The sequence below is a fragment of the Xanthomonas sp. LMG 12462 genome (genome assembly GCF_009192885.1).
In the GTDB taxonomy this organism is placed as follows: domain Bacteria; phylum Pseudomonadota; class Gammaproteobacteria; order Xanthomonadales; family Xanthomonadaceae; genus Xanthomonas_A; species Xanthomonas_A sontii.
Window position 1 is genome coordinate 1 of the sequence record NZ_NMPP01000008.1, and the last position, 44,835, is coordinate 44,835.

The window sequence follows — 44,835 nt, forward strand, 5'->3', positions numbered from 1 at the left end:
GTGGTGGCGACGCATGCAGGCAGCCGAACGGCGCCTTTCCTGGCTGCGGAATTGGCGGGGTAGTCGCGCGCGTCGCGGCGCGTGCTCTTCGTCAGTTCCGACACGGCGAGGGCATGTCGGAATGCACGATGATGCAGTCGCAGCGAGCGAAGCCTGCCGGGTGCCTGACCCTGCAAAGCGTCGGGACTGAAGTCCCTCCCACAGTGCACCCGGGTAAGGCTCCGCACGGCTCTGCGGGAACGGCTCCGTGTAGTCTCAAAACCGCCTGCAGCCGCTCCCACAATGAAGTCTCACGCCGCGTCGCGCATCGTGACGCGACAGCCCGCAGTGCCGCCGACGTGAAACGCCGCCCACGTTGGCCACGCGCGGGCCACGGTGGCGACCGCGTGGCCGCCACCGCCAGCGGTTGCCGAGGCTGCGATCAGCCCAGCAGTTCGAAGCTGGCCGTCAGCCCCGGTGCCTGCGCCGAGGGCGCGACCCACAGATCGAACTGGCCCGGTTCCACCGTCGGCTTGAGCGCCTGGCCCACGAACAGCAGATCCTCGCGGCGCAGCACGAAGTCCACGCTGGCGCTGCCGCCGGCCGGCACCGCGACCTTGCGGAAATCCTTCAGTTCGCGCACCGGGCGGGTGATGCTGGCGCTGCGGTCGCGGACGTACAGTTGCACCACTTCCTCGGCGTCGCGGTGGCCGCGGTTGTGGATGCGTGCGGCGATCTTCAGCGTGCCGCCGGCGGCCAGCCGCGACGTGCTCAAGGTCAGTTCGCCGTATTCGATGCGGCCATAGGTCAGGCCGTGGCCGAACGGGAACAGCGCGGTGTTGGAGATCGTGCGGTAGTGGGTGGTGAACGGCGTCAGCGCGTTCGGGCGCGGATCCGGGCGACCGGTGGGCTTGTGCGCGTAGTAGTACGGCGACTGCCCGGATTCGTGCGGGAAGCTCACCGGCAGGCGCCCGGAGGGGCCGTGCACGCCGAACAGGATATCGGCCAGCGCCGGGCCGGAGGCCGAGCCGAGGAACCAGCTGACCAGGATCGCCGGCGCGTCCAGCACCGCGCCGTCGAGCACCAGCGCACGGCCATTGCTGAGCACCACCACCACCGGCGTGCCGGTGGCCGCCACGGCGGCCAGCAGCGACTGCTGCGCGCCGGGGATGCTGATGTCGGTGCGCGACTGCGCTTCGCCGGAGTAGCGCAGCGGTTCGCCGATCGCCAGGATCGCCACGTCGGCCGCGGTCGCCGCGGCCACCGCCGCCTGTACGCCGCCCGGCAGCGCGTGTTCGAACGCGCAGCCTTCCACCACCTGCAACGCTGCCGGATCGGCCAATTGCGCGCGCAGGGCCGTGGCCAGGTCGTTGCCGCTGTCGTCGCCGCCGAACAGGGTCCACGGTCCGGCGCTCTCCACCCAGTTGCTGGCCATCGGCCCGATCAGCGCGATGCGCTGGCCCTGGCGCTTGAGCGGCAGCAGTTCGCCCTCGTTCTTGAGCAGCACCACCGATTTGCGTGCGGCCTCGTGCGCCAGCGCCAGCGTCTCCGGGCGCCGCTGCCGCGCCTGCGCGCGCTCGGGCACGATGCGCAGGAACGGGTCGTCGAACAGGCCCAGCGCGGCCTTGAAGCGCAGCACGCGGCGCACCGCGTCGTCCAGCCGCGCCATCGGCACCGCACCGTCGGCGACCAGGCCGGGCAGGTGCTGCAGGTACAGCCCGCTCTGCATGCTGATGTCCACGCCGGCCAGGAACGCCAGCCGCGCCGCGTCGCGCGCATCGCGGGCGTAGCCGTGCGCGACCAGTTCCAGGTCGCCGGTGTAGTCGGAGACGACCAGGCCGCTGTAGTTCCACTCGCCGCGCAGCACCTGGCTCAACAGCCAGGTGTTGGCGGTGGCGGGCACGCCGGACAGCTCGTTGAAGGAGGCCATGGTGGTCACCGCGCCGGCGCCGAAGGCGGCCTGGAACGGCGGGAAATACACCTCGCGCAGGGTGCGCTCGGAGATGTCGACGGTGTTGTAGTCCAGGCCGGCCTCGGCCGCGCCGTAGGCGGCGAAGTGCTTGGCGCAGGCGGCCAGCGCATCGGCATGGTCGATGCCATCGCCCTGGAAGCCGCGCACGCGGGCCTCGGCGAAACGCCGGCCCAGCAGCACGTCCTCGCCGCTGCCTTCCACGCCGCGGCCCCAGCGCGCATCGCGGGCGATGTCGACCATCGGCGCGAAGGTCCAGTCGATCCCGACCGCGCTGGCTTCCAGTGCGGCGGCACGCGCGGTGCGTTGCGCCAGCTCCGGCTCGAAGCTGGCGGCTTCGCCCAGCGGCACCGGGAACACGGTGGTGAAGCCGTGGATTACATCGGCGGCGAACAGCATCGGGATCTTCAGCCGGCTCTCCAGCGCGGCTTGCTGCAACTGCTGGTGCCAGCGCACGTTGGAGCCGTTGAAGATGCCGGTCAGGCGTCCGGCGCGCGCCGCGGCCAACTGGCCCTCGGCGGTGGGGCGCACGTTGACCGGATTGGCGGCGGCCGCCGCATCGGTCTGCTGCGCCGAACCGAACAGGGTCAGCTGCCCGGCCTTCTCTTCCGGCGTCATCCGCGCGATCAGCGCATCGATGAAGGCCGGCGTCTTCGCCGGCGCGCGCGGCAGGGCCAGGCCCATCGGCATGTGCGACAGCAACGCGAACGAACCGGCGCCGAGCAACAGCCCGCGCCGCGTGGTACGAAACGTCATCGGCAAATCCCCTGTTTGGACCCCGATGGTCACGCTACCTCATCGGGAGCGAGAAGTTGTGATGCGGTGCACGATAATCGCGGGTCGGCAGGCGCGCTCCCTGGAACATCACGTGCAGCCGCGTAATCGCGATGGCACGACCGGCAGGGGCGATGCCGTCGCCAACGTGGGCGTAGACGTCGCGCTTGGCGCAGCCGCGCCTTGCTTGCTCAGCCCGCTACCAATCCAGCGTTTCCAGAAAGCGCGCGGCCTCGACGTCGCTGCCCAGATAGGCGGCCAGCGACGCGGCGACCGCGTTGCGGGCAGTGGCGCACAGCGCGGCGCTGTCGTCGAATGCGGCATCGCCGAGTTCGGCCATGGTGTTGGCCATGGTCGCCAGACCACCGAATGCGATCTCCAGGCTGGCGGCCAGCGGTCGGGGGCGCCATGCGCCGGCCCCGTGGAACGCGAACAGCACGCCGCCGTTGGCCGTGTCGAGGATGACAGGGTCCGCGCCCTGGTCCGCGATCACCAGCCAGTGGTCGCGCCAGGCGGCAATGGGCTTGCCGTCGATCGCGTTCCAGCGGTAGCCGGCCTGCAGCGCCCACAGCTTGCACAACGGCGGAATGTCGAGCGGGTTGCCGCCGAGTTGCAGCGACAGGCCGGTCGGGCCGGCCGTGGCGTCGTGGATGTCGCCCCATGGCCCCACCTGCGCATAGAAGTCGGCGAGCACCTGTGGCAGCGGCAGCGTGCCCTGCCAGTCGGATGCAGGTTGCGGACGCAGTTCGCCCCAGGAGGCGAGCAGCGTGCGGAGGGTGGCGTAGGACATCGGGCGTGTGGCGATAGTCGACCTGAGGCGCATTATGCCCGGCGCGTGTCGTGCGCCGTGTGCATGATGCCGTGCCGGCAGCGCTTGCAACGGGCACCTGGCGCGTGCGGCGCTGCGGCCGACGACAGGGCTGGTTGTCCAGCCCGGTGTTCTGCGCCGCGCTGGCTTGCGGCACGTGGACCAGCTCGTGCGGCACCTGCCGCGACGCTGTCGTGGTCCCATTGCAGGCGCACATCGGACCGCTCGATCGCGTCTTTCCACGCGGCCTGACTGGCGAATCGCGCCGGATCGAAGGTCGACGGGGCCGTGGCACGCAGTAGGTGGTGGAAGTAGGCGCGTGGCAGCAGGATCGCCAGGATCCGCTCCTGTCATTGCTTCCGCGCCCAACCGGCGCGGGACATCCTCCACAGGAAATTCGGCTTGATCCAGCTCATCCGGTCGTAGCTGAACTCGTCGCCGAAGCGCTGATGGTCCAGGGCGAACCGCGCAATCGCAGGGCGATCCAGCTGGTAGACATCGATCGCATCGGTGTCGAAGCACGACAGGACGTCACGGCCCTGGCGTGGCCAGGTGAGCTGCAAGGCAGCGCAAGGAACGGGATGCAGCGTCGCGCAGCCTGCGTCGTCGCAGCAACGTCGTCGATCCGCTGTCGCGTCTCCCGTGCCGGCCGGATGCCGCGCGATGCGTTCGCCTGGATCGGGACGCCAGCCGTAACGCCCCCTGTCAGGGCTGAAGCCTCGACAACAGGCGCGGTTGCGCGGAGGTGCTTGCCCCCGTGAGGGCGGCGCTGACTTCCTTCGGGATCCAGTTGCCCGCCGGCGTCGTCGAAAGGCATGCCCTGCGGGACACGCAACGAGCAGGGCCGATCCATGCAGCGCCCTGGGTGCTTTCGCGCGTGCGGCCGCACTGAATCACTCAGCCTGCGCTCGCCTCCAGACTCGCGCGCTGAGACCCGCACTGGCTACCCTGGCGCACCCCGTTCCTCGGAGCCCCCATGAGCCGACGTTCCGGCAGCGCCGATCTGCCCCTGCATGGCGGTCGCGTGCCGCACTGGCTGGGCGCGCGCATGACCCGGCTCGGCGCGGTGATGTGCCAGGCCATCGTGCACAGCTATGGCCGCGACGAATTGCTGCGGCGCCTGGCGCATCCGTTCTGGTTCCAGTCGCTGGGGGCGGTGATGGGCATGGACTGGCATTCCTCCGGCATCACCACCAGCGTGCTGGGCGCGCTCAAGCGCGGCCTGGCGCCGCTGTCCGGCGAACTGGGCATCCACGTGTGCGGCGGCCGTGGGCGGCATTCGCGGGCCACGCCGGACGAACTGCAGGCGGTGGGCGAGCGCACCGGCCTGGACGGCGCGGAACTGGCGCGGGTCAGCCGCCTGGTGGCCAAGGTCGACAGCGCCGCGGTGCAGGACGGCTTCGACCTGTATCTGCACGGCTTCATCGTCAGCGACGACGGGCGCTGGGTGGTGGTGCAGCAGGGCATGCATGGCGCGCGCAAGCAGGCACGCCGCTATCACTGGCTGTCGGAAGGCCTGAGCAGCTTCGTCGATGCACCGCATGCGGCGATCGACGGCCCGCGCCAGGGCCGCATCGTCAATCTCGCCGATCATCGCGCCGCCGCCGCGCGTGCGGCGCAGGTGGCGCTGCTGCAGACGCTGGCACCGGAGCGCATCGCCCGCGAATACGCCGCGCTGGAGGCCGCGCAGACGCCGGCATCGGCCGCCACGGCGCCGACCCACGCCGCGCAGGGGCGGGGCGCCACCGCGCCGGCCGCCGATGCGCTGTTCGCGGAGACCGGCGACTTGTTCGCGCCGGCGGCCACCGCGGTGCCCGAGCGCAGGCCGGCCGACCTGCCGCATCTGTCGCTGCCCGACCACCACGACGTGCGCGGCAGCGACATCGTGGTGCGGCGCCTGCACGGTGCGCTGGCCGCCGCTGCCGAATGCGGCCCGCGCGATTTCGCCGACCTGCTGCAGGTGCCGGGCGTCGGCGCGCGCACGGTGCGCGCGCTGGCGCTGGTGGCCGAGGTGCTGCACGGCGCGCCGTGCCGTTTCAGCGATCCGGCACGGTTCTCGCTGGCCCATGGCGGCAAGGACCGGCATCCGTTCCCGGTGCCGACGCGGGTCTACGACCACACCATCGGCGTGCTCAAGACGGCGGTGGCGCAGGCCAAGCTGGGCCGCGAAGAGAAACTGGACGCGATCCGCCGCCTGGACGCGCAGGCGCGCCTGCTCGAACCGACCGCGCGCGGGCCGTCGGTGGACGACTACATCGCCGAGGAACGCGCGCAGTCGCATGCCTATGGCGGGCGCAGTGTGTTCGGCTGGGAGCCGGCGCCGGAGGCTGCAGATGCGCGACGCGCCGCACGCGCGCGGTAAGGCCGTCAGCTTGATGGCCTGTGGTCGTCACGATCGAATTTTTTCTAGGCGTCAGTGGCGATTAGGCCGCGACGCGTGAGTTCATCGGCCCATCCGATGCATTGCAGTCGGGACTGAAGTCCCTCCCGCAAGGAGGAGCCCACCGGCAGTGCGGCCGTCAGCACTTGCACGGGAGACCATGGCTGCGCCCGTGCGTAAGTCCGCCGTCATGCAATGGCGATGGTCGGAGGAGGGCAAGGGACTGATCGCCTGCCATGGGCCTCCCGTTCGAGCGATCGTCCGTATCATGGCCGCCTCCGGCGCACGGCGTCGGTGGCTCCGAACGACGCGTACGCCGAAGGACGTTTTCCCCAGCATGTGGTCTGCCATCAGCAACTTCGGCGACGCGGCGATGACGCTGCCGCTCGCGCTCGTCTGCGCACTGTGGCTGGCGCTGGGTAGCGCGGGATGGCGTGCTGCGGCGACGTGGCTTGGCCTGCTGGCAAGCGCCGCCGCCCTGGTCGGGGCAACCAAGATTCTCTACGCCGGCTGTGGGGTGGAACTGCGCGCGCTGCAGTTCCGGGTGATCAGTGGACACACCATGCTCGCCGCCTGCGTATGGCCGATGGCCTGCATGCTGTGCCTGCGCGCCCGTCCGCGGCCGCGGCTGGCGATCGCCTGCGGTTTCGCCATCGCCAGCGTGATCGCCATTGCCCGCGTCTACGCGCGAGCGCACAGCCTGTCCGAGGTCGCGGCCGGTGTGGTGGTCGGGGCGGCGACGACGGCGTGCTATCTGCAGTGGCGCGGTGCGCCGCAGTTGCCCGCGCGCCTGCGCATGTACGCCATCGTGTCGGTGGTCCTGGTCGGCGCGTTGATGTACGGACGACACGCGCCGATCCAGCATGCCATCCAGACCTATTCGCCGGCGTTGTGCGGTCGCGACAGCTGATGGCGCCGTCTTCCGCGTGCAGGCATATGCACGCGCGCTTCGCCTGTCGTATGCCTGCTCTTGACCTGCGCGTTGCTACACCCGGAGCCGATGGCCGTCGTGGCCGCTTTCAGGAGATGGATCGATGCCGGAGCAATCCACCACCACCCGTGCGCGCCGCGCCAAGCGCGAAGGCAAGGCCGGCACGACCCAGGCCGGCGAGTTCGTGCGCGAGGAGATCGACCGCGTGCGCGAGGGCAAGACCCAGGTGAAGTCGACCAAGCAGGCGATCGCCATCGGCCTGTCCAAGGCGCGCCGTGCCGGGGTCAAGACCGGCGCGTCGAAGACCGCGTCGAAAGCCACCAGGAAGAAGGTTGCCCAGGAAGAGGCCAAGGGCGGCAAGCAGGCCAAGCCGTCGCCAACGCGCTCGCGCGGCGCCAAGAAGGCGCTGAAGACCGCCAGCAAGGGCAAGAGCGCGACGCAGACGGTGGGCAGCGAGGCGCTGTCGACACAGACCAAGCGCGCAGCGAAGAAGCGCAGCGCCAGCAGCCGCTCGGCCGCGGCGAAGAAGGCCGCGCAGACCAAGGGGGCGACGGTGCGCAAGAGCGCGGCCAAGAAGGCCGCGAAGACCCGGGCCAAACAGGCCGGCACGCGGACGGCTGCCGCGAAGAAGCGCACGGCGAAGACCGCTTCGGCCAGGAAGACGCCGGCCAAGCAGGCCGCGAGCAAGAAAGCGGCGAGCAAGACTTCTTCGGCAAAGAAGACTGCGACCAAGAAGACGGCCTCGAAGAAGACGGCATCGAAGAAGACTGCCTCCAGGAAGACAGCGTCGAAAAAGTCGACGGCGAAAACCGCGGTCGCCAGGAATACGCCAGCGAAGAAGAGCGCATCCAGCAAACGCACGACCAGTAAGCGCGCAGGCAAGACGTCGTCCGCGCGCAGACGCGGTTCGCGCTCGAGCGGCTAGTCGCTCCATGACGCGCGGCGGCGGATGCCACCGCCGCGCGTCGACGCATCCGCGATCGGCGCGACTCGCCGGGGTCTTACAGTTCGGTGTACTTGGTGATGCGGCCCTTGGCGCGCTCCACCGGATACTTGGCGGCGTTGGCCAGCATCTTGCGTTGCGCGGCGTCGATCGGATCGATCTCCAGCTTGTCGCACAACTGGACCAGATACAGCAGCACGTCGGCGATCTCGCTGCCGACCTGCTGCTTTTTTTCTGCAGACAGTTGCCGGCTCTGCGCATCGTCCAGCCACTGGAAGTGCTCCAGCAATTCCGCCGCTTCCACCGACAGCGCCGCGGCGAGATTGCGCGGACTGTGGAACTGACCCCAGTCGCGGGCGTCGGCGAAGGCGCGCTGGGCGGCCTGCAGGTCGTGGAGGCTGTCGGGCATGGCATCGGCTCGCAGTGGGGACGGCGCATGGTAAAGCAGCAATCACGCGCGCAGGCACTGCGGTCGCGACATCGGACTCACGGCGTGGTCACCGACGATGCACGGCATCGGCGGCGACACTGCGGGCACGTTCGCAGACGAAAGGACCTACCCATGCAAGCTCTGACCTATCACGGCACCCGGGACGTGCGCGTGGAAACCGTTCCCGACCCGGTGCTGGTCGAGACCGACGACATCATCCTGCGCGTCACCGCCACCGCGATCTGCGGCTCGGACCTGCACCTGTACCGCGGCAAGATCCCCGATCTGCACACCGGCGACGTGCTCGGGCACGAGTTCATGGGCGTGGTGGAAGACGTCGGCCCGGACGTGCAGCGGGTGAAGAAGGGCGACCGCGTGGTGATCCCGTTCGTGATCGCCTGCGGCGAGTGCTTCCATTGCCGCCTGACCGAATACGCCGCCTGCGAGACCACCAACACCGGCAAGGGCGCGGCGCTGAACCAGAAGGGCATCCGCCCGCCGGCGGCGCTGTTCGGCTACAGCCATCTGTACGGCGGCGTGGCCGGTGGCCAGGCGGAGTACGTGCGCGTGCCCAAGGCCAATGTCGGCCCGTTGGTGGTGCCGGACGTGTTGCACGACGAGCAGGTGCTGTTCCTGTCCGACATCCTGCCCACCGGCTACCAGGCGGCGGTCAACGCGGGCGTGCGTCAGGGCAGTACCGTGGCGATCTTCGGCGCCGGCCCGGTCGGGCTGATGACCGCGGCCTGCTGCCGCATGCTCGGCGCCGAGCGGATCTTCATGGTCGATCGCTATCCGTACCGGCTCGACTTCGCGCAGCGCACCTACGGGGTGATTCCGCTGAACTTCGAGGAGATCGACGATCCGGCCGACATCATCGTCGGCCAGACCGACGGGCGTGGCGTGGACGCCAGCATCGACGCGGTAGGCTTCGAAGCCAAGGGCAGCACGGTGGAGACGGTGATGGCCACGCTGAAGCTGGAAGGCAGCAGCGGCACGGCGCTGCGCCAGTGCATCGCCGCCACCCGCCGCGGTGGCACGGTCAGCGTGCCGGGCGTGTATGCCGGCTTCATCCACGGCTTCCTGTTCGGCGATGCCTTCGACAAGGGGCTGAGCTTCAAGATGGGCCAGACCCATGTGCAGCGTTTCATGCCCGAACTGCTGGAGCACATCGGCGAGGGCCGGCTGCGGCCCAACGAGATCATCACCCACCGCCTGAGCCTGGCCGAGGCGGCGCAGGGGTATTCGATCTTCGACAAGAAGGAGCAGGACTGCCGCAAGGTGATCCTGACGCCGTGACCGTGGTGTGGCCGGGTGGCCCCATGGCGGGTCGCCCGGCTCGCGCCTGAAGGTGTCGGAACGGGCGTAAAGCATGGTGCGTTGCACAACCTGCGAGGCGATCCTGCGCCCCTGGGCATGGGCGTTCGGCCTGCCTGGCGCGAATGGGGGACATAGCGCCAACCGTCCGTCGCGAACAGGTGAAGATTTCACGCCTCCTTCACCTTGCTCCGATGTAGATGCGCCGCCCCGAGGCTCGGGATAAGTTTTTCCCGCCGTCGCCGTCAGGCGGCCACGCGGGAGTGGCCCGCCCGCTTCTTGTCAAGTGCGTGACAAGCTTTTTGACCACAAATCAATCACTTGGATGTTCCGGTGCGGTGAGGGTGGCATCGGCGGCTTGTCCACAGGGGGTGTGGATGACTTCTGCATAAGGTTGTGGATAAGGCCGATGCCGGCCCGTGACACAACAGTGTCAAGAGGGGTGGCGAAAAATTGACCAGGCGATTTTTTACGGCCGCCAGTGGGCCGCACCTTGGGGCCTGTGCCGTGACCTCGCAGGGGGCATGTCCGGGTCGCGGTCGGGGCGTTGGCGACGGGCGCCGATCGCCTCGCGGTCGTATCGGTGCCTGTGCGGCACGGCAGTCCGGAGAACGCGCGGGCGCGACCATCAGGCGAGGGTGTGGCTGCCCCGGGGCGATGGCAGTGCCAGCGTGCCGAAGATCCTGGATCGCGACCAGCGTGTGGCCCCGGGTTCCGCGTGAAGCCGGCGCCCTGCCAGCTTTCCTGGCATCGCCATGGCGCCAGCCCTGCGGCGCCATGGCGGAAACCGCTGCCCTGCTCAGGCCAGCAGGCGCAGCTTCGGCTCGCGGCTCCACTGCCGGGTCTTGGCCGCGGTCACGAAGCCCTTGTTGTCGCTGGCCTCGACCACCCCGGCATCCTTCTGCACATTGCCGGCCTTCAGCAGCGGCTGCGCGCCGGCGTCGGCGGCGATCGCCTTGAGGTGGGCGAAGGCGTTGCTGACGAAATCGATGGCCGCCGACTCCTTGCTCAGCCGCTTGCCGGCCTCGGCCGACAGCACCACCGCCACCGCGTCGAACACGAACGAGGGTGTGCCGGCCAGCTGGCCGTCGGCGGCCAGGCGCTTGCCGTCGCTGAGGACGGCGCCCCCTAGCTTGGGCGCGACGATCTTGACCGCCGCGCCGGCGTCGGTGGCGGCCTTGCGCAGGTCGCGCACCAGTTTCGCGTCCGAGCCCTCGTCGATCAGGATGCCGATCGCGCGGCCCTGCAGGGTCGGCTTCATGCGGCCGATGAGCTGCAGCGCTGGCGAGAGCGGCAGGTCCTGCGGCGCGACCGCGGCCGGCGGCGCCGGCGGCAGCGCGTCCAGGCCGAGGCCGTCGGCGACGCGCTGCGCCAGCTTGGGATCGACGTGGCGCAGGTGTCCGACCACCGCCTCGCGCACGTGCGCGGTGTCGACCTTGGACAGCTCGAACACCAGCGCCGAGGCCACGTGCGCCTGTTCCGGCTGCGTCTGGCTGCGGTAGAACATCCGCGCCTGGCTGTAGTGGTCGGCGAAGCTCTCGGCACGCACGCGGCCCTTGGCGCCGTCGTCGGGCTGGGTGCGGTGGCTGACGAAGCCGCGCGCGGTCTCGCGTGGGCTGTCGGCCTGCAGCGAGCTGGGTTCGTAGGCGACGCGGCCCTGGGGCACGCCCATCTGCATGTGGCCGTCGCGCTGCATGTTGGCGAACGGGCACTTCGGCGCGTTGATCGGCAACTGGTGGAAGTTCGGCCCGCCCAGGCGGCTGAGCTGGGTGTCCAGGTACGAGAACAGGCGGCCCTGCAGCAGCGGGTCGTTGGAGAAGTCGATGCCGGGCACGATGTTGGCCGGGCAGTACGCCACCTGTTCGGTTTCGGCGAAGAAGTTGTCCGGCCAGCGGTCCAGCACCATGCGCCCGACGATCTGCAGCGGCACCAGTTCCTCCGGGATCAGCTTGGTGGCGTCCAGGTGGTCGAACGGGAAGGCGTCGGCCTGTTCCTGGGTGAACAACTGCACGCCCAGTTCCCATTCCGGGAAGTCGCCGCGTTCGATCGCCTCGAACAGGTCGCGGCGGTGGAAGTCCGGGTCGGCGCCGGCCAGCTTCACCGCCTCGTCCCAGATCGTGGACTGCAGGCCGAGCTTCGGCCGCCAGTGGAACTTGACGAAGGTGCTGCGGCCTTCCGCGTCGAGCAGGCGGAAGCTGTGGATGCCGAAGCCTTCCATCATGCGCAGCGAGCGCGGGATTGTGCGGTCGCTCATCGCCCACATGATCATGTGCAGCGACTCGGGCATCAGCGAGACGAAGTCCCAGAACGTGTCGTGCGCGCTGGCCGCCTGCGGAAAGCCGCGGTCCGGCTCCATCTTCACCGCGTGGATCAGGTCGGGGAACTTCAGCGCGTCCTGGATGAAGAACACCGGGATGTTGTTGCCCACCAGGTCCCAGTTGCCTTCCTTGGTGTAGAACTTGACCGCGAAGCCGCGCACGTCGCGCGGCGTGTCCACCGAGCCGGCGCCGCCGGCGACGGTGGAGAAGCGGGTGAACACCGGCGTCTTCACTCCGACCTCGGTGAGCAGCGAAGCGGTGGTGTACTTGGCCAGCGACTTGGTCAGTTCGAAGTAGCCATGTGCGGCGCTGCCGCGCGCGTGCACGATGCGTTCGGGAATGCGCTCATGATCGAAGTGGGTGATCTTCTCGCGCAGGATGAAGTCTTCCAGCAACGTCGGCCCGCGCGGCGTGGCACGCAGCGAGTTCTGGTTGTCGGCGACCGGAATGCCCTGGTTGGTGGTCAGCGGCGGATGCGTGCCGCCGGCCTGCTGGTGCAGTTCGTCGCCATGGCCGCGCTGGTCGGCGGGCGCGGCGGTGGAGGCGAGGGCAGTGGACGATGCGGAATCGCTGGGCGTGCGCTTGCGGCTGGCCATGGGAGATCGCTCCGGTGCGTGGCGGAAGAAGGCGTCGCGGTGGGGTGCCCGGTGCGTGAGGATGCGGGCGCGGCGGACGTCCCGATCCTGGGCGGCGCGGCGTGAACGAGCCGTGCAACGCGCCGCATCGCGCGCACTTGTCTACCTCGGTACGCGCATTGCGCACGCATAAAAAAACCCAGCCTCGCGCACGAGGCTGGGTCTCGGGTGCAGCGTCGAACGAGAACGCGGCTCAGACCACCGCGTCTTCCTTGTACGCATCCACCGGGATGCAAGCGCACATCACGTTCTTGTCGCCGTACACGTTGTCCACGCGCGCCACCGGCGGCCAGTACTTCTGCTGCTTCAGCGTCGGCAGCGGGAACGCGGCCAGCTCGCGCGGGTAGGCGTGGGTCCACTCGCTGGCGGTGACCTGCGCGGCGGTGTGCGGGGCGTGCTTGAGCGGATTGTCCTCGCGGTCCAGGCGGCCGTCCTCGATCGCGGCGATCTCTTCGCGAATCTGGATCATCGCGTCGATGAAACGGTCCAGCTCGTGCTGCGATTCGCTCTCGGTCGGCTCCACCATCAGCGTGCCGGCGACCGGGAAGCTCAGCGTCGGCGCGTGGAAGCCGAAGTCGATCAGGCGCTTGGCGATGTCCTCGGCGCCGATGCCGCTGGTCTTCTCCAGCGGGCGCACGTCGAGGATGCACTCGTGCGCGACCAGGCCATTGCGGCCGGTGTACAGCGTCTTGTAGTAGGGCGCCAGGCGCTTGGCGATGTAGTTGGCGTTGAGCAGTGCCACCTGGGTGGCCTTGCGCAGCCCGCTGTTGCCCATCATGGTGATGTACATCCAGCTGATCGGCAGGATCGAGGCCGAGCCGAAGCTGGCGGCGCTGACCATGCCGACCTCGCCGTCGCCGCCCAGGGTCTTGGGCAGGTACGGCGCCAGATGCGCCTTCACCGCGCAAGGGCCGACGCCGGGGCCGCCGCCGCCGTGCGGGATGCAGAAGGTCTTGTGCAGGTTCAGGTGCGACACGTCCGAGCCCCACTTGCCGGGCTTGGCCAGGCCGACCAGCGCGTTCATGTTGGCGCCGTCGGTGTAGACCTGGCCGCCGTGCGCGTGCACCGCTTCGCAGATGGCCACCACGTCTTCCTCGAACACGCCGTGGGTGGACGGGTAGGTGATCATCAGCGCGGCCAGGCGGTCCGAATACTTCTCGGCCTTGGCGCGGATGTCGGCGACGTCGACGTTGCCGTTGCCGTCGCACTTGGTCACCACCACGGTCATGCCGCACATCTGCGCCGAGGCCGGGTTGGTGCCGTGCGCGGATTCGGGGATCAGGCAGATGTCGCGATGGCCTTCGCCGCGCGCGCGGTGGTAGGCGCGGATCGCCAGCAGGCCGGCGTACTCGCCCTGCGCGCCGGAGTTGGGCTGCAGGCTGACCGCGTCGTAGCCGGTGCACTCGACCAGCATCGCTTCCAGCTCGTCGATCAGCTGCTTGTAGCCGACGCTCTGCTCGGCCGGGGCCAGCGGATGGATCGCGCCGAACTGCGGCCAGGTCACCGGGATCATCTCGGCGGTGGCGTTGAGCTTCATGGTGCAGCTGCCCAGCGGGATCATGGTGCGATCCATCGCCAGGTCCTTGTCGGCCAGCGCGCGCATGTAGCGCAGCAGTTCGTGCTCGCTGTGGTGGGTGTTGAACACCGGGTGCTGCAGGAACGCGCTGTGCCGCAGCAGCTGCGGCGGCAGCGCATCGGCGGTGGCGGCGTCGAGCGCGTCCACGTCGGCCTGCGCGCCGAACAGCTGCGCCAGCGCGACCACGTCGGCGCGGGTGGCGGTCTCGTCCAGGCTGATGCCCAGCGACGCGCTGTCGATCGCGCGCAGGTTGATGCCGGCCGCACGCGCCTTGGCGTGGATGGCCTCGGCATCGACGCCGGTGACGTGCAGGGTGTCGAAGAAGCGCTCGCCGACGGCGACGCCTGCACCGCGCAGCGCGGCGGCGAGGATCGCGGCCAGGCGGTGGGTGCGGCGGGCGATGCGCACCAGGCCCTCGGGGCCGTGGTACACCGCGTACATCGAGGCCATCACCGCCAGCAGCACCTGCGCGGTGCAGATGTTGGAGGTGGCCTTCTCGCGGCGGATGTGCTGCTCGCGGGTCTGCAGGGTGAGGCGGTAGGAGGGGTTGCCGGCGGCGTCGATCGACACCCCGATCAGGCGGCCCGGCATCGAACGCTTGTAGGCGTCGCGGCAGGCCATGAACGCGGCGTGCGGGCCGCCGAAGCCGAACGGCACGCCGAAGCGCTGCGAATTGCCGACCACGATGTCCGCGCCCCATTCGCCGGGGGCGGCGATCAGGGTCAGCGCGAGCAGGTCGGTGGCGACGGCGACCAGGCCGCCTTGCGCGTGCACCGCGTCGGCCAGTGCCTTGTGGTCGCCGATGTGACCGAAACTATCAGGGTATTGCAGCAGCACGCCGAAGCACTCGGCCTGCAGCGCTTCCTCCGGCGTGCCCACGCGCAGCACGATGCCCAGCGGCTCGGCGCGGGTGCGCAGCAGTTCCAGGGTCTGCGGGTGCACCGCGTCGTGCACGAAGAAGGTGTCGGACCTGGACTTGGCCGAGCGCTTGGCCAGGGTCATCGCCTCGGCCGCGGCGGTGGCTTCGTCCAGCAGCGAGGCGTTGGCGATTTCCATGCCGGTGAGGTCGGCGCACATGGTCTGGAAGTTGATCAGCGCTTCCATGCGGCCCTGCGAGATCTCCGCCTGGTACGGGGTGTAGGCGGTGTACCAGGCCGGGTTCTCGAGGATGTTGCGCAGGATGACCTTCGGCGTGTGGGTGCCGTAGTAGCCCTGGCCGATGAAGCTGCGGAACACGGTGTTCTTGTCGGCGATGGCGCGGATCTTGGCCAGCGCCTCCTCCTCGGTGATGGCGTCGGGCAACGCCAGCGCGGCGGGCGACTTGATGTTGCCAGGCACGATGGCGTCGGTCATCGCCTCCAGCGAGTCGTGGCCGACGGTGCGCAGCATGTGCGCGATCTCGGCGTCGTTCGGGCCGATGTGGCGCTCGATGAAGGCGCAGTGGTGTTCGAGGTCGCGCAGCGAAGAGGTGTGAGACATGGCAGTCGTCCGGCTGAGGAAGGCACGAGGAGGCGGGGACGCGCGCTAGGCCGTCGTCGGGCCGCAGCGGCGGGCACGATCGACGGGAAGCACGCGTCTTCCCAATGCCCCTCTGTCCTTTTGCCTGAGAGTTTGGAAGCGGCGGCTGGCGCTGCGCTTCGTGCCCCTTCGGCGCCGGGTTTGACCGGTCTCTCCAGAGTCTTGGTGCGGGTGGTATCGGGCCTGAGCGATTACGGGCGTTTGCGCCTTCGGCAGCGGGTCGCCCCGCTTCTCCCACCTTGCTGCGCAGCGATTATAACGTGGCCGGCGGCGCCCACGGCGGGCCGCGCGCGCCCACGCCAGCCTGAATGGGCAAGCCGCGGCGGATGCGCGCCTGCGGCCGCAGCGCGTATCATGGCCGCACTCCCTTTTCTCGCGCCCGTCCATGCCGGACGGCGTCGCCGCGCGTGCGCCCGTCCTGCGGCCGCCGCGGCCGGCTTTCAGGATGATGTCCCCATGACGCTCCCGTCCGTGTCCACACGCCGCATGGCCCTGTTGCTGGCCGGGCTGGCGATGTTCGGTCCGTTCTCCATCGACACGATCTTCCCGGCGTTCCCGCAGCTTGCGCAGCGCCTGCATGCCGATCCGGTGGCGATCCAGCAGACGGTGAGCGTGTACCTGCTGGCCTACGCGCTGATGGGCCTGGCCCACGGGCCGCTGTCCGACGCGTTGGGACGGCGCCGGGTGATCGTGGCCGGGCTGGTCGTGTTCATCCTGGCCTCGGCCGGCTGCGCGCTGTCGCGCGACCTGCCGACCCTGCTGGTGTTCCGCGCGCTGCAGGGTGTGTCGGCCGGGGTCGGCATGATCGTCGGGCGGGCGGTGATCCGCGACCTGTTCCACGGCGACGATGCGCAGCGGCTGATGAGCCAGGTGTCGATGCTGTTCGGCATCGCCCCGGCGATCGCGCCGATCATCGGCGGCTGGATCCTGGGCAGCGGCCGCGGCTGGCCGACGATCTTCTGGTTCCTGGTCGGCTTCTCCTCGTTGCTGCTGGTCGCCACCCTGCGCTGGATGCCGGAGACCCATCCGCCGCAGGCGCGCACGCCGCTGGCGCCGCGCACGCTGCTGCGCGACTACATCGGCATCGCGCTCAATCCGCGCTTCCAGCGCCTGGCCGCGGCCGGCGCGTTCAATTTCGGCGGGGTGTTCCTCTACATCGCCTCGGCGCCGGTGTTCATGATCGACCTGCTGGGCAAGACCGAGCGCGACTTCGCCTGGCTGTTCCTGCCCACCATCGGCGGCATGACCCTGGGCGCGTTCCTGTCCGGGCGCATGGCCGGGCGGCTCGGGCCGATGCGCCAGGTGCGCTTCGGCTTCGTCTGCTGCGGCCTGTCGATGGCCGGCAACATCGCCTACACCGCGCTGGCGCCGGCCATCGCGCTGCCGTGGGCGGTGCTGCCGATCTTCTTCGCCGGCCTGGGCACCGCGCTGATCTTCCCGATCCTGGCGCTGGCGGTGCTGGACATGTATCCGCGCCAGCGCGGGCTGGCCTCCTCGCTGCAGGCCTTCACCCAGTTGATGGTCACCGTGCTGGTGGCCGGGGTGCTGTCGCCGCTGCTCAGCGGCCATGCCCTGCACCTGGCGCTGGGCTCGGGCGCGTTCTTCCTGCTCGGCTGGGGTTTCTGGCGCTGGGAGCGGCGCAGCGGCAAGCGCCTGCCGCGGCCGGATGCGCAGGTGCCGCGGCTGGAACCGGCCGACCCGCTGTGAGCAGCGCCGCGGTTGGGCTATCGTCGTCGGGTCATCGTTGAGGAAACCGCATGTCCATCCAGTCCAAGCAGCGCCGCGACCTGCGCAAGAAGCTGGCCGAGCGCCTGCGCCACCGCGCCGAGGGCGCCGCGCCGGCCGCGCCCATCGAACCGCATGCGGAACTGCGCGACCAGCAGCGCACCTTGCTGGCCGGCATCGTGCGCCGCGACGGCGAGTGGGTGCTGGGCATGGACGGGCGCATCGCCGGGCAGAGCGAGAGCGCCGCGCAGGTGCTGTCGCTGATCATGCAGGCGGCGGAGCTGCACGAGCGCGCCGGCACGCCGGTGCGGCTGATGTACTCGGACGCGCTGAAGGATGCGGCGCAGGCCGATGCGCAGGCGCAGGGCCTGAGCTTCGAGGAGTTCAAGACGCGCCACGCCCAGGTCATGCGTCGCGACGATGGCGCGGCGGCTCCGGCCTGAGGCCATGGGCCAGAGCGCGGGCCAGGCTGCGCAGGAGGCCGTGTCGCTGGCGCGGGTACGGCGCCGCGACGGCATCGCGCTGATCCAGGCGCACCGCGCCAGCGTCGCCCTGCATCACCCGTGGACCTATCCGTTCACCGACGTGCCCGGCTTCGAGGCCTGGTACGCGCAGACCCTGGACGGCAGCAACATCGCCCTGCTGGCGCGCGAACGCAGCAGCGGCGCGCTCGCCGGCCTGTTCACCTTCAGCCAGGTGGTCGGCGGCTGCTTCCAGAGTGCGTATCTCGGCTACCACGCCATGGCCGGCTGCGAGGGCCGCGGGCTGATGACGCATGCGCTGCGCCTCTGCGTGGCCTACGCCTTCGCCGAACTGGGCCTGCACCGGGTGGAAGCCAACATCCAGCCGGACAACACCCGCTCGCTGGCGCTGGCGCAGCGCGCCGGCTTCCGCCGCGAAGGCTATTCGCCACGCTACCTGCGCATCGGTGGGGTCTGGCGCGACCACGAGCGCTGGGCGCGGCTCGCCGACGACTGAGCTGGCGCACTGCGGTCGGCCTGGGCGGGCCGGCGCGGACCTGGCTGCGCAAAACGGACGGTGACAGCGTCGCTGGCTGGCTCGGGACATGCCGCGACGAAATGTCGGAGTTTTCCTACCCCGATCGGCGAAACCATTGGCGTGCCTGGCTTCGCTGAATGTGCTTCCCTACGGGGCCGCATGGAACGGTGGAAATGGAATGCACATCATGCAAGAGTCCGCCGCACCCTGCCTCATCTGCTCATAAAGGACTATGGCCGCAGCAGGTTCCCCAATCCGACCATTCAGTGGCTCCGCTGCTGCCGCCGACGGCTGTCCGTCGGCCTCTGCCGCCCACGCACAGCAGATGGAAACCGTCGCTGCGCCCTGTATCGCACGAGACCTGCCGAGATCGCCCATGACCCACTCCTCGACCCGTCGTCCCCGCTTGTCGCGCCTGTTCGCAGGTGTCGCGCTCGCCGCCTTCCTGGCTGCCGGACCCGCCAATGCCACCTGGATCGTCAACGACCCGATGTCGATGGCCAAGGCGTTGCAGGAATACGCCGAGCAGGCCAAACGCTGGGGCGAGACGATCAAGCAGTACCAGATGCAGTTGGAGCACTACCAGCAGCAGCTCATCAAGCTCCAGCGGCTGCAGTTCGGCGACTCCACCATGGCCGACAACTTTCCCGAGCGTCCCCAGGACTACGGGCTAGAGGATAGCTGCCCGGGCGCGAGCCAGAGCGGCATCGCCGGATTGATGAACCAGTTCAAGGCGCTGGCGCCGGACATGAACGGCAGCGCGGTCGACGAGCAGATGAAGGTCTGCGCGCGCATCGTGATGGCCAAGAACGCCCAGTACAACGAGACGGTGCGCATGCTCAAGCGCCTGATCCAGCGCAACGAGCAGTTCAAGCAGGTGCAGTCGCAGCGCGACGGCATCGGGACCAGCCAGGGCGCGCTGGCCGCCAACGACAACGAGGTGCGGCGCTTCGTGGCGCAGAACGCCATGGACCTGGATTACTGGCAGGCGCAGATGAAGGCCTACGACACCTACATCGTGGCGCTCAAGGACGACCAGTCGCGATTGGCGCGGCGGGCGCTGGATGGCAACAAGAACAACATCCTGGGGCAGGTGATCCAGGCGGGCGTGCTCGCTGGGGCGCTGTCCAAATGATGGCACCGGCAACTCCAACACAGCACGCGACATCGGGTAGGCACGCAGCATGAACGGATTCTTCGACACCGCCACGCATTGGATGCAGCCGTTGGCCGACGCCAATCTGGGCGACTTCCTGTTCTTCCGGTTGGTGAACAACTACTTCACCAACGAGATCGCCGAGTTCGGCCTTGAACTGATGCGCCGCGCGATGCATTGGGTGAGCGTGATCGCGTTGACGGCGACCACGTTCTGGATCCTGATCCAGGGCTACCGCATCGTCACCGGGCAGTCGCGCGAATCGGCGATGGCGACGATGGTCAAGGCGGCCAAGGTGGCGGTGATCCTGATGATCGCGTCGACCCTGGGTGCGAACGGCGCGGCGTTGCACAAGGCGATGACGGACAACCTGGACATGGAGATCCACGGGTTGTTCACCGGAGACGACACCAGCAGCGCGGCCGACTCGATCGACGATAACCTGAAGTACACCCAACTGGCCCTGTCCGCGCTCGACGCGGTGCGTGTGGACGCCAACGATCCCGAATCGATCGAGAAGAAGGGGCGCTCGATGCTGCTGGCCAGTTTCGGCACGGCCAGCCCGCCCATGGCGGCGGGCGCGATGTTGCTGCTGTTCAAGTTCACCATGGCATTCCTGGTGGGCATCGGCCCGATCTTCATCTTCTTCCTGATGTTCGACCAGACCAAGGACCTGTTCCGGAAGTGGCTGTTCTACGTGATCGGCACCCTGTTCTCGATGTCCATGCTGTCGGTGGTGTCGGCGATGGTCTTGAAGTTCACGGCCAAGGTGGCGGCGGCGTACTGGGCGATGAAGTTCATTCCGTTGGCCAACGCCGAAGGCCTGTCGTCCCAGGCGTTGCAGCAGGGCGGGATCGGGTTGCTGATGACGGTGCTGATCGTCACGGTGCCCACGATCGCGGCGGCGGTCTGGCAAGGCAACATGGGCACGTTCATGACCTACACGGCCTTCGGCCCTGCGACTGCGTCTTCGCCGGGGCCACAGGGGCAGCCGCCGGGGTCATATGTGCCACGGGAGCTGCCAAATGACAGATCGTTACCAGCCGGAGCGCTGAATACAGGGGCGGCAAGGGTGACTAGCAGCCAAAATGGGGCTCCTGACTTGAGCCAGCCGACAGGTTCACGTGGGCTCGCTGGATCAAGAGATAGCGGTATAAGCTGAAGAAGAGAGGTCTACAATGAAAGTGGATTTTATTAGGTGGGCCGGAGTTTTGCTGATGGCATTTTCTCTTGATGTCAGTGCAGAGGGGGGCTGTCCCGTGGGACAGTATCCTGTCGGGGGGCAAGGCGCAGTTGGATGTGCTCCGATTCCTCAAGCTCAGCCCACAGAGCAACAGGCTCCGAGACCCCTTGGTAGGTGGATCAGGACCTGGGGAGCGATAGCGATGGGTTCGGTGGGGCTTGAGCGAAACTACGGCGTGTCTACAGGCAAGCTATCGAAATCAGAAGCCGAAGAAGATGCTATGGCCCGCTGTGCCAAGCATGGCGAGAAAGACTGTCAGATCGGGCTGGCGTACTTCAATCAGTGCGCGGCAATCGGAGAGCCGCAGATTGCCGGAAAACCAAATCTAATGGGAACGGTGAATTTTAATGGGGCCGAGTCGATAGAGAAGGCTGTGGCACTTGCGCAAGCGGCGTGCGAGAAAAGTAATCCCGATAATCGATGCAAGGTTATCTATAAAGCTTGTACAAAGCAAATTTTCGAGAAATTTTGATTGCGCTATTGCCATGCATAGAAATGGTGGCCGTCTGGGTCGGACTTGGAATCATGGCCTGGGAGGCTTCTTGATTTAAATTCGATGTAAAAATGCCTGGGGTGCGAATTTTATTATTTTTGCATTGCTGTGCGTTTCTGCCTTTGTGACTGCTGAAGGAAATTGTCCTTCCGGGCAATACTACTACCGGTGGCCAGGTCGCGCAGAAGGGTGGTCAGCCAGGGTCTTCCGATAGGCTGATGTGAAAGAGAGACCAATGCAGTTCAAATTCCTACTGCTGTGCGTTTTGATGGCTGCCGCCCATTTCACCCATGCGGAAGGCGGATGTCCCCCCGACCAGTATCCAATCGGAGGCCAGGGCGTTGCCGGTTGCGCTCCGATACCACAGAGCCAAGCGGCCCCGCAGGAGGCTCCCCGGCCGACCGGCTATTGGGTCAAGACCTGGGGGGCCATTGCCATGGGGCCTGGTGATGGCTGGAACAGCTTTGGGGTGACGACAGGCAAGGCATCGAAATCCGAAGCGGAGGCTGACGCGCTGAAGCGCTGCGTTTCCAATGGAGTCAAGGACTGCCGAATTGGCCTTTCTTACCGGAACCAGTGCGCCGCCGTCGCGGAGCCACAAATTGGCGGGAAGTCGTATCTCGACGGCCTGACTAACTTCGTCGCGGCTGGCAGCGAGGAAGCAGCCGGCGATGTCGCTGTGCAGCGTTGCGAGCAAGACAATCGCGCGGTCACCGGCATGCAATGCAAGGTCATCTACACCGCATGTTCAAAGGCGGTTTTCAAGAGCTATTGATGCCTGGCCTCAAGCGGGTCTGGAAGATTGGCAGCCCATCAAGGAGAAAGGGTCGTGAAGAAGCGTGGATTGTTTACCTTGGCGTTGCTGTCAGTGATGGCCTTGCCCTCGTCGGCGCAGACCGACGGCTACTACGAGTTCATTCCGTACTACAACAACGATCCCTTCCTCTTCTGCACGATCGGCGTGCCCAGCGACTGCTGGGCGCCGATCAATCCCGCCACGGGCGCGTTCACCGTCACCAATCCTTACTGCTACAACGCGTACTCGTCCGCGATGTATGCGCGTGTCTGCCCCCATGCATTCACGAGCGGGAAGATGGGGTCAGCGGCGGCGACACCGCGCTCTTCCGTGGTACGGGATAGCGCTGCCGTTCCCTGACTTGGTCGATGCAGGAGCCGTGACATGTCCCACATGCTGTGGTCGAAGGAGTGGCAGATTTGCGTGCGGCGCACGTGTGCGCTGCTGACCACGGCGCTGCTTGCACTGCTGCTCACTGCCGGGATGGCCGCGCTGGCCTATCGTCATACGGGCGGTGCGGCGCTGCTGATGGCCCAGGTACTGGCGGTGTTGGGCGCTCTGCTGCAACTGGGCATGGTGGGCATGCTGGCGCTGCTGGTCGTGCGCGCGTCGCGCGCCTGGTGGCGCCTGCGCTCCGGTGGCAAGCGCACGGTGCAGTCCAGGCAGTTGTGCCATGCCATCCTGCAGGTAGCCGCGATGACCTTGCTCATGTGGTTGTCGGCGCTGGCGGCCGTTGCGCTGCCTGGTTCCCTGCCGCTCTTCATCCGTGTGCCGGAGCTGGGCCTGTCGCTGCCGATCTTGATCGCCTTGCTGCTCATGCAACGCCTGCACGTGCGCCATGGCTGCCGCCGGCTCACCGACGCCCTTGCCGCCGCCGAGCATGCCGCGCGGCGCACCCTCGTGGCCTGAGGCCCTTTCCGTGAACGCCAAGATCCTTTGCGCTTTTTCCCTTCTGCTTTTGTTGACAGGATGCAACCCGATGAACACTGCCTCGGAGAATGCCGCCAATCCTCATGTCGACGCCCATGGTGACCCGGTGTACCGCAAGAATCCGCATCCGACGCAGGCGTATCGGATCACGATGACGATCGAGGGGGCGCCGGGACCGTTCGGATACGTGTCAGGTACGGCTTTCTACGACATGATCAATCATGAGCAATGCACGCCTATCGAACCAATCGAGGGGGTGTGGAGCAAGTCTGGCGAAAGTGGCATACCGATCGACTTCAAGAAAGTCGATGAAAGTACGTACGTCGGAACGGTCTACGCGGATGGCATGGTCGATGAAAACTATTACGGCAAAGGAGTATGCAGGTTCGCGCTGAGTGGTGTGGGCGTGACGCTGAGAGCGACTGGCAACCGGGTCGAAACCCGCTTTCAACCTGCGCTTTTCAAGGGCGAGGTCGAGAAGGCTGCTTCTATCGCGACGTACTTCTGGAAAGGCGGCTATCCACGCGACCAGATGGAAAATTACCCGGATTCGGGTCATCGCGATCCAGAGAAGTTCAAGCAGGAACTGCGGCGCGCATTGTTCAAGATCACGTTGTCTTCCACTAAGGAAGCGCCATGAATCTGGCAAGTCAACAGTACGCTTCTCTCGCGGATGACGTGTATAGAACACCGCGCGAGACAGGAGAGGACAGCAAGCCGGTCGTTATCGGTGGGGTGGCTTACAAGCGACCTGAGTACGTTGATCGCCCGTCCGGCTACCAAGGCATGCTCTACCAACGGCTGGATACGGGTGACTTGGTCGTTGCGCACCGCGGGACGGAATTCGATCGGCAACCGCTGCTTGACGGGCTCGGAGCTGATGGCGGGATGGTGGCAACTCGCCACAACGCGCAGGTGGCTGATGCGATCCAGTTCACCAAGCACGCGCTGGAGCTGGCTGAAAGCCAGGCGCAGCGAGATGGGCATAAGCCGGCCGTCACGGTCACCGGCCACTCCCTGGGCGGGGCTTTGGCCGAGGTCACGGCCCACCACTTCGGCCTGAAGGGCGAAACCTTCAACGCCTACGGCGCGGTCAGCCTGGATCGACGCATCCCCGAAGGCGGCGCCGACGTCGTCAACCACGTCATGGCCGGCGACCCGGTCAGCGCGGCCAGCCGGCACTACGGCCAGGTCCGCATCTACGCCACGCCCGAGGAAGTCGCCACGCTGCAGCGCGCCGGCTACGACAACAGCAGGGGCGGCTGGGATGCGCGCAATCCCTTCAACGCGGTCGGCGGGTTGATCGTCGAGTCGCACCGCATGCACAACTTCCTGCCGGTGGATGGCAACGGGCGGCCCGACCGGTCCGTGCTGGAAGATCCGGCGGCGCAGCAGCGCGCCGCGCAGTACGCGCCGATGATCGGCAGGTACCGCGAGGATGTCGAATCCATGCGCATCGGCACCACGCTTCTGGCGCGCGGCGTGCGCGGGCTGGCCGGTGACGCCGTCGACGAACTGCGCGGGCCGTTGCCGCCGGGCGAAGGCCGGCAGGGCATCGGTGCGCCGGAATGGTCGGAGCACATGCGGCGGCTGCATCTGCCGAAGCAGGACGCCCACGCGCCACAGGGTTGGCACGTGCCGCTGAAGGTGCCTGAGCAGGAGGCGGCGGTGCGGGACGGAGACCCGCTGTTTCGTGCCATCAAGGAGCGATTCCCGGCCGCCACGCCGGATGCGACGCTGAGGCATGCCGCGGCGCAGGCACAGCGCGACGGCATGACGCGACCCGAGCAGATCAAACACGTCATGGTCGATGGCGGCAACGCCTGGATCGAAGGGTATACGCCGGGGTTCCGGGTGAAGGTCGATCTCTCTGCGGTGCCATCGCGACCCGAAGAGGCGATCGCCTCACCCGCCAAGGACGGGGCGGCGCTCGCTTTGCCGCAGGCCGACAGCGAGGCGCAGCACGTGTCTGCACGGACGCGATGAGCACTTCAGGCATGTCGCGGCTTCTTTCCCCGCCTGACTGATCCGCACGCCGCGTATCTCCTCTGCGCGCTGACCTGCACTGTCTGTCCTGACGACTGCGCTTCGGCGTTGCGGCCGCCGCGCCGCGTCAACCTTGCTTCTGCGCCGGGACTGCAGTGGGTTGCGCTGCGGCAGATGCGGCCTCCCACCCGCACATCCGCCCCTGGTTCTGTTGCTTGAGCCACTCCTGCATCGGCGCGAAGTATTCCAGCAGCGGGCCGGCGTCGATGCGCTCGCTGCCGGTCAGTTCCTTGAGCGTGGCTTGCCATGGCTGGCTGGCGCCGCGCTGCAGCATCGACCAGAACTTCTGCCCGGCTTCCTTGTTGCCGTAGAAGGTGCACTCGTACAGCGGGCCCTTGTAGCCGGCGGCGTCGCACAGGCTCTTGTAGAACTGGAACTGCAGGATGTGCGAGAGGAAGTAGCGGGTGTAGGGGGTGTTGGCCGGCACGTGGTACTTGGCGCCGGGGTCGAAGAAGTCCTCGCCGCGCGGTGTCGCCGGCGCCACGCCCTGGTACTTGGCCTTCAGCTCCCACCAGGCCTGGTTGTAGCGGTCCGGGGCGATCGAGCCGTCGAACACGCCCCAGCGCCAGCGGTCGATCATCAGCCCGAACGGCAGGAACGCGACCTTGCTCAACGCCATGCGCATCTGCGCGTTGATCAGCGCCTCGCGGCCGACCTGCGGTGCGTCGACCAGGCCGATCGAATGCAGGTACTGCGGGGTCATCGCCAGCACCACGGTGTCGCCGATGGCTTCGTGGAAGCCGTCGTTGGCACCCGCCTGGAACAGCGGCGGCAGCGGGTTGTAGGCCAGGTCGTAATAGACATGGCCGAGTTCGTGGTAGATGGTGGTGAAGTCCTCTTCGTTCGGCTTGACGCACATCTTGGTGCGCACGTCGCCGGCCATGTCCATGTCCCAGGCGCTGGCGTGGCAGACCACGTCGCGGTCCAGCGGCTTGATGAACTGGCTGCGCGTCCAGTAGCTGTCGGGCAGCTTGGGCATCGCCAGCGAGGTGTAGAAGTCCTGCGCGCGCTCGGTCATCTGCCGTGCGCTGAGCAACTGCGCCTCGCGCTGGGCCATGAACCGCGCTTCCGGCGAGGTGTCGCCATTGCGCCGCGCCAGCGCCGCGCTCAGGTTGCCCTGGTACTGCCGCTCCAGCGCGTCGGTGATGTCGAGGCTGCCGGCGCCGGGGTAGGGCTGCAGCAGGTCCCACAGGTTGCTCCAGTCCTGCTGCCACATGTTGCCCATCAGGTGCGCCGGCAGCAGGCCGCCGGCCAGTTCGCCCTTGTCCTTGCCGTACTCGGCGTCGAGCTTGCCGCGCGCGTAGCAGTGCAGTTGTTCGTACAGCGGCTTGACCTGGGTCCACAGCCGGTCGGTCTCGGCGGCGAGCTGTGCCGGCGGCATGTCGTAGCCGCTGCGCCACAGTGCGCCGGTGTCGGCGTAGCCCATGTCGCGCGCGCCTTCGTTGACCAGTTCGACGAAGCGCTGGTAGTCCTTGCGCATCGGTTGCACGGCGGCGTGCCAGCCCTGCCAGGCATCCAGTTGCTGGTCGTAGTCGCGGCTGCGGCGCAGCACGTCCTCCAGTTCGCCCAACTGCCGGCAACGGCGCGCATCGCCCTCGCCGGTGCAGTAGGACGCGGCACCGTAGGCGCCCTCCATCTTCGTCGCCAGCGCGGCCAGTTCGCCCAGCCGCGCCGGATCGCGCGGCGCCGGCATCGCGGTCATCTGCTGCAGCAGATGCAGCTCGCGGGCGCTGTCGGCCGACATCGGCTTGCCGTCGTAGCGCCGGGCCTGCGCGATCCAGCCGTTGAGCGTGGTCAGCCAGCGCGCGTTGGCCCTGGCCGCCAGTCGCTCGCTGTCGCCGTTGATGTAGGTCGCCGACAGCCACTGCGCCGCGGTCAGTTCCGGCAGCAGCGCGCGGTACTCCTCGTTGATGCGGGCGACGAACTGGTCGGCGCTCTCGCCCTGGGGCTGGGCCGCGGCGGGGGCGGCGGTCTCGGCCGCGGGTTCCTTGCGGCAGGCGGACAGCGTCAGCAGGCTCGCGCCGAGGCACAGCGCGAGCAGCGGAGAGCGATGGGTCACGGCGAATCCTTGCAGGGCGATTGCCCGGAAGGCTAGTGGCCCGCCCGCACCGCCGCAAGTTCGGGCGGCGCGCTCTGGGGCGCGCCGCCGCGTCCGCTTACGCCACGACCGCGCGTGGGCCGGCGGTCATTGCGGCTTGGCGCACTGCGCGAATAGGTCGCGCGCATGGTCGTAGACGCCGGTCCTGACCTGCATCAGGCCCAGCACCGACGGGAACAGGTTGTCCTGGTCGGCGTAGCGGCGCGAGCGCGCCTGCAGGCAGGCCAGGTCCAGGCCGCGCGCGCTGGCGAAGCCGGGCGAGAACCACATCACCATCGGCACGTGGGTCTGCTCCTGCGGCGCGATCGCGTAGGGCACGCCATGCAGGTACAGGCCCTTCTCGCCCAGCGACTCGCCGTGGTCGGAGAGGTAGATCATCGCGGTGTCGTAGTCGGGCATCGCCTGCAGCGCGTCGATGGTGCGCGCCAGCAGGTGGTCGGTGTACAGCAGCGAATTGTCGTAGGCGTTGGTGATCAGTTCGCGGCTGCAGTTGCCCAGGTCGGCGGTGTCGCAGGTCGGGGTGAAGCGGCGGAACGCGGCCGGGTAGCGCTCGAAGTAGCTGGGGCCGTGGCTGCCGAGCTGGTGCAGCACCACCACGCGGTCGCCGGGCTTGGCGCGCACCTGCGCCGCCAGGTCCTGCAGCAGGATCTCGTCCATGCAGCGTCCGTCCTTGCACAACTGCGGATCCTTGGCGTCGTCCAGGTGCTGGATCTGCAGGCCGTCGCACACGCCCTTGCAGCCGGACTGGTTGTCGCGCCACAGCGTGCTGATGCCGGCGTGCTCGAGCACGTGCAGCAGCGACTGGTGCTTGCGGATGTTGCTCTCGTTGTAGTCGTGGCGGCCGAACGGCGAGAACATGCACGGCACCGACACCTCGGTGCTGGTGCCGCAGGAGTGCATGTCGGGGAAGTTGATCACGTCGCGCTTGGCCAGCTCCGGCGTGGTCTGCCGCGCATAGCCGTTGAGGCCCCAGTTCTGCGCGCGGGCGGTTTCGCCCAGCACCACCACCAGCAGCCGCGGCTTGCTGCCCGGCGCACGCGCGGTGGCCTTGGCGTCGTGCTCCAGCGGCAGCTTCGGCGCCTTGCGCGTGGGGCTGTCGGACTTGAAGTTCTGCCGCAGCGCGACCAGGTAATTGATCGGCGTGGCCAGGTAGCGGATCTCGCGATGGTTGCGCATCATCGCCGACAGGTCCTGGAACGACAGCATCGCGGCGACGCCGCCCAGCGCCAGCATGCCGATCAGGAAGCCGACGCGGATCGCCAGCGCCTTCAGCGGCGAACGCCGGATCAGCCGCACCCGCCACAGCACCAGGATCGGCAGCGCCGCGTAGAACAGCAGCGGCGCGATCAGCGCCGGGGTCATCAGCTCGCGCGATTCCTTGTGGTCGGTGGCCAGCACGTTGCGCAGCATGTCCGCGTCCAGGTAGACGCTGTAGCTGTTCATGTAGTGCGCGGCGAACGCGGTGGTGATCAGCAGCACCGTCAGCACCGGCTTGGCGATGCCGCGCCACAGCAGCAGGCCCAGCAGCAGGCCGTGCACCGCCAGTAGCAGCAGGAACAGCGACAGCGCCAGCTTCACGTCGCCGCCGTGGCCGCTCATCGCGCTGCGCCAGAACATGCCGTTGCAGGCCAGGGCGAAGAACGCGCTGGCCGCCAGCGCCAGCATCTCGTTGCTCAACTGCGGGCGCCAGGCCCACCAGCGGGCGCGGGAGGCGGTGGACGGCGAGGGCGGGGCGACGGAATGGCTCATGCGGCTGAATCGTTGGTAGTGGAAGGGCGTCGATCGGCCTGCGACAGGGTCGCGCGCGGCCACAGCATCGCCCGGTACAGGCCCAGTGCCACGCCCCAGCACAGGGCCAGCGTCCACAGGTCGTGCGACATGAAATGCGCGCCGCGCAGCTGTTGGCCGAGACCGAACAGCAGGCCTCCCCCGAGGCCGATCGCCAGCGCTGGCCAACGCCAGGCCGGCTTGAGCGCCAGCGCGACGAAGTACAGCCCCACCCAGGCATAGCCGGCACTGGAATGACCGGCGGGGAAGCATACCCCGCGCGGCATGCCCGCCGGGCGTGTCTCGAACAGGCCCACGAAGATCCGCTCGCCGCCATAGCGGACCAGGTCCCAGGGGCAGTCCATGTGGGTCACCGACTTCAGCAGCGACACCACGCCGGTGCTCAGCGCCACCGTCAGCAGCAGGTACAGCAGCGGCAGCCGGTAGCGGCGGGCATCCGGACGGCGCCAGGCCCACACCGCCAGCGCGGCGGTCACCGCCCATGCCGCCGCGCTCAGCATCTTGCCGTCGTGGTGGATCAGGCTACGGGTCAGCGCCGCATCCTTCAGCGCCCACTGCCCGCCTTCCCAGCGATACAGCAGGTCGGCGATCCAGAAATCCCCGCCCAGGCCCATCAGCACGCCACTGGCCAGCAGCACCAGGACCAGCGGCACCCAGAGGTGGGACAGATAGAAGTGTCGGCGTGCGCCGAGGTGGGGCGCCGCCGCAGCGGACAATCGCAGGGGCGTACTGAACATGGTCGACGAAGGCGGCCAGGGACGGCGGGAAAGTGGGGGCATGGTCGGGTTGCGGGTGTCGGATAGCTGTCGGAACTGCGGGTGAGAGGGCCGAGGCTTCAGCGAAGGTTGCGCACGGCCGCACTGATGCAAGCGCCGGGCCACGCGTGCCGGTGGCCGGCGCGGAAGGCAGCCTGACGGCGCCGTGTTGGGATCCTTTCCAGGTTTTATTGAGATTCGATCAAGGCGCGCGGCCGTTCTGACGGCGTTCCGACACGCTTCCGCTAGCATGGGCAGGTCCGTCCCCCGAATTCGAGCGCGCCCATGCGGCTGCTGGTCATAGAAGACAACCGGAACCTGGTCGCCAACCTGTTCGACTACTTCGAAGTGCGCGGCCACACCCTGGACGCGGCGCCCGATGGCGTGACCGGCCTGCACCTGGCCACCACCCAGCGCTACGATGCGCTGATCCTGGACTGGATGCTGCCGCGCCTGGACGGGCAGCAGGTGCTGCGTGCGCTGCGCGAGGAACACCATGCCGACGTGCCGGTGATCATGCTGACCGCGCGCGACGAGCTGCCGGACAAGATCGCCGGCTTCCGCGCCGGCGCCGACGACTATCTGACCAAGCCGTTCGCGCTGCCGGAACTGGAAGTGCGGCTGGAGGCGCTGCTGGTGCGCGCCAGCGGCCGCGGCCGCAGCAAGCTGCTGCGCGTGGGCGACCTGCAGCTGGACCTGTCCACGCTGGAAGTGACCCGCGGCGGACGCACCCTGCATCTGTACCCGGCCTGTCGCAAGCTGCTGGAGGTGCTGATGCAGGCCAGCCCGGCCGCGGTCACCCGCGATCGCCTGGAGCAGGCGTTGTGGGGCGACGAGCCGCCGGACGGGGACATGCTGCGTTCGCACATCTACGACCTGCGCCGCAGCGTCGATGGTCCGTTCGCGGCCAAGCTGATCCACACCCTGCCGCGCATCGGCTACCGCCTGGCGGTGGTCGGCCCTCACGAGGGCGAGCATGCCGACTAGGGCCGGGCTGCGGCAGCGGCTGACCCTGTGGCTGGTGGGCTACGCGGCGCTGCTGTCGCTGGCGGTGTTCGTGCATGGCTACATCGTCAACGACCAGGCCGAGCAGCTCACCTGGCGCTCGTTGCTGACTTCCGAACTGGACCACTTCCTGGCGCGCAGCGCGGCCGACCCGGACTATCGCTGGATCGACACCCGCACCGTGAGCCTGTACGGCGACGAGGGTGGCGCACCGCTGCCGCCGGCAGTGACGGCGCTGGGTCCGGGCCTGCACGACGAAGTGCAACTGGAAGGCAGCGAGAAGGTGGTGCTGGTGCAGGACGTGCGTGGCCGTCGCCTGGCGCTGGCGCTGGACATCACCGAACTGCACGACCACGAGGACAACCTGGCGCTGTGGATGCTGGTATCCAACGCGGTGGCGGTGCTGCTGCTCGGCGCGCTGGTGGCCTGGGGCATGGGCCGGGTGGTGCAGCCGCTGATCGACATGGCCCAGCGCATCGGCAGCCTGCGCCCGGACCGGCCCGGGCAGCGCATCGAGGTGCATCCGCGCGCCAGCGCCGAGCAGGTGGTGATCGCCGAAGCGCTGAACGACTACCTGGCGCGCAACGACCTGTTCGTGGAGCGCGAGCGCGCCTTCATCGACAGCACCAGCCACGAACTGCGCACGCCGGTGGCGGTGATCGGCGGCGCCGCCGAGCTGGCGCTGGAGCAGCACGACGTACCGCCCAGCGTGCGCAACCAGTTGCTGCGCATCCGCCGTACCGCCAGCGGCGTCGGCCAACTCATCTCGCTGCTGCTGGTGCTGGCCAAGGATCCGGCGCGGATGGCGCGTGGCAGCGACCTGGTGCGGCTGGACCAGTTGCTGCCGGAGATCGTCGAGGACCACCGCCACCTGTGCGCGGACAAGCGCCTGGAGCTGGCCCTGGCGCCGATGCCGCCGTGCGAGGTGGAGACGCCGCTGGCGATCCTGCAGGTCGCCATCGGCAATCTGCTGCGCAACGCCATCGAGAACAGCGACAAGGGCCGGATCGAGATCACCATGCCGGCGCCGGGCGTGGTCTGCATCGACGATCCCGGCCACGGCATGAGTCCGGAAGAGATCAGCGCGATCTACATGCGCATGGCGCGCGGCGGCGGCAGCCGCGAGGGCAGCGGCATCGGCCTGGACCTGATCGCGCGGCTGTGCGAGCACCTGGGCTGGGCGCTGCACCTGGATTCGCTGGCCGGCAGCGGCACCCGCGCGACGCTGGACCTGAGCAGCGCGCTGAAGCGCCCCGGCGCGTCGCCGCCGTCGCCCGCGTCGTAAGGACGACGGGCTAGGCTTGCGCCGGCAGCAGCCCGCGTTGCGCCAGCCAGGCGCGCGCGTCGTCGGCGTCCTGTTCGAACCAGGCGCGGGTGGAGCCCAGCCGGTAGGTGTAGCCCCAGGCGTCCATGTCCGCCATCAGCCGCGCACGGCCCACGCCGGGCAGGGCGTCGGCCAGCACGATCTGCAGGTAGCAGGTGGCGTCTTCTTCTTCCACCGAGTCGGTGGCGTCGGTATGCACCTGCGCGCGCCGCTGCGGCGGCAGCACGATCAGGTGGCAGGCTTCGTGCAGCAGCGAATGCACCGGCGTGTCGTCGCGCACGTAGACGTCGCTGGCGATCACCCCCGCTTCCGGCTCGCCCCAGTAGCTGCCGGGAATGGCGGCGCCGTCGGCGACGCGGTGCAGGGTCAGCCCGTAGCCGGCCAGCAGTGCACGCGGCGCGTCCAGGCCGATCGCGCCCACGGTCAGTACCTGGGCGGCGGCAGCGGGAAGGGCGGCGTCGGTCTGCATCGTGTGGAGTTCGTTGGAGCGGAAAAGGCGCGGCGGGCGCGCCCGATCACGGCAGGCACAGCGCGTCGCGGCGCCGGCCCGGATCGACGCGTCAGCCGCGGCGGCTGCCACGGCCGACGCGCGGCCTCAGGGCGTCGGCCCTTCCGGCAGGGCGACGGAGATGTCGAGCACGTCGTGCTCGCCATCCTTGACCAGGTCCACCTTGACCGCGTCGGCGTCGATGTTGACGTACTTCTTGATCACTTCCAGCAGCTCGCGCTGCAGCAGCGGCAGGTAGTCCGGGCCGCCGCGCTGGCTGCGTTCCTGCGCGATGATGATCTGCAGGCGGTTCTTCGCGGTCTCGGCGGTGTTCTTCTTGGTCTTGAGGAAATCGAATAGTCCCATGCTCACCCTCCGAACAACTTGGTGAAGAAGCCCTTCTTCTCCACGGAGATGAAACGCATCGGACGTTCCTCGCCGAGGATGCGTGCCACGGCGTCCTCGTAGGCCTGGCCGGCCGGGGATTCGGCGTCCAGGATCACCGGCTCGCCCTTGTTGGAGGCGTTGAGCACGTCGCCGGATTCGGGGATCACGCCGATCGCCTTCAGGCCGAGCACTTCCTCCACGTCGCCGATGCTGAGCATCTCGCCGGTTTCCACGCGCGCCGGGCTGTAGCGGGTCAGCAGCAGGAACGCGGGCAGGCTCTTGCCGCTCTCGGCCTTGTGGGTCTTGGAGTCGAGCAGGCCGAGGATGCGGTCGGAGTCGCGCACCGAGGACACTTCCGGATTGACCACCACCACTGCGCGGTCGGCGAAGTACATCGCCAGGAACGCGCCCTTCTCGATGCCGGCCGGCGAATCGCAGACGATGTAGTCGAAGCCGTCGGCGGCCAGGTCCTTGAGCACCTTCTCCACGCCTTCCTGGGTCAGCGCGTCCTTGTCGCGGGTCTGCGAGGCGGCCAGCACGAACAGGTTGTCGAAGCGCTTGTCCTTGATCAGCGCCTGCTTCAGCGTGGCTTCGTTGTGCACCACGTTGACGAAGTCGTACACCACGCGGCGCTCGCAGCCCATGATCAGGTCGAGGTTGCGCAGGCCCACGTCGAAGTCGATCACGGCGACCTTCTTGCCGCGTCGCGCCAGCCCGCAGGCCAGGCTCGCGCTGGTGGTGGTCTTGCCGACGCCGCCCTTGCCGGAGGTGACAACGATAATTTCAGCCAAAGGACTATCTCCTGATACGTTCGAGGTTGGGCCGCGTCAGTCTTGCGCGGCGATCATGATCTGGTCCTGCTCCAGCCAGACCTGGACGGCCTTGCCACGCAGTTCCTTGGGAATATCGTCCAGCACCTTGTAGTGGCCGGCAATGGCGACCAGTTCGGCGTGGAAATCGCGGCAGAAGATCCGCGCCTCGGTGTTGCCCTGGGCGCCGGCCAGCGCACGGCCGCGCAGCGTGCCGTAGATGTGGATGCTGCCGTCGGAGATCACCTCGGCGCCGGCGCCGACGGTGGCCACTACGGTCAGGTCGCAGTTCTCCGCATACAGCTGTTGTCCGGAGCGCACCGCGCTCTTCTGCATGCGCCCGGGTTGCGGCCGCGCCGCCGGAGCAGGCGGCGGCGGAGGCGGAGGCGGGGGCGAGACCGGTGCCGCTGCGGCAGCGGGCGCGCCGCCATCGAAGCGCTCGTACTGCGCACGGAACTTGGCCAGCAGCGGCAGCCCCAGCGCCACCGACAGTTCCTCGATCTCGCGGGTGCCGTAGGCCAGCGCCACCGGCAGCACGCCGGCGTCGCGCAGCCCGTCCAGCAGCGCCTGCGCGGTGGCCACGTCCGGGGTCTGCGCCAGCCCGCCGAAATCGATGATCACCGCGGCCCGGCCGAACAGCTTGGGCGCGCGCTGCACGCGCTCGCGCATCTCCTGGCTCAGCCGCGCCACGTCCAGCGTGCGCACGCGCAGGTTGGCGATGCCGACCTGGCCGATCTTCAGTTCGCCGGCCTGCTCGAAGTCCAGATTCACCGACGACACGCTCAGGTCCCGGTCGGGCGCTGCGCCCGCTGCAGACGATGGGCGTGGCCGGCCCAGGGCAGGTCGGGCAGGGTGTCGCCGTAGGTTTCGCGCACCCAGGCGTAACTGCACAGATCCTTCAACAGCATGCTCGCACGCACCTCCACTTCGTTCATCGTGTTCTGGCCCACTTCGCGGAAACCGAAGCTGCCATGGAACAGCAGCGCCGCATCGGCGCCGTGATCCAGGAAAACCTCGCACGCCAGTTGCGGGTAGCGCAACTCGGCGTAGCTCTGCACGTCGGCGTAGAACGCCCGGCCGACGCCGCCGCCGCGGCGGCGGCTGGCCACCACGATGCGGTCGATATAGAAAAACTGCGGGTAGCGCTCGCGGAACCAGGCGAAGTTGCTGCTGTCGTGGTCGCTGTCGCTGCCGAAGCCGACCAGGAAGCCGGCCAGGTTGCCGTCGCGCTCGGCGACGCGGAAGTACTCTGCGGTTTCGTAGAAGCGGTGCAGCTTGGCCGAATCCAGCGGCAGGATCGCCAGTCCGGCGTTGTTGTTCAGGGCCAGGACCGAATCGAGCTCGTGCTCGCGCACGTCGCGGATGACGATCGACATTGAGACTCCATTGCTGATGCGCGCGCGGCCCCGTGCGGACCGCAGGGGCGGATTATCGCACGCGCGACCCGGGGCGGCGAGCCGCGCCGGCATGACTTCCGTGGGAGTGCAATGCGCACCGTTCATCCTAAGATGGCTGCATGTTGGGATATCTCAGCCATACCCGCGTCCTGCGCTATGCCGGCCTGTTCACCTGGGCCGTCATCTGCATGCCGTTGCTGTACCTGTACTGGGAGCCGGTCGAGGAATCGGGACGGATGCCCAGCGGCGAGGTGTGGCTGCTGCTGACCAGCTACCTGGGCTTCGGCGTGGTCTATTTCCTGCTGACCCGGCGTCTGCACAGCGGCGACGGCGTGCGTTGGTACGACCGCGGCATGCTGGTGCTGCTGACCATCTGCGCGCTGGCGGTCGGCTACCTGCACCGCTCGGGGCTGGGCAGCATCCTGATGATGGTCGCGGCCGGGGTGATCCCGTGGCTGCTGCCGGTGCGCGCCGGCGTGGCCTGGCTGCTGCTGAGCCAGTTGGCGGTGCTGCCGGTGTACCTGACCATCGGCTTCCCGCCGTTCGAGGCGCTGATGCAGTCGCTGCTGTACGGCGGCTTCTCCATGTTCATCTTCGTCACCAGCCTGGTCGCGCGGCAGCAGACCCAGGCGCGCGAGGAGCAGCGCCAGCTCAACGCCGAGCTGCGCGCCACCCGCGCGCTGCTGGCCGAGAGCGCCCGGGTCAACGAGCGCACCCGCATCTCGCGCGAACTGCACGACCTGCTCGGCCACCACCTGACCGCGCTGAGCCTGAACCTGGAGGTGGCTGGCCATATCACCGAGGGCCGCGCGCAGGAGCATGTGCAGCAGGCGCATACCCTGGCCAAGCTGCTGCTGACCGACGTGCGCGAGGCGGTCAGCCAGTTGCGCGACAGCGGCGCGATCGACCTGGCGGCGGCGCTGCGGCCGCTGGCCGAGCGGGTGCCGTCGCTGCAGATCCATCTGCAGGTGGAGGAGCCGCTGACCGTGGAGGATCCCGAGCGCGCGCACGTGTTGCTGCGCTGCACCCAGGAAATCATCACCAACGCGGTGCGCCACGCCCAGGCCGACAATCTGTGGATTGAGGTGCGCCGCGACGGCCCGCAGGTGGTGATTCAGGCGCGCGACGACGGCCGCGGTTGCGAGACCCTGGCCCCCGGCAACGGCCTGCGCGGCATGCGCGAGCGCCTGAGCCAGTACGGCGGCAGCCTGGACGTGGTGGCCGCGCCGGGTGCCGGCTTCCGCCTGCGCGCCGCGGTCCCCGGCGCCGCCACCCTGCTGCCGCCCGCCGTTCCCCAAGGAGTGTTGTGATGATCCGTGTGTGTCTGGTCGACGATCAAACCCTGGTGCGGCAGGGCATCCGCTCGCTGCTGGCGCTGGACGGCGGCATCGAGGTGGTGGCCGAGGCCAGCGACGGCCGCCAGGCGGTGGAGCTGATCCCGCAGGTGCTGCCCGACGTGGTGCTGATGGACATGCGCATGCCGTCGATGTCCGGGCTGGAGGCGCTGCAGACGTTGTCGCGCGCCGCCGCGCTGCCGCCGACCATCATCCTGACCACCTTCGACGACGACCAGTTGGTGCTGGCCGGGCTCAAGGCCGGGGCCAAGGGCTATCTGCTCAAGGACGTGTCGCTGGAGCAACTGGTCGGCGCGATCCGTACCGTGGCCGCGGGCGGCTCGCTGGTGCAGCCGGCGGTGACCCAGCGCCTGCTGTCCGGCCTGGAGCACATGCGCAACGACTTCGTCAGCCTGGACCGGCCCGACCCGCTGACCGACCGCGAGACCGAGATCCTGCGGCTGATGGCCAGCGGCTTCTCCAACAAGGAGATCGCCAACTCGCTGGGCGTGGCCGAGGGCACGATCAAGAACCACGTCTCCAACATTCTCTCCAAGCTCGGCGTGCGCGACCGGACCCGTGCGGTGCTGAAGGCGTTCGAGCTGCAGCTGGTCTGAGCGAGCAGGATGCCCCGCGCGGCGCCGCAGGTGGTCTGAACGAGACAGGATGACGGCCGGCGGAGACGGGTCGCGCGCGCGCCGGCCGGGTCCCGTGTCACCGGAGGCCATGCAAACCGTGCCGGCATGGCGTTGTCGCGCCTGTCGCGCGCAGGCAAGTGGTCTGGCCTCGGCTTGGCGTGGCCCGGACACCTCCGGCTGTCCGAGAGTGCCGCCGTTGCTCGATTCGATGCGGGCAGGTCCTGGGTGCGCCCGCCTGTCCGCTGCCGTCATCGGGACAATGGTCTGGTCGTCCCTGGCGCCGCGCGCACCGGCGCTGCCGGCACCGTGCAAGGCCGTTGCGGCGCGGGGCGAAGCGGCATTCCGTGATGTGCTGACCACGGACAGCGAAGCCTGCTAGGATGGGCGCTTCGCTTCATCAACCCGGCCGTGGGATCGGCCCCGGAGACCTCCTGAATGACCCGTATTATCGAGTTCCTGATCGCCCTGGGGATCGTGGCTGGCCTGTTCGTCATTGTCGGCGTGGTGCTGCCCTCGGAGCGTCACATGTCCGAAAGCGTCGAGACCAATCGGCGCATGACCATCGTCTATGACACGGTCAACAGCCTGCGTCGGTTCAAGGACTGGAACCCCCTGGTGCTGCGCGACCCGCGCATCGAGCTGAAGCTCTCCGGCCCGGAATCCGGTGTCGGCGCGCGCCTGGACTACAGCTCCAAGGAGGGCTACATCGGCAAGGGTAGCTGGACCATCACCTCGACCGAGAAGAACAAGGACGTGGTCATCGCCATCGAGGACGAGACCAAGGGCAAGGACAAGACCACCACCTTCAAGCTCGAGTCGACCGGCAAGAACGGCCGCAACGTGAAGATCACCCAGGACTACACCGTCAAGTACGGTTGGGACCTGCTGGGTCGTTACGCCGGCCTGTACGTCAGCCGCCATGTCGGCGACGACATCAAGCTGGGTCTGTCGCGCCTGAGCAACGTGCTGGCCACCGTGCCGAACGTGGACTACCGCTCCGACGACACCCCGCTGAAGGACCTGAAGGTCGTCGACGTCCCGGCCGAGGACCTGCTGGTGGTCAACGCCGGCAACATCGACCGCGACAACGACTCCATCAAGAAGTCCATCAAGGACAACCAGGAGTGGATCAAGCGGGTGATGGACGCCAACGGCCTGGAAGCGGCCGGTCCGGTGCGCATCGTCACCACCGACTTCGGCTCGGACAAGTACGCGTTCGACGTCGCCCAGCCGGTGCGCAAGCGTGCCGGTGGCGCGCCGAAGGACGACGCCAAGAAGGATGAGAAGAAGGACGACAAGAAGGACGACGTGGCCGCCGCGCCGGTCGATGCCACCCCGGTTGCCGCCTCCGGCGAGCCGCTGAAGGTGACCATCCCGCAGGGCGCCCCGGTGACCTACCTGCGTACCGAAGCGCACCGTTCCGCCTTCGCCAGCTACACCGGCCACATGGCGGGTCTGGATGCGGCGCGCAATGCACTGCGCGCCTGGGCCGCGACCAGCGGCTACGACGTGACCGACCGTCCGTACGAAGCCTGGAAGGGCGGAGTGGACAAGTCGTTCACGCCGGAAGGCACCTACGACATCTACTGGGCGATCAAGTAAGTCCTGCCCTGGTGGACGAGTGAACCGGAACGCGCCGCATCTTGCGGCGCGTTCTGTTTATGGGGCCGGCAAACGCTGCCGCGCTCCCGGAGGAAACCCTCATGCTGACGTTCGATCGCCGTACGCGCGGGCCGTTCTGGCTGTGCAGTGCCGGCGCGCTGCTGGCGGCCGTGTCCATCGGCCTGTCCGCCTATGCCTCGCACGGGGTTGCCGAGCCCCTGGCGCAATCGCACCTGCAGACCGCGGCGCTGTACGCCTTCGGCCACGGCGTGGCGCTGGCGGCGCTGGGACGCCGCAGCGAGCGCTTGCTCGGGCGCTTGGCGCTGTGCCTGTTGCTGCTCGGCACCGTGCTGTTTTCCGGCAGCCTGGCCGGCAACGCGCTGGCGCAGTGGCCGACGCGTCTGGCGCCGATCGGTGGCACCACGCTGATGCTGGGCTGGCTGCTGTGGGCGGTGGACGCGTTGCGGCGCTGAACTCAGGGCGTGCTTAAACTCGCAGTCCGGATCAGGCAGCTGATGGCGGCGGTCGGGTGTGCGCCAGCACGCATCCTGGCGTTGCGCTGCCGCCCGTGGGTCTGGCGGCGGCGCTATGTGTCGCTTCAGTGTGCTGGCGGCACGGGTACGTCCGTGATGGCTGCTTCAGCGGTCGTGGACTCAGGTGGACGTGTGCGGAACAACGGGTCGTCACTGACCCTTGGCCGTTGCGACGACGGGAAGCGTCGCTCCTGCTGCAGCCAACGGTGGTACTGGAAGGTGCCTCGCGCGGCACTTAAGTAGACCAGCAGGATGATCACGCCCAGCACCATCCCATTGAGATTGCCGGACGCCAGCAAGATCAGTCGCGCCAGAATGCAGTACCCCACCAGCAGAAGCGCGGCGATCCTACTATGGCGATGCAGGCCGTAGGCGCACACCCCGATCAGCACGACGTCGACGCTGAAGAGGATGCCGCCGCCAACGCTGCCATTCGCGAATTGCATGATCGCGAAGATGAGGCTGATCGCAGCGCTCAGCCAGGCAACGATACAACCGACCGCGATCTTGCGTGTGATGGTATCGGGTGCTTTCGCCAGAGGTGGTGCGCTTTGTGCGCTCTGCGCTTGCGGCGTGGCATAGGGGTTTTCCGGCACGAGGCGACATCCTTGCATTGGGCGAGACATCGTTATCGGCCAGCGCCGCAAAAAACTTCATTGTTGCAAAGCGTGCCGGCGCATCTCGATAGCGCTGAGTCGGCCGTAGTGCTCCTACGCCGTGGCTATTACTGGTCGCCGACCAGTTCCACCTGCGCCTTCAACCGCACCCACGCGTCCTGGCTGGGATCGTTGACCGTGACCTGCACGGTGTAGGTGCCGAGCGGGTCGCTGTCCTCGAAACGCAGTTGCACCGACAGCGGCGCCAGTTCCAGCAGGCCGGCGGCGGCCGGTGGGCCGCCCATGCCCAGGGGCCGCATCGGGTCCTGCAGGGTGGTGCTGCCGTCGGGGCCGAGCACGCGCAGACTCATCTGCGCATCGCAGGCGCCACCGTTGTTGGGGCTGGGCGCGCAGCCGGCGTACAGCAGCGCCACGCGCAGCAACTGGCCGCGCTGCACGCGCGCGATCGTGCGCAGGTTCGGCGCATGCGCGGCCTCGGTCTGCCCCCACTCCTGCGCGAACGCGCTGAAGTCGGCGTCGTCGGCGACCTGCAGTGCGGCGGCGAAGGCCTTGTCGTGGCCGCGCTCGGCGCTGTCCGGCAGCGCCTGGCCCTGCCGGTCGTGCCATTGCGCGGCGGCGCAGGTGGGCAGGGCCAGGGCCAGCAGGGTCAAGGCCCGCCAGGCGGCGGTGCCGGCGCGCGGCCGGCGGGTATCGGAACGGGTCATGCGCAAGCGGCCTCCTGCCAGCACCAGTGCCAGGGTTCGTAGACGATGCCATGCGGGTTGTCGCGCGGATAGCTCATGCGGTAGCCGAAGGCGCCGGCGTGGTCGTGCAGCCAGGCGAAGGCCGGCGTGCGCTCGAAACTTTCCTCGGCCGGCGGCTCACCGGGTGTGCCGATGTCCAGGGCGTGCCCGCTGTGGTGCTCGCTGAACCCCGGCGCGGCATTGATCGCGAGGATCTGCTCAAGGGTCTGCCTGCGGGCGAACTTGCGCGCGAAGATGCCCAGTTGATACGCGTGGCTGCGATAGCCGGAGATCGCCTCCAGCACCACGCCATCGCGCGTTGCGGCATGGCGCAGCGCGTGCCAGGCGCGTGCGGCGCCGGCGCTCAGCCACAGCGGGCGTCGGTAGCGGTCGTCGCCGGCCGCGTGCAGGGTGGCCGGTTCTGGCTGCAGCGGCAGGCCGGTGCGCTGCGCGTAGGCGTCGGCGGCCAGGCCCAACTGGTCCAGTTGGGCCTGCAGCGCGTGCAGCGGCAACCAGGTCTCATCAGCCGCCATCGTGCCGCGTGCGGGCAGCGCGTCGAGGCGATCCAGGGCCGCGTCGATGCCGGGTTCGTGCATCAGTCGCGGCACCAGCGCGTGCAGTCCGTGTGCGTTCGCGGTCGCCAGGTAGCGCCCGTCGTGCTTGCGCCGCAGCAGCCAGGTCGCCTGTGCGAGCTGGCGCGCGTCGGCGTTGCTGCGCGCGCGCAGTCGCGCGGCCGGCAGCAGTTCGATGGTCTCGGTGTTGAGCAGCAGGCTGGGGACGGTGCGCATCGGCACAGGGTAGGGCCAAGCAGCGCGGGCGGCCAGTCGTCGGGCGATCCCGCCGCGCCGCGCACGACGCGGCAGACGCGGCTCAGAAGAACTCGTCGAGCAACTGGTGGAACTGCAGCCGCGTGAGGTCCGGCGTGGCGATGCCGTACGCGGCGAAGAAGCGATCGGCGAGCGCCGGGTCGAATTCGTCCAGGCAACTGGCCAGGATCGCCAGGTCCTGGTACGGGTCGGCGACGCCGGCGCGGCCGAGGTCGATGACGCCGACCACGTGATCCGGCGCGTCGAGCAGGATGTTGTCCAGCGAGTAGTCGCCGTGGCTCAGCACGCGTTCGTTGTCCAGCGGCAGCAACGCGGTCATCGCCTGCCACACCGCCTCCGCTGACCAGCCGGCACGCGCGGCGTCGAAGTCCTCGGTGTCGACCAGGCCCGCCTGCAGCCGGCGTTGCGCAGCGGCCAGGCGCAGCGGGTGAGTGGCGTCGAACGGACAGGTATCGATCGGCGTGGCGTGGAAGCGGCGCAGGAACTCGGCCAGCGCCTGCGCGATGCGTTGCGCCTGCGCGGGCGCGTCCTGCAGCCATTGGTAGGCGGTCCTGCCCGGCAGCGCTTCGCTCAGCAGCCACGCGCCGGCGGCGTCGGCCTCGAAATGCAGCACGCGCGGCACGCAGCCCGTTCCGCGCAGCCAGTGCAGCCGCGCGAACTCGTCCACCACGTCGTCGTGCGAGGCGCCGGTGCCGCGCTTGAGGTACAGGTCCGGCGTGCCGGTGCCGCCGAGCCGATAGACCATGGCGCCTGCTTCGCCGACCAGATTGCGGTGCCAGTGCAGGCCGTGCAGCCGCGCCGACAGCGTCGGCGGCAGCGCCGGTGCGGTGGCGGGAGTCTCGCGGGGCGCGGTGTGGTCCATCGGACCGATCCTCGAGGCGTCATGTGGAGGCGGCGTCGTCGCCGTCGTCGCGACGCGCGCGGCTGGCGACGAAGACGCGCGTGGCTGGTGTTCCAGCATATATCGCTTCGCGTACGCCAGAACGCTCGACGCGGTGTGCTCCACGGATCGGGCGCGTCGCGCGGCGAGACCTTGCCGCACCGCGCAGCATGTCGTGCCCTGCGCGGCCGGTCGCAGCAGCGACCGACGCGGCGAGGCCCGCCGGACTCAGGCCATGCGGCGCGCCGTGCCGCGCGTGTCTTCGCCGCAGTGTGCTTGCGCCGCGAGTGTCTGCCATTCCTGCAGCACCTGCCTGGGGTGTTCGACGCTGAGCAGCAGCCAGCCGCCGGCGTGCAGCGGAACGGCCAGGACGCGATCGCTGGTGATCAGGCAGAACGCCTTGTGCCCGTCGCGGGTCCGGTAGTGGCCCGCATGAAAGCCCGGGTAGCCGAAGCCGAGCAGCTTCAAGGCCGGCTTGAAGCCGGTGTGCTCGGACAGCGCGATCACGCGCGCGTCCCCCAGGCGCAGCGCGGCCAGCGGTACGCGCTTGGTCAGGAACGTCGCACGCACGTCCACCAGGCCCTCGTGCAGCAGCACGCGCTGCCGCGCGAAGGTGGCGGTGCCGGCCACGCCGATCAGCGCCAGCAGCCCGAAATGCCACCACAGCGCACCGGGCCGCGCGGCGTGCAGCGCGAAGGCGCCGATCACGGCGGCGACGAGCAGCAGCGGCAGCCACAGCCACACCGCCAGGCCCAGGCGATGCGCCGGCGCCACCGGATACCGCCGTGCCGGTGAGGGCGACGTGGAGCGCAGCCGGCTCATGGTGTGGCGCCGTGGCTGGCGGGCAGGGCGCGCACCCAGGCGGCGACATCGACGATCAGGGCCGGGTCGACGTGGCCGGGCGTGGCGTACTCGGCCGGTCCGGAGGCATCGCTGTGCGCTGTGAGGTCGCCAGCCTGCAGGCAATCCGGCAGCGCGCTGACGGTCTGTTGTGGCGCCACGGCCAGTGCCGTGAGCGGGGCTCGCAGCGCCGTCAGTGCAGGCGCAAGAACCCGATGCGGGCGCATGTCAGAGCTCCCGCTTGAACAGCAGCAGCGGCTTGGTGCCCGGTAGTGCGACGACATTGACCAGTTCCCAGCCGAGCTTGCCGTGCCTGTTCAGGTCGGCCTGCAGTTCGTCCAGTTTCAGTCCCAGCATCAGATTGGTCTTGGCCTCGACGGTGAGGTATTCCCAGCGCTTGCTCATGCTTCCGGTTCCTTGTCGTCACGCGGCTTGGGCAGCCGGCCCGCCTTGCGCAGCGCGTCGCGCAACACGTATTCGATCTGCGCGTTGAGGCTGCGCAGTTCGTCGTCGGCCCAGCGCTGCGCCGCCGCCAGCACGTCGGCGTTGATGCGCAGCGGATAGGCCTTCTTCTCGCTCATGACCGCTCCTGCGGCGCTGCGTCGCTGCGCCGCAGGTGCAGCAGCATCGACACGATCAGCGCGTTCACCACCAGCAGCAGTGCGATCGCCACCGCGTAGACGCCGGCGCGCTGGCCGCCGGTCCAGTACAGCGCCGCCGCGCCGAGCAGGATCGCCAGGCCGATCAGCGCCCAGCGCAGGCCCAGCCCGCGCGCGCGCTCGTCGCCCTTGCCGCCGACCCAGGCGGCGATGACCAGGGCCGGCAGGCCGGAGAGGGCGAGCGCCAGCGGCGCGATGGCGGCGTGCATGGACATCGGCACCTCAGTACAGCGAGCCGGCGTTGACGATCGGCTGGGTGCCGCGGTCCGAGCACAGCACGGTCAGCAGGTTGCTGACCATGTGCGCCTTGCGCTCCTCGTCCAGCGCGACCACGCCGTTCTTCTGCAGTTCGGCGAGGGCCATCTCGACCATGCCCACCGCGCCGGCGACGATGCGGGTGCGTGCGGCGATCACCGCGTTGGCCTGCTGCCGCTGCAGCATGGCCTGGGCGATTTCCGGGGCGTAGGCGAGGTGGCTGATGCGTGCCTCGATCACGTCCACGCCGGCCTGGGTCAGGCGTTCGTCGAGGTGGCGCTTGAGCTGTTCGCTGATCTCGTTGGGATGGCTGCGCAGCGAGATCTGCCCGTCCTCGTGCTGGTCGTAGGGATAGCTGGTGGCCATCGCGCGCAATGCCGCCTCGGACTGGATGTGCACGAAGCTCTCGTAGTCGTCGACGTTGTAGACCGCCTCGGAGGCATCCATCACCTGCCACACGATCACCGCGGCGATCTCGATCGGGCTGCCGTCCAGTTCGTTGACCTTGAGCCGCCCGCTCTCGAAGTTGCGCACGCGCTGGCTGACCTTGCGCTTGCTGAAGAAGGGGTTGTTCCAGCGCAGGCCCGGATCCTTGACCGTGCCCACGTAGCGGCCGAACAGGCTCAGCACCGCGGCCTGGTTCGGTTCCAGCGCGTACAGGCCGACCACCAGGAACAACGCGACGGTCAGCACCGGGATCGCGACCAGCAGGGTCCACGGCATCGCCGACGGCTGCAGCACGCCGGTGGCGATGATCGCGCCGGCGCCGGCCACGAACACCAGGACCAGGCCCACGATCATCGGAATGCCGGGCAGGGAGGAACGGGGCTGCTCTTTCATGGTGGACGTCCTTGGGTGGTTGGGCGGAAAGATATCAAATTGATATCAGGTTGCAAGGGGCGGGGAGTGGGGAAT

At 68.6% G+C, this 44,835-nt stretch carries 43 protein-coding genes, 2 pseudogenes and 1 riboswitch; of the genes and pseudogenes, 21 read left to right on the forward strand and 24 right to left on the reverse strand.

Annotated elements, in window-relative coordinates; all coding sequences use genetic code 11:
- Positions 1 to 421: 421 nt before the first annotated feature.
- From CEK69_RS02705 to CEK69_RS21170, 3 genes and pseudogenes are all read right to left on the reverse strand, one after another.
- Positions 422 to 2,704 (reverse strand): glycoside hydrolase family 3 N-terminal domain-containing protein, encoded by a 2,283-nt coding sequence (locus tag CEK69_RS02705; protein ID WP_152243672.1) that lies wholly within the window; start codon positions 2,702 to 2,704, stop codon positions 422 to 424.
- A 217-nt stretch (positions 2,705 to 2,921) separates the two neighbouring features.
- A complete protein-coding gene (locus CEK69_RS02710; RefSeq protein ID WP_152237795.1) occupies positions 2,922 to 3,512 on the reverse strand; it encodes a hypothetical protein in 591 nt (196 codons plus the stop codon).
- A 32-nt stretch (positions 3,513 to 3,544) separates the two neighbouring features.
- Positions 3,545 to 4,093 (reverse strand): annotated as a pseudogene (locus tag CEK69_RS21170) (DUF4291 family protein).
- A gap of 413 nt (positions 4,094 to 4,506) precedes the next feature.
- Here CEK69_RS21170 and CEK69_RS02725 point away from each other — a divergent pair.
- The 3 genes and pseudogenes from CEK69_RS02725 to CEK69_RS20975 all read left to right on the forward strand — a co-directional run.
- Complete coding sequence (locus tag CEK69_RS02725) at positions 4,507 to 5,892, forward strand: DUF763 domain-containing protein (protein ID WP_152243676.1); 1,386 nt, start codon at positions 4,507 to 4,509, stop codon at positions 5,890 to 5,892.
- A gap of 190 nt (positions 5,893 to 6,082) precedes the next feature.
- Complete coding sequence (locus tag CEK69_RS02730) at positions 6,083 to 6,820, forward strand: phosphatase PAP2 family protein (protein WP_226975012.1); 738 nt, start codon at positions 6,083 to 6,085, stop codon at positions 6,818 to 6,820.
- Positions 6,821 to 6,944: 124 nt separating this feature from the next.
- Positions 6,945 to 7,460 (forward strand): annotated as a pseudogene (locus CEK69_RS20975) (DUF6496 domain-containing protein); the annotation flags it as partial.
- Positions 7,461 to 7,842: 382 nt separating this feature from the next.
- Here CEK69_RS20975 and CEK69_RS02740 read toward each other — a convergent pair.
- Entirely contained in the window at positions 7,843 to 8,193 is a 351-nt protein-coding gene (locus CEK69_RS02740; protein ID WP_017910143.1) for a nucleotide pyrophosphohydrolase, read from the reverse strand.
- 153 nt (positions 8,194 to 8,346) lie between these two features.
- Here CEK69_RS02740 and CEK69_RS02745 point away from each other — a divergent pair, with 153 nt between their 5' ends.
- The gene (locus tag CEK69_RS02745; RefSeq protein ID WP_017911294.1) at positions 8,347 to 9,510 is read left to right on the forward strand and encodes a zinc-dependent alcohol dehydrogenase; all 1,164 of its coding nucleotides are present in this window, start codon (positions 8,347 to 8,349) and stop codon (positions 9,508 to 9,510) included.
- Positions 9,511 to 10,327: 817 nt separating this feature from the next.
- Here the strand turns inward: CEK69_RS02745 and CEK69_RS02750 are convergent.
- Both CEK69_RS02750 and gcvP read right to left on the reverse strand, forming a co-directional pair.
- Positions 10,328 to 12,442, reverse strand: coding sequence for a catalase (locus CEK69_RS02750; RefSeq protein WP_152243678.1), 2,115 nt, complete (start codon positions 12,440 to 12,442; stop codon positions 10,328 to 10,330).
- A 232-nt stretch (positions 12,443 to 12,674) separates the two neighbouring features.
- Positions 12,675 to 15,536, reverse strand: a complete 2,862-nt coding sequence (gcvP, locus tag CEK69_RS02755) for an aminomethyl-transferring glycine dehydrogenase (RefSeq protein ID WP_152243680.1) — start codon at positions 15,534 to 15,536, stop codon at positions 12,675 to 12,677.
- 102 nt (positions 15,537 to 15,638) lie between these two features.
- Positions 15,639 to 15,743: riboswitch (glycine riboswitch) on the reverse strand.
- 288 nt (positions 15,744 to 16,031) lie between these two features.
- On the opposite strand from gcvP, the gene CEK69_RS02760 reads away from it, so the two are divergent.
- From CEK69_RS02760 to CEK69_RS02810, 11 genes are all read left to right on the forward strand, one after another.
- Positions 16,032 to 17,282, forward strand: a complete 1,251-nt coding sequence (locus CEK69_RS02760) for a multidrug effflux MFS transporter (protein WP_026144591.1) — start codon at positions 16,032 to 16,034, stop codon at positions 17,280 to 17,282.
- 50 nt (positions 17,283 to 17,332) lie between these two features.
- Positions 17,333 to 17,743 carry a hypothetical protein gene (locus CEK69_RS02765; RefSeq protein WP_017910138.1) on the forward strand — a complete coding sequence of 137 codons (411 nt, stop codon included), beginning with the start codon at positions 17,333 to 17,335 and terminating at the stop codon, positions 17,741 to 17,743.
- Between the two features lie 4 nt (positions 17,744 to 17,747).
- A complete protein-coding gene (locus tag CEK69_RS02770; RefSeq protein ID WP_017911298.1) occupies positions 17,748 to 18,278 on the forward strand; it encodes a GNAT family N-acetyltransferase in 531 nt (176 codons plus the stop codon).
- A 517-nt stretch (positions 18,279 to 18,795) separates the two neighbouring features.
- The gene (locus CEK69_RS02775) at positions 18,796 to 19,434 is read left to right on the forward strand and encodes a hypothetical protein (RefSeq protein ID WP_150411133.1); all 639 of its coding nucleotides are present in this window, start codon (positions 18,796 to 18,798) and stop codon (positions 19,432 to 19,434) included.
- A 49-nt stretch (positions 19,435 to 19,483) separates the two neighbouring features.
- Positions 19,484 to 20,617, forward strand: coding sequence for a type IV secretion system protein (locus tag CEK69_RS02780; protein ID WP_152243682.1), 1,134 nt, complete (start codon positions 19,484 to 19,486; stop codon positions 20,615 to 20,617).
- 55 nt (positions 20,618 to 20,672) lie between these two features.
- Entirely contained in the window at positions 20,673 to 21,170 is a 498-nt protein-coding gene (locus CEK69_RS20980) for a DUF4189 domain-containing protein (RefSeq protein WP_167522021.1), read from the forward strand.
- A 256-nt stretch (positions 21,171 to 21,426) separates the two neighbouring features.
- Positions 21,427 to 21,966: a DUF4189 domain-containing protein gene (locus tag CEK69_RS02790; RefSeq protein ID WP_152243686.1), complete on the forward strand. Its 540-nt coding sequence runs from the start codon at positions 21,427 to 21,429 to the stop codon at positions 21,964 to 21,966.
- A gap of 54 nt (positions 21,967 to 22,020) precedes the next feature.
- Positions 22,021 to 22,347: a hypothetical protein gene (locus CEK69_RS02795; RefSeq protein ID WP_152243688.1), complete on the forward strand. Its 327-nt coding sequence runs from the start codon at positions 22,021 to 22,023 to the stop codon at positions 22,345 to 22,347.
- 24 nt (positions 22,348 to 22,371) lie between these two features.
- Positions 22,372 to 22,896, forward strand: a complete 525-nt coding sequence (locus tag CEK69_RS02800) for a hypothetical protein (RefSeq protein ID WP_152243689.1) — start codon at positions 22,372 to 22,374, stop codon at positions 22,894 to 22,896.
- A 70-nt stretch (positions 22,897 to 22,966) separates the two neighbouring features.
- Positions 22,967 to 23,557, forward strand: a complete 591-nt coding sequence (locus tag CEK69_RS02805; protein ID WP_226975014.1) for a hypothetical protein — start codon at positions 22,967 to 22,969, stop codon at positions 23,555 to 23,557.
- Positions 23,554 to 24,903 (forward strand): hypothetical protein, encoded by a 1,350-nt coding sequence (locus CEK69_RS02810; protein ID WP_193313871.1) that lies wholly within the window; start codon positions 23,554 to 23,556, stop codon positions 24,901 to 24,903. The genes CEK69_RS02805 and CEK69_RS02810 overlap by 4 nt, the downstream gene beginning before the upstream one ends.
- A 127-nt stretch (positions 24,904 to 25,030) precedes the next feature.
- On the opposite strand, the gene CEK69_RS02815 is transcribed toward CEK69_RS02810, so the two are convergent.
- From CEK69_RS02815 to CEK69_RS02825, 3 genes are all read right to left on the reverse strand, one after another.
- Entirely contained in the window at positions 25,031 to 27,022 is a 1,992-nt protein-coding gene (locus CEK69_RS02815; RefSeq protein ID WP_152243693.1) for a M2 family metallopeptidase, read from the reverse strand.
- A 126-nt stretch (positions 27,023 to 27,148) separates the two neighbouring features.
- Positions 27,149 to 28,810, reverse strand: a complete 1,662-nt coding sequence (locus CEK69_RS02820) for a phosphoethanolamine--lipid A transferase (protein ID WP_152243695.1) — start codon at positions 28,808 to 28,810, stop codon at positions 27,149 to 27,151.
- Positions 28,807 to 29,586: a phosphatase PAP2 family protein gene (locus CEK69_RS02825; protein WP_152243697.1), complete on the reverse strand. Its 780-nt coding sequence runs from the start codon at positions 29,584 to 29,586 to the stop codon at positions 28,807 to 28,809. Before CEK69_RS02825 ends, CEK69_RS02820 begins: the two co-directional genes overlap by 4 nt.
- Positions 29,587 to 29,889: 303 nt before the next feature.
- On the opposite strand from CEK69_RS02825, the gene CEK69_RS02830 reads away from it, so the two are divergent.
- Both CEK69_RS02830 and CEK69_RS02835 read left to right on the forward strand, forming a co-directional pair.
- Entirely contained in the window at positions 29,890 to 30,591 is a 702-nt protein-coding gene (locus CEK69_RS02830; protein ID WP_010340248.1) for a response regulator transcription factor, read from the forward strand.
- Positions 30,581 to 31,894 carry a HAMP domain-containing sensor histidine kinase gene (locus tag CEK69_RS02835; RefSeq protein WP_152243699.1) on the forward strand — a complete coding sequence of 438 codons (1,314 nt, stop codon included), beginning with the start codon at positions 30,581 to 30,583 and terminating at the stop codon, positions 31,892 to 31,894. The genes CEK69_RS02830 and CEK69_RS02835 overlap by 11 nt, the downstream gene beginning before the upstream one ends.
- A gap of 10 nt (positions 31,895 to 31,904) precedes the next feature.
- Here CEK69_RS02835 and CEK69_RS02840 read toward each other — a convergent pair whose 3' ends face one another.
- The 5 genes from CEK69_RS02840 to CEK69_RS02860 all read right to left on the reverse strand — a co-directional run bounded on the left by CEK69_RS02840 (position 31,905) and on the right by CEK69_RS02860 (position 34,992).
- Entirely contained in the window at positions 31,905 to 32,402 is a 498-nt protein-coding gene (locus CEK69_RS02840) for a hypothetical protein (protein WP_152243701.1), read from the reverse strand.
- Positions 32,403 to 32,528: 126 nt separating this feature from the next.
- Positions 32,529 to 32,786: a cell division topological specificity factor MinE gene (gene minE / locus CEK69_RS02845; protein WP_017910131.1), complete on the reverse strand. Its 258-nt coding sequence runs from the start codon at positions 32,784 to 32,786 to the stop codon at positions 32,529 to 32,531.
- A 2-nt stretch (positions 32,787 to 32,788) separates the two neighbouring features.
- Positions 32,789 to 33,598, reverse strand: coding sequence for a septum site-determining protein MinD (minD, locus tag CEK69_RS02850; RefSeq protein ID WP_010340244.1), 810 nt, complete (start codon positions 33,596 to 33,598; stop codon positions 32,789 to 32,791).
- A 36-nt stretch (positions 33,599 to 33,634) separates the two neighbouring features.
- A complete protein-coding gene (gene minC / locus CEK69_RS02855; protein ID WP_148828815.1) occupies positions 33,635 to 34,396 on the reverse strand; it encodes a septum site-determining protein MinC in 762 nt (253 codons plus the stop codon).
- A gap of 2 nt (positions 34,397 to 34,398) precedes the next feature.
- Positions 34,399 to 34,992 (reverse strand): GNAT family N-acetyltransferase, encoded by a 594-nt coding sequence (locus CEK69_RS02860; RefSeq protein WP_010341204.1) that lies wholly within the window; start codon positions 34,990 to 34,992, stop codon positions 34,399 to 34,401.
- Positions 34,993 to 35,132: 140 nt separating this feature from the next.
- Between CEK69_RS02860 and CEK69_RS02865 the strand changes: the two genes are divergently transcribed.
- The 4 genes from CEK69_RS02865 (at position 35,133) to CEK69_RS02880 (ending at position 39,060) form a co-directional block, all read left to right on the forward strand.
- Complete coding sequence (locus CEK69_RS02865) at positions 35,133 to 36,323, forward strand: sensor histidine kinase (RefSeq protein ID WP_017916337.1); 1,191 nt, start codon at positions 35,133 to 35,135, stop codon at positions 36,321 to 36,323.
- The gene (locus tag CEK69_RS02870) at positions 36,323 to 36,964 is read left to right on the forward strand and encodes a response regulator transcription factor (protein ID WP_017907693.1); all 642 of its coding nucleotides are present in this window, start codon (positions 36,323 to 36,325) and stop codon (positions 36,962 to 36,964) included. The genes CEK69_RS02865 and CEK69_RS02870 overlap by 1 nt, the downstream gene beginning before the upstream one ends.
- Positions 36,965 to 37,420: 456 nt before the next feature.
- Positions 37,421 to 38,587: a polyketide cyclase gene (locus CEK69_RS02875; RefSeq protein WP_017907694.1), complete on the forward strand. Its 1,167-nt coding sequence runs from the start codon at positions 37,421 to 37,423 to the stop codon at positions 38,585 to 38,587.
- A 101-nt stretch (positions 38,588 to 38,688) separates the two neighbouring features.
- Positions 38,689 to 39,060 carry a DUF423 domain-containing protein gene (locus tag CEK69_RS02880; protein WP_017907695.1) on the forward strand — a complete coding sequence of 124 codons (372 nt, stop codon included), beginning with the start codon at positions 38,689 to 38,691 and terminating at the stop codon, positions 39,058 to 39,060.
- Positions 39,061 to 39,185: 125 nt separating this feature from the next.
- On the opposite strand, the gene CEK69_RS02885 is transcribed toward CEK69_RS02880, so the two are convergent.
- From CEK69_RS02885 to CEK69_RS02930, 10 genes are all read right to left on the reverse strand, one after another.
- Entirely contained in the window at positions 39,186 to 39,716 is a 531-nt protein-coding gene (locus CEK69_RS02885) for a hypothetical protein (RefSeq protein ID WP_150411129.1), read from the reverse strand.
- A gap of 128 nt (positions 39,717 to 39,844) precedes the next feature.
- Positions 39,845 to 40,441 carry a hypothetical protein gene (locus CEK69_RS02890; RefSeq protein ID WP_152243703.1) on the reverse strand — a complete coding sequence of 199 codons (597 nt, stop codon included), beginning with the start codon at positions 40,439 to 40,441 and terminating at the stop codon, positions 39,845 to 39,847.
- Positions 40,438 to 41,247 (reverse strand): M15 family metallopeptidase, encoded by an 810-nt coding sequence (locus CEK69_RS02895; RefSeq protein WP_152243705.1) that lies wholly within the window; start codon positions 41,245 to 41,247, stop codon positions 40,438 to 40,440. The genes CEK69_RS02890 and CEK69_RS02895 overlap by 4 nt, the downstream gene beginning before the upstream one ends.
- Before the next feature lie 82 nt (positions 41,248 to 41,329).
- A complete protein-coding gene (locus tag CEK69_RS02900) occupies positions 41,330 to 42,148 on the reverse strand; it encodes an APH(3') family aminoglycoside O-phosphotransferase (RefSeq protein ID WP_152243707.1) in 819 nt (272 codons plus the stop codon).
- Positions 42,149 to 42,394: 246 nt separating this feature from the next.
- A complete protein-coding gene (locus CEK69_RS02905) occupies positions 42,395 to 42,988 on the reverse strand; it encodes a hypothetical protein (protein WP_226975013.1) in 594 nt (197 codons plus the stop codon).
- Positions 42,985 to 43,167, reverse strand: a complete 183-nt coding sequence (locus tag CEK69_RS02910; protein ID WP_152243709.1) for a hypothetical protein — start codon at positions 43,165 to 43,167, stop codon at positions 42,985 to 42,987. Before CEK69_RS02910 ends, CEK69_RS02905 begins: the two co-directional genes overlap by 4 nt.
- A gap of 67 nt (positions 43,168 to 43,234) precedes the next feature.
- Positions 43,235 to 43,411, reverse strand: coding sequence for a DUF4177 domain-containing protein (locus CEK69_RS02915; RefSeq protein ID WP_017909893.1), 177 nt, complete (start codon positions 43,409 to 43,411; stop codon positions 43,235 to 43,237).
- Complete coding sequence (locus CEK69_RS02920; protein WP_010341193.1) at positions 43,408 to 43,587, reverse strand: hypothetical protein; 180 nt, start codon at positions 43,585 to 43,587, stop codon at positions 43,408 to 43,410. The genes CEK69_RS02915 and CEK69_RS02920 overlap by 4 nt, the downstream gene beginning before the upstream one ends.
- Positions 43,584 to 43,874 carry a hypothetical protein gene (locus CEK69_RS02925; protein WP_152243711.1) on the reverse strand — a complete coding sequence of 97 codons (291 nt, stop codon included), beginning with the start codon at positions 43,872 to 43,874 and terminating at the stop codon, positions 43,584 to 43,586. Before CEK69_RS02925 ends, CEK69_RS02920 begins: the two co-directional genes overlap by 4 nt.
- Before the next feature lie 13 nt (positions 43,875 to 43,887).
- Entirely contained in the window at positions 43,888 to 44,760 is an 873-nt protein-coding gene (locus CEK69_RS02930) for an SPFH domain-containing protein (protein WP_148828822.1), read from the reverse strand.
- Between the last annotated feature and the right edge of the window lie 75 nt (positions 44,761 to 44,835).

What these genes read in the sequence shown, in the direction of transcription:
- CEK69_RS02705 (WP_152243672.1), bottom strand. Translation starts at nt 2,704, where the DNA reads ATGACGTTTCGTACCACGCGGCGCGGGCTGTTGCTCGGCGCCGGTTCG.
- CEK69_RS02710 (WP_152237795.1), bottom strand. Translation starts at nt 3,512, where the DNA reads ATGTCCTACGCCACCCTCCGCACGCTGCTCGCCTCCTGGGGCGAACTG.
- CEK69_RS02725 (WP_152243676.1), top strand. Translation starts at nt 4,507, where the DNA reads ATGAGCCGACGTTCCGGCAGCGCCGATCTGCCCCTGCATGGCGGTCGC.
- CEK69_RS02740 (WP_017910143.1), bottom strand. Translation starts at nt 8,193, where the DNA reads ATGCCCGACAGCCTCCACGACCTGCAGGCCGCCCAGCGCGCCTTCGCC.
- CEK69_RS02745 (WP_017911294.1), top strand. Translation starts at nt 8,347, where the DNA reads ATGCAAGCTCTGACCTATCACGGCACCCGGGACGTGCGCGTGGAAACC.
- CEK69_RS02750 (WP_152243678.1), bottom strand. Translation starts at nt 12,442, where the DNA reads ATGGCCAGCCGCAAGCGCACGCCCAGCGATTCCGCATCGTCCACTGCC.
- gcvP (WP_152243680.1), bottom strand. Translation starts at nt 15,536, where the DNA reads ATGTCTCACACCTCTTCGCTGCGCGACCTCGAACACCACTGCGCCTTC.
- CEK69_RS02760 (WP_026144591.1), top strand. Translation starts at nt 16,032, where the DNA reads ATGACGCTCCCGTCCGTGTCCACACGCCGCATGGCCCTGTTGCTGGCC.
- CEK69_RS02765 (WP_017910138.1), top strand. Translation starts at nt 17,333, where the DNA reads ATGTCCATCCAGTCCAAGCAGCGCCGCGACCTGCGCAAGAAGCTGGCC.
- CEK69_RS02770 (WP_017911298.1), top strand. Translation starts at nt 17,748, where the DNA reads ATGGGCCAGAGCGCGGGCCAGGCTGCGCAGGAGGCCGTGTCGCTGGCG.
- CEK69_RS02775 (WP_150411133.1), top strand. Translation starts at nt 18,796, where the DNA reads ATGGCCAAGGCGTTGCAGGAATACGCCGAGCAGGCCAAACGCTGGGGC.
- CEK69_RS02780 (WP_152243682.1), top strand. Translation starts at nt 19,484, where the DNA reads ATGAACGGATTCTTCGACACCGCCACGCATTGGATGCAGCCGTTGGCC.
- CEK69_RS20980 (WP_167522021.1), top strand. Translation starts at nt 20,673, where the DNA reads ATGGCATTTTCTCTTGATGTCAGTGCAGAGGGGGGCTGTCCCGTGGGA.
- CEK69_RS02790 (WP_152243686.1), top strand. Translation starts at nt 21,427, where the DNA reads ATGCAGTTCAAATTCCTACTGCTGTGCGTTTTGATGGCTGCCGCCCAT.
- CEK69_RS02800 (WP_152243689.1), top strand. Translation starts at nt 22,372, where the DNA reads ATGTCCCACATGCTGTGGTCGAAGGAGTGGCAGATTTGCGTGCGGCGC.
- CEK69_RS02805 (WP_226975014.1), top strand. Translation starts at nt 22,967, where the DNA reads ATGAACACTGCCTCGGAGAATGCCGCCAATCCTCATGTCGACGCCCAT.
- CEK69_RS02810 (WP_193313871.1), top strand. Translation starts at nt 23,554, where the DNA reads ATGAATCTGGCAAGTCAACAGTACGCTTCTCTCGCGGATGACGTGTAT.
- CEK69_RS02820 (WP_152243695.1), bottom strand. Translation starts at nt 28,810, where the DNA reads ATGAGCCATTCCGTCGCCCCGCCCTCGCCGTCCACCGCCTCCCGCGCC.
- CEK69_RS02825 (WP_152243697.1), bottom strand. Translation starts at nt 29,586, where the DNA reads ATGTTCAGTACGCCCCTGCGATTGTCCGCTGCGGCGGCGCCCCACCTC.
- CEK69_RS02830 (WP_010340248.1), top strand. Translation starts at nt 29,890, where the DNA reads ATGCGGCTGCTGGTCATAGAAGACAACCGGAACCTGGTCGCCAACCTG.
- CEK69_RS02835 (WP_152243699.1), top strand. Translation starts at nt 30,581, where the DNA reads ATGCCGACTAGGGCCGGGCTGCGGCAGCGGCTGACCCTGTGGCTGGTG.
- CEK69_RS02840 (WP_152243701.1), bottom strand. Translation starts at nt 32,402, where the DNA reads ATGCAGACCGACGCCGCCCTTCCCGCTGCCGCCGCCCAGGTACTGACC.
- minE (WP_017910131.1), bottom strand. Translation starts at nt 32,786, where the DNA reads ATGGGACTATTCGATTTCCTCAAGACCAAGAAGAACACCGCCGAGACC.
- CEK69_RS02860 (WP_010341204.1), bottom strand. Translation starts at nt 34,992, where the DNA reads ATGTCGATCGTCATCCGCGACGTGCGCGAGCACGAGCTCGATTCGGTC.
- CEK69_RS02865 (WP_017916337.1), top strand. Translation starts at nt 35,133, where the DNA reads ATGTTGGGATATCTCAGCCATACCCGCGTCCTGCGCTATGCCGGCCTG.
- CEK69_RS02870 (WP_017907693.1), top strand. Translation starts at nt 36,323, where the DNA reads ATGATCCGTGTGTGTCTGGTCGACGATCAAACCCTGGTGCGGCAGGGC.
- CEK69_RS02875 (WP_017907694.1), top strand. Translation starts at nt 37,421, where the DNA reads ATGACCCGTATTATCGAGTTCCTGATCGCCCTGGGGATCGTGGCTGGC.
- CEK69_RS02880 (WP_017907695.1), top strand. Translation starts at nt 38,689, where the DNA reads ATGCTGACGTTCGATCGCCGTACGCGCGGGCCGTTCTGGCTGTGCAGT.
- CEK69_RS02890 (WP_152243703.1), bottom strand. Translation starts at nt 40,441, where the DNA reads ATGACCCGTTCCGATACCCGCCGGCCGCGCGCCGGCACCGCCGCCTGG.
- CEK69_RS02895 (WP_152243705.1), bottom strand. Translation starts at nt 41,247, where the DNA reads ATGCGCACCGTCCCCAGCCTGCTGCTCAACACCGAGACCATCGAACTG.
- CEK69_RS02900 (WP_152243707.1), bottom strand. Translation starts at nt 42,148, where the DNA reads ATGGACCACACCGCGCCCCGCGAGACTCCCGCCACCGCACCGGCGCTG.
- CEK69_RS02905 (WP_226975013.1), bottom strand. Translation starts at nt 42,988, where the DNA reads ATGAGCCGGCTGCGCTCCACGTCGCCCTCACCGGCACGGCGGTATCCG.
- CEK69_RS02915 (WP_017909893.1), bottom strand. Translation starts at nt 43,411, where the DNA reads ATGAGCAAGCGCTGGGAATACCTCACCGTCGAGGCCAAGACCAATCTG.
- CEK69_RS02920 (WP_010341193.1), bottom strand. Translation starts at nt 43,587, where the DNA reads ATGAGCGAGAAGAAGGCCTATCCGCTGCGCATCAACGCCGACGTGCTG.
- CEK69_RS02925 (WP_152243711.1), bottom strand. Translation starts at nt 43,874, where the DNA reads ATGCACGCCGCCATCGCGCCGCTGGCGCTCGCCCTCTCCGGCCTGCCG.
- CEK69_RS02930 (WP_148828822.1), bottom strand. Translation starts at nt 44,760, where the DNA reads ATGAAAGAGCAGCCCCGTTCCTCCCTGCCCGGCATTCCGATGATCGTG.